The following is a 50,807-nucleotide window of genomic DNA, read 5'->3' on the forward strand; positions in this document are numbered from 1 at the left end:
TTCAGGTGCGCTGTTTACTCAACGTCTGGTCGGTAAGCAGCGCACCTGAAACCGCGCCGCCGCCTGAAACCTGAAACCTGAAACTTGACATTTCATGTATAAACTGATCTTCCTCTTCTTTCTTTCTGTTACAGCCTTTGCCCAAACCAGCCCTCCAGGTGGTGCTGTAACCCTGCAGCCGGGTGCCGGCACCGTGCAGCCAACGGGTACTAGCGCACCGGAAGCGGCCCCGGCTCCAGGTACGTCGACGGGCAACACACCCAACGCGGTTGATTTATCAGCGTCGGGTTTTCAACGTTTCAACGATCCCTTACTGGCCGATCTTATTCAGATGGGGTTAGCCAATAGCCCAAGCCTGAAAGCGGCGATCAGTCGAATTGAAGAGGCGCGGGGCCGGGTTCGGGTGGCCCAGTCATTTTTGCAGCCTTCTGTACGAAGCAGCGCGTTGATATCAACCCAAAGCTTATCAGAACATCGCCCGGTAGCTGTTCCGGTAGCGACCGATAAATTACCTCGCTTTCAACTCAATACGTTTCAACTCCTGCCCGTCGACGCCAGTTGGGAGTTGGATCTGTTCAAACGTATCCGCAGTGGTATTGTGCTGGCGCAACAGCAAACGCAGGCGTCTGAAGCCGATCTGCGTGCTTTCCGTTTGACACTCGCTTCCGACATTGCCCGCACCTATTACCTGATTCGCGCCAACGAAGCCGAACAAGCCGTTTTCCTGCGCAACAGTGCCATTCGCGATTCAACGCTGGGTATCGTGCGCGAACGGTTCCGGGTGGGCCTGGTCAACCAGCTCGATGTGCAACGGGCCGAAACAGATCTGGCTGGCCTTCGGGTGCAACTGATGGGCCTGCAACGTGCCCGTGCCGAACTGGTCAACGCCCTGGCGCAGCTGGTTGCCCAGGAACCGGCCACATTTGGCATCGACGCAGGTACGTTGCCGGCAACACTTCCGGTCTTTCCCTACGCCGCCATCACGCCCGATCTGCTCCGTCGCCGTCCCGATTTGCTGCAGGCCGACCGGGCCATTCAGATTGCCGGCGCACAGGTGGTGTTGCAACAGGCTAGTGTACAGCCACGAATCACTCTCGTTGGGTCGGGGGGGCTGCTTTCGGGCCAGCTAGGCTATACGTTTGTGCCCAGCAGCGCCACGTATTTGTTGGGCGTCAATGCGTCGGTACCGCTGTATGAAGGCCGGCGGAACCGGGAGAACGTCGCCTTGTCGCGTCAGCAGATGTCAACGAGTCAGCAAACGTACCTGCAGGCTTTTCAGGTAGCGCAACGTGAAGCCGAAACCGCCCTCGATAACCTCACGTACCTACGCCAGCAACTCGACCTGCAAAGCCAGACGCTCGTACTTGCCCGCCGCACTGAGCACTATAATCGCGAACTATACGTGAAAGGCCTGACCACGTACCTGGATGTGCTCGACGCACAACGGACAGTGCTGATCAATGAACAGCAATATGTTCAATTGCGGGGGCAGGAAGTACAATACCTGGTAGCATTGCTCAGGGCATTGGGCGGCGATTTTTAACTGACTTCGCCAGCATGTGTTCCACCTAATCGGGTTGCAAGTAAAATAGGGGCGCTTTTCTCTTTCGCAGGAAACCAATCCCTTTACAATCAACCGCTATGGCTTTTCACGATACAGATTCGCACTCGGGCGACCGTCGCCAGTTTCTCAAAACATCAGGCCTTTTTACGGGCAGTGCGCTGCTTTCCAGTTTACCATTCGGCTTATCGGCAGCGGCCAATCCCGGCTATCATACGTCAGTGGACGACACCATCAAGGTAGCCTTGATTGGCTGCGGAGGCCGGGGGAGGGGTGCCGCCATGCAGGCGCTCAATACCAAGCAGAACATCAAGATTGTAGCCATTGCCGATGCGTTTCAGGACCGGGTAGACATGGGCTATAAGACGCTAATGAGCAGGCCGGATGCCGCTCAGAAAATCGATCTGCCCAAAGAGCGTCAATTTGTTGGGCTGGATGCTTACAAGAAGGCCATTCCGCTGGCCGATGTAGTGATTCTGGCCACGCCACCGGGTTTCCGTCCCGGTCATTTCGAAGAGGCTGTGAAGCAGAACAAGCACATCTTCATGGAGAAACCGGTAGCTACCGATGCACCGGGTATCCGGCGGGTGCTGGCAGCCGCCGAAGAGGCGAAGAAAAAGAAGCTAAACGTGGTGGTAGGTCTACAGCGGCATTACCAGAGCAACTACCGCGAAGCCATGAAACGGATTCACGACGGAGCCATCGGCGATATTGTGGGCGGCAGCGTGTACTGGATCAGCGGGGGTGTCTGGAATAATCCTCGTCAGCCTAACCAGACAGAAATGGAATACCAGCTGCGGAACTGGTACTATTTCAACTGGTTATGTGGCGATCACATTACCGAGCAGCACGTGCACAACATCGACGTAGCCAACTGGGCCAAGCGCGGTTACCCTGTGTCGGCCCAAGGCACTGGCGGCCGTCAGGTACGTACCGGCAAAGAGTTTGGCGAGATTTTCGATCACCATACCGTCGATTTCGTCTATGCCGATGGCACGACGATCAACAGCCAATGCCGCCACTACGAAGGCACCTACAGTAAAGTAGACGAGCAATTCCTCGGCACAAAAGGCCGCATCGACTCGTTCAACGGCAACAAAACGATCCTGAAAGGGTACAACGGGCAGCAAATTTACGCCCACGCAAGCGCCAAAACGGACAGAGACCCCTACCAGGTCGAACATGACGAACTGTTCGAGGCTATTGCCAAGGGCCAGTACAAGTTCGCTGATGCCGAGAACGGTGCTAAAAGCACGATGACATCGATTCTGGGTCGAATGGCGACGTATTCAGGCAACCTGATCAAGTGGGACGACGCCATCAATTCGCAGATCAACCTATTCCCCGATACGGTGGCCTGGGACGCCAAGCCCAAAGTGCTCCCCAACGCCGACGGATTCTACCCCGTAGCCGTGCCGGGTAAGACGATTACGGTGTAAGTTTAAAAAAGGAGTAAAGGAGGAAGGGGAGAATGGAGGAAAGGGAGCTTCGCTAGTTTCAATCATTAGCGAAGCTCCCTTTCCTCCATTCTCCCCTTCCTCCTTTACTCCTTTTTTCATTCCCCTTCCCAGGCCGACGTCCAGTAATACCGCCGGAACAGCCAACCCGACGCCAGTAGATTCGCCGTAACCAGGGCCCAGAGCGGGATGCGGAACATGATGAGGAGGAAATAAGCGATCAGCATGATGTACACGACGGTCATGCTCCGGTCGGGCGTGCGGTGAACGCGAAACAGCAAACCCTGCTGCACGCTTAGCAAGCTCACGCCAAACGCCCAGGCACCGAGCGTCCGCCACGCGGGTTGGTCGACGGGGAGGTGATAGAGCAGGAGCAGGGCTTCGGGCAGGAGCAACAACGCAAACTGACCAACGTACCCAGCCCATCGCCGCCAGTCGGCTACTGGCATATTTCGGTAAATGGGCAGCCATTGATGCTCGAAACGATACTGTTCATACACGACCGTGGCATGGCCTAACCCCACCAGTAAAGCCCCGAGGCCAATCAACCGAAGGTCATAATCGGGTGTTCGGAAGAGGTTGATCTGGTAATGGTCGGTGGCGTAGAGCTTCAGAATACCAATCCAGACAAGGCCCGTTCCCAGTTTCGTGCGCCAGAACAACGTAGCCTGTTCGTTCACCAGATAGCGCAGGTAAAACAGACCATACGGCGTGCGAACGTACCTGCGGAGTTTAGTCACCCACGCCGCCCACCGGCTCACCGGGTTTGGATGATGCAGGGCGTATTCGCACCATGCCAGCCCCGCCACACCGATCAGTGATAGGCTTCCGACAATGGCTGCAATAGCCCAGCCCTGCTTTTCCTGTCTGGCAATACGACCAACAAACAGGGCATACCCTACCGCTGGCCCCATCAGCAGCAATTGCGCAATGCCCAGCCCGATCCATTTTTGCAGGGGCCTGAATAACCGCAGATGGAGCAACACATCGTACCGATTGATCATGCTGACAGCAAAACGCGTGGCTAGCAACGTATAGAGCAGCCAGATAGCTACGTAAACGGCCAGCACAACCACCGACGAAACGGCGTAGGTCGCCAGCGCAATGTGATCGCTACTTCGCATAAAGCCACCTGCCAGCAGCCCTGCCACCCATAATATACCCGCGTTCTGCCGATAGAAGGGATACACCAGCGTTTTGGTCAGAACAGTAATGGTTGATCGCATAATAGACTTTTAAGTGAGTTCTGTTGCTTCGCGCTAGTATGTGTGGCTTCGCGCACTATAGCGCGAAGCGGTTTGGAAACAATTTTCGCTCTACTCCGCCCGCGCCACCGTTTGATTCGCCACCTGCCAAACCGAATCGATGGGGAGTTGTGCTGTCTCCAGGGCCTGATGCGACGATAGCAGGAAATTCACGCCAGCCAGCCGGGCCCGCTCGATCAATTCGGCCACGGTTCGGGTAGCGGCCACATCGAGTGTAACCAGCGGCTCATCCAGCAAAATCAAGGTCGGCTGTCCTAGAAACGCCATGATCAGCGATGTTTTCTTCAGCATCCCGCTCGAATACGTACCCACGGGCGTATGCTGATACGTACCCACGCCAAACGCCTCGATCAACCCTTCAGCCTGCCCGGCGGGCGCTCGCTTGGCATCGGCCACCCATTTGATCAGTTCATGGGCCGTCAGGAAAGGCGGAAAGGTGGGCTCGGCTTCCGCATAGTTGACCTTCAGCCGATAGGCCACTATATCACGCCGACTGTCCAGTTCGTTCAGCATGACCGACCCTTCGTGCGGCAACATACCGGCAATAGAACGGAACAGCGTGGTTTTCCCGGCCCCGTTCGGGCCTTTCAGCCAATGAATACCATTGGACAGATGCCAGTCAGGAATCGTCAGGATGGGCCGTTCGCCATACGATTTCTGGAAATTGTGAAGATGAAGCATAGGGCGCAAAGATGAGTCGAGCTTTGATCTGTATAATCATTGATCGGATAAGCGGTGAAAATGAGCTATAACACAGAGGTTTTCCTGACTCCGTTGTCGCTTGCTTGTGGCGAGTGACGCTTATCTGTAGGGCCTCTGGCCCGTTGGTAGCTTTCACAAAACACATAGGCTAACCACTATAGTAATCTATGCCCGGGCCAGAGGCCCTACAGATAAGCGTCACTCGCCACAGGCAAGCGACAACGGGTGGTTACCAATCCGCTTACATCCCAAGACCCGCAAACATCCACTCAATCCGTGTTCCCATTTCTTTTCTCCACAATCCATACCCGCGCCTGCGGGAAACGGCGGTGTAATCGCTTTCGCTGACCGGGTGTAGCTACGCTGAATACCTTCGTGAGCGCGTCGGCATACGTACCGGTGGGCGCCTGCACGGTTGCCTGCACGAAATGGTGCAGACCCAGGCCGGTGCGCGGATCCATGATGTGCGAATACCGACGGCCATGAATATCCAGGTGTCGTTCTGTATCGCCAGAGGTTGTAATGGCAGCGTTACGGAGAAAAATAACAGAATCGGAGGCGGTCCCGGCTAGTCCGATACGCCAGCCTTCAGAACGGTCGGGTGGTGGATCGCCCGCCAGAATATCACCGCCCAGATCAAGCAGGAAAACGCGGATTCCATATTGATGAAGCACTTTTCGGGCTTCGTCGATGGCGAACCCCTGGCCAATGCCGCCTAGATCGAGCCGCATACCGGCCCTTTTTAGCTGTACCGATTGATTACCCGAATCCAGGTCAATGTATCGCCACGAAACGGCCCGTCGCGCCTTTCGTCGTTCACGAGCAGCCGGAAACTGACGCTGCCGCACCGCCCGCCGCCAAAGTTGCGAGAGCGGGCCAATTGTCGGGTCATACCGCCCGCCCGACTGTTGGGCAATGCGTTTGGCCTTTTGCAGCACATCAAACAACGTAGGCGAGACACGTACCCAGCGGTTTTGCCCACTCGTTGCCGACAATCGATTTAACTCCGACCCGTCGAGGTAGTCACTCATGATCTGGTTCAACGTATCCATTCTTGCCGAAACGGCTTCGTAGGTACGTTGTGCGGCTAGGCTATCTGTCGTATAAAGGGTGGTTGTGAACGTGGTCCCCATCAACCCACGATGAAAGCTGTATGGCTGGATGGTGGATATGTAGGGGCGGCCCACAGTGGCCGCCCGCTCTCGGCCCGACAGGGACGCCTGGACATGTCGTTCATTTCCCAGATGGTGAAATACCGGAAATATGCTGGCTTGGGCATGTTTATACGTTGTGTATTGGCGCGCAATTAATACGCGGCCCTGACGGTCCGAAAGCGGGCGGGCACGATGGCCCGCCCCTACATATCTACCATCTGGCAGCAAGAGTAACCACCGTGTACGCCCATCAACCGGCATAAAACACCAACTATTTCCACTAACCAGCAGAATGCCGACCATCGACAGTAACCAAACTTTCCCCAAAAAACGGAACGACATAGAATCAAACCCCCGGTAAATGCGTTTTCTACTTTGCAGATGGGGCATAGTTGCATGACACCAAAATTAGCCCCACTTTCGCGACCCGTTTTTTACTAACCACGAACAAATTCTTTATGCGCTGACCGCAGGGATGAAGACGTACTACGACCTGATTGACCAGACATTTGAATTCCCCACCTTGGAGTTCAACGTCGAGAACAACCACCTGTTGTTCAACAATGTACCGCTGATGGACATTGTAAAACAGTATGGCACCCCGCTTAAACTGACGTACCTGCCGAAGATTTCGGAACATATTGATCAGGCTAAGTCGCTGTTTAAGAACGCGATGAAGCGCTATAATTATAAAGGCAATTACACCTATTGCTATTGCACGAAGTCGTCGCACTTCCGGTTCGTGCTCGACGAGGTATTGAAGAATAACGTTCACCTTGAAACGTCGTCGGCCTTTGATATTCCCATTATCCGGGAGTTGTACCGGAGCGGAAAGATCAATAAGAGCACGTATATCATCTGCAACGGCTACAAACGGCCGCTCTACACGCAGTATATCAGCGAACTGATCAACGAAGGCTTCAACGTATTTCCGATTCTGGATAACCTCAAGGAAATTGAGGCGTATGAGGAGTCGGTAACGGCCGAATCGGTCAATCTTGGCATCCGAATTGCAACGGATGAAGAACCAAACTTCGCGTTCTATACATCGCGGCTTGGTATTCGGTATAGCGACATCAACGAGCTGTACAAGAGCAAGATTCAGAACAGCAGCAAATTCAAACTGAAAATGCTGCATTTCTTCATCAATACGGGCGTGAAAGACAGCGCGTATTACTGGAGCGAACTGAGCCGGTTCATGTACAAATACTGCGAATTGCGGAAAATCTGCCCGGACCTCGACAGCATCGATATCGGCGGCGGACTACCCATCCAGACCTCGTTCCAGTTCTCGTACGACTACCAGGCCATGATTGACCAGATCGTGGAGTCGATTCAGTGGATCTGCAACAAGAACAACGTACCTGTTCCGCACATTTTCACCGAGTTCGGGTCGTATACGGTAGGGGAGAGCGGCGCCGTTATTTATAAAGTGATCGACCAGAAGCTTCAGAACGACAAGGAGTTGTGGTACATGATCGACGGTTCGTTCATTACGCAACTGCCCGATTCGTGGGGTTTGGGGCAGAAGTACATCATGCTGTCGGTGAATAACTGGGATAATCCGTACCAGAAAGTAAATTTGGGCGGGCTGACCTGCGATTCGCACGATTTTTATAATACCGAAGTACACTCGGCTGACCTTTATCTGCCTATTTTCGATCAGGAAACGGAAGATCAGTATGTGGGCCTGTTCCACACGGGTGCGTATCAGGAATCGCTTGGCGGGTATGGCGGCATTCAGCACTGTCTGATTCCGGCGCCGCAACACGTCATTGTCGACAAAGATGAGGAAGGCAATCTCCGCACGCGCCTGTTTGCGCCGGAGCAGCACAGCGAGTCGATGTTGAAAATATTGGGCTACACGCCCAGCAATTTACCGCAGCCAACTGAACTGGAAGCGGCACAGGCAGCTGAAGAAGCAGAGGAAATCGCCGACTTACAGCCTGAATTAGTGAAAGAGGAAAATTAACCCAATCAAACGCATGAAAAAGGTAGTGATGTTGGCGAGTGCTGTTCTGCTGCTGTCGATGGGTGCCTGCGCCCGCAAAGGCGTTTGCCCGGCCTACGGAAGCACCAAGCAAGTCAAGCCCGCCGTATCGCGGGCAGCGTAAGTGCTTACAAACACAAAAAGGTGGCTGGAATTGGTCCAGCCACCTTTTTGTGTTTGTAAGCACTTATAATCAAATGCCCTTTTTCTTGATGAGCTTTCTGATCATCAGAAAGAAACCAGCTACTTCCAGCAAAATTCCGAAGCACATCAGTGAACGGGAAACTGCTGCGTTGGCGGGCGTGATGAAGAGGTAGACGCCACCAAGTGCGATCAGCATGCCGATTAAGAAAAGGTATTTTGCCATGACTGCGTATGCTCTTATGCGCCCATTGTTTGAAGGCAAGGTAAACAATTTCACGAATACGCACCATTTAGGTACCAACGTTTAGCCTACTTACTGGCTCAATCAAAATCAGTATGCATGCATACTATTTTTGAAAATTTCGTAGTTTTGTCTTACTGAACAACCAGCTGTTGGTCAGGCGACATCCGCTATGAAGAAAGAGAAAACCGTTGATTTTCACCTGAAGTGGGGCTGGCACGCCATCTCACGGATGTACAATGGCTACGCCGCCCGGTTCGATCTTACCATGGCGACTGGGTACGTGCTGCTGAACATCGACGCCGAGCAGGGCACACCCGCCACCAAGATTGGCCCGCTGCTGGGCATGGAGCCGCGTAGCCTGGTCAGGATGCTGAAAACGCTGGAGGAGCGCGACCTCATCCGGCGCGAAACCGATAAGTCAGACAAGCGGTTCGTGCGTATTTACCTCACCGAAGAAGGTAAAGCCAAGCGCGAAATGGCCCGCGAAGGGGTGATCGAATTCAACAAGATGGTCCGCGAGAAAATCCCGCTCGATAAGCTGGTCGTTTTCTTCGATGTCATCAAGGAGATCAACCTGATTGTAGAGGAAGAAAACAACAAGCTGAAAGCCACCAACGCCCCAATCGAAGACGTTTTATAAACGTTACCTCTTCCATGCAACCAACGTACCCCGTTATCGCCCAGCCACTTTTAGACCGCTTTGTTGGTCTGATGCAGGTGGCGAACGCGTTTTACCGGGGTAATGCAGCCAATCCAGCCAAGACGATGGACATATCGCAGAGCGACGTACAGAGCCTTTTCCAAAGCCTGAACCGGTTTGGGGTTCACTATTTGCTGGTTGGGGGCATGGCTAATATTGTTCACGGCTATATCCGGGCGACAGAAGACCTTGATTTGTGGATCAGGGTCGGCGATGCCAATAAAGCAAGTCTCGTGCAGGCACTGGCCGAAAACAACGTGGCAGGTGCTGAATTGCTGATGAACGTCCCTCTTCTGTTCGGATGGTCGACAGTGACCGTTGGTAAACAGGGCTTTACATTGGATATGGGCCATTCGCTGAAAGCATTTGCCGATACTGATTTCGATGCCTGCTACGCTCGTGCCCGCGACGCCACGTTCGATGAGGTCCCGTTCAAAGTCATTCACCTGAACGATCTGATCACGGAAAAAAAAGCCACTGGTCGCCCCAAAGATCTCGGCGATGTTGATGAGTTAAGCAAATTAGTATAGCCTCTAAAGCCATGACTTGGAAGAAAACAGTGTATGTTGACAATCAGCAGATTACTCTTGACTTACCTGCTTCATTTCGCAGTAAGCGGGTTACGGTTGTCGTAGAAGATATAGCTGATGAACGTGAGGCAAAGCTCAAACTGATGCAAGAAGCGGCGGTTGATCCACTGTATCAGGCGGACATGGCTGATGTGCAAAACGATTTTCAGGCTATAGACGGCGAGACGTTGTAACATGCAAAAATGGCACGTATATCGGGCAAGCCTCGATCCGGTTGTCGGCTCTGAACAGGGCAAGTCAAGACCTGTGTTGGTAATCAGTGAAGATGCTATCAATGAGTTACTGAACGTAGTAAATGTCTGGCCAATCACTACGCGCAAACCCAACCGTCGTATTTATCCAAATGAAGTAGTAGTACCAGCCGACACAGTTGGTTTGCCTAACGAGCCGATCATCCTATCTTATCAGATTCGTACCATCGATAAGGTCCGGTTGACACTCAAATACGGTGAATTAGCTGACACAGCTAAGCAGGACGAAGTGTATGCTTCGCTCTGCTTTCAATTAGGCATCGACCGATAACCTATTCAATATTCCCTTCTCATGGAAGCAACACTCGAAAAACCCAAAACAACCCAGAAGAACCGTAGCATCCGGCGTGTAGCCGTGCTGGGTTCGGGCATCATGGGGTCGCGCATTGCGGCTCACTTCGCCAATATCGGCCTCGACGTTCTCTTGCTCGATATGGTTCCGCGCGAACCCAACGCCGCCGAAGCCGCCAAGGGCCTGACCACCGACAGCCCCGCCGTGCGCAACCGGATGGTAGGCGACGCCTGGCAAACGATGCTGAAAGCCACGCCCGCCTCGCTTTATAGCCCCAAGTTCGCCGACCGGGTGAAGCTGGGCAACTTCGACGATAACCTGAAAGACATTGCCACCTACGATTGGGTGATCGAGGTCATCGTGGAGCGGCTCGACATCAAACGGTCGCTGTACGAGCGCGTAGAGCAGTTCCGCAAGCCAGGTACGTTGATTACCAGCAACACGTCGGGTATTCCGATGCATCTGCTGACCGAAGGCCGTAGCGAGGATTTCCGGCGGCATTTCTGCGGCACGCACTTCTTCAACCCGCCACGTTACCTGCGTTTGCTCGAGATCATCCCCGGCCCCGACACAGACCCCGCCATCGTGGATTTCCTGATGAGCTACGGCGATCTGTACCTGGGCAAAACCACCGTTCTCTGCAAAGACACGCCCGGCTTCATTGCCAACCGGCTCGGTATCTACGCCATGGTGCAGACCATCCGCGTGGCCGAAGAGATGGGCCTCAGCGTGGAGGAAGTGGATAAGCTGACGGGTCCGGTGGTTGGTCGGCCCAAGTCAGGTACGTTCCGGCTGTCGGATGTGGTGGGGCTGGATACGACCGTCAACGTGGCGAGTAACCTGGTGAAGCTGGAATATGACGAGTCGCATAAGGCATTTGAACTGCCGTCGGTGATGCAGAAGCTGAGCGATAACAAATGGCTCGGCGACAAAACCGGACAGGGTTTCTACAAGAAGACAAAAGACGAGAAAGGCAAAACGGTCATTCTGGCCCTGAACCTGAAGACGTTTGCCTACGAACCGTCGCAGAAAGTAAAATTCGCGACCCTCGAAAGCACCAAAGCCATCGACAGCCTGCGGAAACGGTTTTCGGTCCTGCTGGCGGGTACCGACAAAGCGGGCGAGTTCTACCGCCGCACGTTCTCCGATGCGTTCCAGTACGCTACGAACCGCATCCCCGAAGTAGCCGACGAACTCTACAAAATCGATGAGGCCATTAAAGCGGGCTTTGGCTGGCAGATGGGCCTGTTCGAGACCTGGGACGCCATTGGCCTGCAGGCCGGTATCGACATGATGGAAAAGCTGGGCACGAAACCGGCCCAGTGGGTCTACGACATGGCCGCCAGTGGTGCAACTAGTTTCTACAAGACCTCGACAGGCAAGAAGCAGTACTATGACATCGCCACGAAGTCGTATAGGACCATTCCGGGCACCGAGTCGTTCATCCTTCTCGAAAGCCTGAGCGATAACGTGATCTGGAAAAATGCCGGTTCGGCCATTTACGACCTGGGCGATGGCATTATCAACCTCGAGTTCCGCTCGAAGATGAACACTTTCGGAGCCGAGGTGATCGAAGGATTGAACAAAGCTATCGCGCTGGCCGAGAAGGACTTCCGGGGCCTGGTGATCGGTAACGAATCGACGGAGGCGTTTTCGGCGGGCGCCAACCTGGCAACGCTGTTCATGTTTGCCCTGGAGCAGGAATACGACGAGATCAACCTGATGATCTCGCAGTTCCAGCAAACCATGATGCGGGCGCGGTATTCGTCGATCCCGGTGGTGGGTGCGCCTCACTCGCTGGCGCTGGGCGGTGGGTGCGAGATCAATCTGCACTGCGACCGCGTGGTGGCCCATTCGGAAACCTACATGGGTCTGGTGGAAGTGGGCGTCGGCCTGATTCCGGCGGGTGGCGGCACCAAAGAAATGGCCGCCCGCTGCTCGGACCTCTACCAAACCGGCGACCCGGAACTGAATATCCTGCAAGCCGCCTACATGAACATCGCGACGGCGAAAGTGTCGACCTCGGCGCAGGAGGCCCGCGAGATGAACTACCTGTTGCCCTCGGCGCAGATTGTGCTGAACCGTAGCCGTCAGATCGCCGAAGCCAAACAGGTGGCCATTGAACTGGCCGAAAACGGTTACACGCAGCCCAAACCCCGCACCGACATCAAGGTTCAGGGCAAAACCGGCATCGCGCTGTTCAAAGCAGGTATCACCGCCATGAAAATGGGCCGGTTTATCTCGGACCACGATCTGAAAATTGCCGATAAGCTGGCCTACGTCATCTGCGGTGGCGACCTGAGTTCACCCCAGAACGTGACGGAGAAGTATCTCCTCGACCTGGAGCGCGAAGCCTTCCTGTCACTAACCGGCGAGAAGAAAACCCTGGAGCGCATTCAGAGCTTACTCCAAGGCGGCAAGCCGTTGCGGAATTGAGGAATTTTGACAGCTAATTCAGCGTAATTTAATCTGTCAAGTAACTTTCAAAAATTACTATTGATAGTAATTTTTGAAAGTTACTTGACAGTCATTTATATTTGTGCTAATAGTTTGACAAAAGCCCCCTGTTCCTTAAAACAGAGGGCTTTCGGTAAGCGGTGGCGGCTTACGATTGTCGATGGTGTGACATCAACATATCGAAAGCAGTTCGTACCAGCGTTGCGAGCATATTGAACGCAGGCTGGTACTTTTTAAGCCAACTTAGAATTCGACGTTCTAAGCTGCGCTTGTTTTGCTTCTCAATAATTGTAGTTATGGTTAAAGTGAAACGAATAATGCGCTCCACAATCGTGAAGCGATAGAAAAGGGCTGCGTCAACAGCCCTTTTTCTGTTTGCAAGATAACAACAGTAACTTGTTAGTCTCCCGGTTCCGAGTTTTTCCAAGTATCTAAAAGAATAGAACATGTAGCCACACCACGAAGATGCTTGAAAAAGTGCGAAGGAGTAACGTACCTGAAATGAAAAAGGGCCATTCCTGTGCAGGAATGGCCCTTTTTCATTTCAGGTACGTTACTCCTTCGCGCCGGTGAAGGTGATGGCGGTTTGAGGGTCGGTGGTGTTGGCCTGAACGCGGAGAACGAGAGCCTGGCGTTCCATGCCGTTGCTGTTGAAAGCGCGGTCGGTCTGGACAGTGCCGATCACCTGACCCTGCTGCGCTAACTGAATACTGTTATCGGTCAGGCGGGTAAGTTGCAGGTGGGTGAAGGTCTGCGATTGGGCCGTCGGGTATTTGCGCAGGTACGTTAGCGTAACGGCGGCATCTGTCTCGGGTGTCAGCGTAACGGCGGGCATCTGATTGGCGGGAAGGGCAATGCACAGAATATCCAGAAAGCCGTTGGTCAGGTACGTTCCCGATACTTCACCCGCCAGAGTAGGGGCTACGTCGTTGCTACGGCTACAGGCGGCCGACAGGAAAACTAAGGTGCTGAACAGTAAGGCTTTTTTCATGGTCAGATGCGCTTCAATCTCTAGACGCGAGTTAGGCCGTAACCGTTGTAACAGCAAGTTATTTTTTCTTAATGTCTTCTTATTCCGACGGTTTCATCAGGAACGTACTGATCTTCCCCTCGGCATCGCGGCTGATGTAGAAATCGAGGGTGGCGTTGGTGAAGGTGGCTTTGTATTTGGCGATACCGTCTTTGATACCCACCGGTTCGGCAGCAGTCCATTTGCCTAGTTGGCCACTTATCTGTGAAGAGACCTGCTTCATCATCTCGGGCGAAATCTGACCTTTAAACGCCGTCCCCATCAGGGCGTAGAGCGAATCGACTTTCTGTTCGTTCAGGAAGCGTTGCGACAGCTTTGTGAGCGAGTCAAGTTTTACCATTTCAGGCGAAGGGGCCGGTGGTGTCGCCGTTTGGGCATTGGCGGTAGCGATCAGACTCAGCAGTAGAGCCGCCGTTATAAAAAAGCGCTTCATAGACTAATTGGTTATTGGGCCGTAAAGTAGGATGATTAGGCTAGTTAATGCTGATACGTGTTCATTTGCCGGGTCGTTTAGCTGATAAACGGCTTCTCACACATTTACTAACATAATCCAATGAAACAGTTTTTTGCCTTATGTGCGGTGCTGCTTTTGGGCGTAGGCGCTCAGGCACAGGAGTTCAAACCATTTAAAGTCAACGTATCACTAGGCGCCGCCATTCCAAGCGGTGGTGGTGGCGTTTTGTTTGCCGTTGAACCAAAATACGGCATCAGCGACCAGATCGACGTTGGCCTGCGCATCGAAGGAGCCGGTATGGCGCGTAATGTGATTGCAAACGGCAATACTACGTCAGGTGACATTAAATTTTCTGGTTCATACATCCTGACAGGGAACTACATGCTATCGACCAGCGGGTTTCGCCCGTTTGTTGGTATTGGTGCCGGTCTGTTTGGCGTTGGGAGCACCGGCGTTACGGTAGTGGGCTCCGGCTCATCGTCGACGAGCTACAACGGCAGCATTTCGGCGGGTAATGTATTCGGCGGCATGGCTCGGGTTGGTTTCAAAGCAGGCCACTTCGTATTGGGTGTTGAATATAACCTGATTCCGACTACCAATTCGGTCGTTTATGACGACAAAGGCGTTAATAAGATTGGCACCAGTGTTGAAAGCAAAAACTCCTACGTGGGCGTGAAACTTGGCTTCGATATTGGCGGTGGCCGTCGGTAGACGTCTTCTTCTGTCTTTATAAAAGCGCCCTTCGGATCATGTCTGAAGGGCGCTTCTGTTTCCAGAGGGTATTGATGCAAATCACCCTCTGAAAACCATACACTTACACCGCACTACAACTCACTTATTCATCGTCAAATTTCCGACGGCATTGTAGCGTAGTTCTTCCTCGGCCAGCATGAGGCGAACGGTTTGCGCCAGGTCGTTTTCGTCCGTTTTACTGAAATAGCTCGACAGTTGTTTGGGCGTAACGCCTTTGTCGCGGGCCAGCGTTACGTACTGGCGGACCTGGTCACGTACCTGAGAATCGGGGCCGACTTTCTTTTTCGCTTTCAGGCAGTTATCACAAACACCACAGGCGGCGTCGGTTTCTTCACCGAAATAATTTTGCAGGAGCCGGGTGCGGCACTGGGTCTGGTGCCGGGCATAATTGACCGATGCTTCTGCTTTGGCCAGCGCGTGTTTACGCCGCTTTTCCAACCCTTGCCCATCGAACGGTAGCTGGCGGGCGTCTTGCCGGGGCGTCAGGTACGTTAGCTGGGGTTTATCGGTCTGCTTCTCGTAGATGATTACCTCCCGCTCGGCCAGTTGAGTCAGGAGCATAATGATCTCGTTTTCCGACACCATAAACGCCCGCGACAGATTCCCTTCCGAAATAGGGAGGAAATCCGTGAACAGTTCGCCACCATACAGACGCATCAGTAGCTTCAGAAACGGATCGAAGCGTGGATTCATCACCTGAAATTCATAAATGGCCCGATTATCCATATTCATCACCACGCGCGACGGCCGGAAATACGCCTCACTCAAGTCGATGTAGCCCGCCATCTGAAGCTGTTTCAGCGCATAGTGCGTGTCTTGTGGGGGCAAGGAATAAGTCCTGGTAAACTGCGCCAGATCAAAATCGAACGTTTCAAATTCGCCGCTGCCAACGGGCACTTTTGTGTAGTTGGCCAGCGCCTGATAGGTCCGTCTGATCAGGTCAACGGTTGGGTATTGCTGTTCAGTCTGGAAAATGACACGCTCGCAATCGGCCTCGGTATACAGCATCACGGCGTAGGCTTTCTGCCCGTCACGACCGGCGCGGCCAGCTTCCTGGTAATAGGCCTCGAGCGTGTCAGGCGGATCGAGGTGAACGACCACGCGAACATCGGGCTTATCGATGCCCATCCCGAAGGCGTTGGTCGACACAATGATGCGGGTTCGGTTATTGATCCAGTCTTCCTGCTTCTGCGATCGTTCGGGCGTGCTAAGGCCAGCATGATAAAAATCGGCGGAGATACCCTGCTTTACCAGCCATTCGGCCATTTGCCCTGTCTGCCGGCGGCTGCGCACATACACGATGCCCGTTCCAGGTACGTTGGTCAGGATCTTTAGCAGGCGGCTCTCTTTCCCTTCTTCCAGCATGGCCGAATACGACAGGTTAGCGCGCGCAAACGTTTGCCGAAATACCTTGTAGCCCGTTCTGAAATCTAGTTTCTCCACAATTTCCCGTTGTACATCGGGCGTAGCGGAAGCCGTTAGCGCCACGGTCGGAGCCTTGTTGGAAAGCTTATCCCGGAACTCAGCGATCTGAAGGTAAGGTGGCCGAAAGTCGTGCCCCCAGGCCGAAATGCAGTGCGCTTCATCGACGGCCAACAGGCAAACGGTCATTTGCCTGGCCCGTTCAATCATTATTTCGGTACGGAGCCGTTCGGGCGATACGTACAGAAATTTCAGATTTCCGTAGATACAATTGTCGAGAATCGTATCTATTTCGCGATAATGCATGCCCGAATGAATGGCCGCCGCGGGAATACCCCGCCGGCGCAGCTGAAACACCTGATCTTTCATCAGGGCAATCAGCGGCGTTACAACGATACAGACACCATCCATACCTAATGCCGGTACCTGAAAGCAAACCGATTTGCCCCCACCCGTAGGCATCAGCACCAGCGCATCATGACCATCGAGCAGGGCATTGACGACTTCTTCCTGCAACGGCCGGAAAGTCGAATATCCCCAATACGTTTGCAACAGTTGTGGCGCAGTCATACGTATTACAAAAATAACAGTAGCTGTCCGGCTTTCGGTAAGACAATTCAGCAGCGTTGTTCGTTTATGAGAATAAACCCCAATTCGCGGCTATAAAATCACTGTACTATGGAGAAAGTCATAAAAACCGATGAAGAGTGGCGGCAGGTCCTGACGCCCGAGCAATTTCGGGTAACCCGGCAGAAAGGCACCGAACGGGCGTTTACGGGCGAATACTGCGAGTCGAAAGAGCCGGGTACGTATGCCTGTGTCTGCTGCGGGACGCCGTTGTTCGAATCGACCAATAAATTCGAGTCGGGAACGGGCTGGCCGAGTTTTACCGAACCGCTTCAGCCCGATGTGATTCGGCTCGAAAAAGATTACAGCTATGGTATGTACCGGGTTGAGGTGCTTTGCAACGTGTGCGACGCGCACCTGGGCCACGTATTTGACGACGGCCCGCCGCCAACAGGCTTGCGCTATTGCCTGAATTCAGTATCTTTAATACTAATCAACCCTTCTTGACTCTGACTCAATTCTACGTATATGACGCACCAATACGCATGGCGTTTGCTGGTATTACTCCTGCTGACCACGGGCACGCTCATGGCCCAAAAACGAACAGCTCCTGCCCGGACAACCCCTTTAACAACATATGAAAACTTCGCCCTGCGTAATCGAATTGTCAAGTCGGATTCGATTATCTGTTACGCATCCAAGGAGAACGTTTTTTCGCGCATTGGCCCACCCGCCGGTTTTAATGATTCACGAGCTCGCCGGGCTGCCACATCGAACTTCATTGTAACCTATATTGGCTACCCGGATAGTGCCCGGGCTGCCTTCCAACGAGCCGTTGATATCTGGTCGACGTTGATTATCAGCCCCGTTCCTATTCGTATTACAGCCAGATGGCAACCATTAGGTACCGGTGTATTGGGTAGCGCCAGCCCGGCCGACTACGTGGGTGCGCCGGATGGATCGCAACGAGCTACTACTTATTACCCGATGGCATTGGCCGAAAAAATTGCCCGTCGGGCTATCAACCACCCTGACTCAGCCGACATTGTTGCCAATTTCAGCAGCACCAACACCTGGTATCTGGGCCTCGACGGTAAACCGACGGCTGGCAAATATGATCTTGTGTCTATTGTTCTTCACGAATTGGGGCATGGATTAGGCTTCACTGGTGGAATCAGGGCCGACGCCGCCAGCAGGCAGGCAGCGGTTATTTATTCAACCGTGTTTGATGCTTACGTGGAGAACAATTTAGGCACTAAAATTCTAAGCAGTGCCATTGCCGGCAGTTCCTCCGCCTTATACACGCAGCTGACCGGTCAAAACCTGTTTATCAATGGCCCTATTTTACAGCGAAAAACGGGTGGGCGTGGTAAACTCTATGCGCCAACGGCCTACAGTTCAGGCTCTACGTTATACCACCTCGACGAAACAACCTACCGGGCAGGTACGCCCAACGCTCTGATGACGCCCTTTATCGGCGCTGCTGAGGTTGATCAGGATCCGGGTCCGATCGTTCTTTCGTTTTTCGAAGACATGGAATGGAAAACGACCTCGCTCTTGCACAATCCCATATCAGATACCGAATCGACAAGTGCCGTGACGTTTACTGCCCGTGTGATCAGTGACACGGTCTTGGGAGCAGCCCCGCCTAAACTGTTCTACCGGACTGGCTACGCAACCCAGACGGATAATACCTATAAGCAGGTAAACCTGGTTCGGCAGGGTACGTCGGATACTTATTCAGTTACGCTACCCTCTACAGAAACACCTGGCCGCACGGTGTACTACTTACAGACACAAGACGCAGGTGGACGTGTATACACCAACCCCGGCAAAAGCAATGACGGTACACAGCAATACATCTACTCGTTCACTACCGGCCCAGACCGCGTTGCCCCAACCATTGTGCATGCCCCGGAACAGACCGTTACGCTGGAAGCCGAAGTAGACACGTTGCTCATACTGGCCAAAGTGTCTGATGATCGTCAGCTGATCAACACGGCGCGTACTAAAATGGGTATCGATACGGTATACCTGGAGTACCAGATCAACGGCGTGGCCAAACCGCCTGTTTCGATGACACTGGCCAACTCTGACCTGGTACCAGACAGCACCTGGTTTGCTATCATCCCTATTCCTACACGTTCGCTGAAGGCAGGCTCGGTAATCAGCTACCGGATTGTAGCACGCGACGTGTCAGCCGCCCGAAATCAGGCGGTTAGCCCGGCCACGGGCTTCTATTCTATTTCGGTTGTTGCTCCGCAAACAACCGTCAGAAAACAGTATGTGAACGATTTCAATTCGGTAACGGCAGCAACGGCTGATTTTGCCGGTAATGGCTTTGGCATTCAACAGCCAACCAGTTTTACCAGTGCCAGCATAAACTCAGAACACCCGTACAAGAACGGAGCAAACATCTTCAGCGAGAGTAACTACACCTACACACTGCTAGCCCCCATTCGCGTGGCAACCACCCAGGATAGCGCCCGCATACAGTTCGACGAAATAGCACTGGTAGAGCCAAACGACGCCGGGTCGTTCTACGGGGGCGATGGCTTTTACGATTATGCCATCGTAGAAGGCAGTAAAGACAACGGCCTGACCTGGCTGCCCTTTCTGGATGGTTATAACACCAACGCATATCCCGACTGGCTGAACACCTGGAACTCGAGCACGGCGCCAGGCCTGCCAACTACTGGTGAGGTTAACTCTACAGCCGTTGGCACACAGTCGCTCCTGAAACCGCGCACGATTAGTCTTCTGGCAAGCGGAAATTTCAAAGCCAACGATGTCATTCTGATCCGGTTCCGCCTTTTTGCCGATCAATTGGCACATGGCTGGGGCTGGCAGATCGATAACCTGAAAATTCAGGTGCCACCACCACCGGTCATTCTGGCTACCGAACCTGTTCAGATGGCTTCGTTCTCGGTATACCCCAACCCGGCGTCTGGTTCTGTTCGGGTAACAGCCGAGCTTGCCCAAACCGCCACAGAAGGCACCATGACGCTGAGCGGACCAACCGGTCAAACGTTACGCCAATTGCCTGTAGCCGTACAAAATGGCAAACAGATCAACGAACAGCTCGATGTGAGTCAGTTGCCGGCCGGTATGTATTTCATTCAGTTGAATGCCGGTGATGCCAAACAGGTGAAAAAGATCGTAGTGACGAAGTAATCGCGTTTTAACGGGTAAAAGCTCAGTATGTGGGAGTCAGGTACGTTTAGCGTATTTTGACCCCGTATTCTGAGCTTTTTCATTCGAGCCAATGTCTTCTTACGCACTTGTCTTTCTGGGTGGTGGCCTGGGCAGCGTTATTCGCTATTCACTCGGCAGGTGGATTCCCCCCGTCCTGTTACATACACCTTTTCCGGTTAGCATCCTGCTCGTCAATACCCTGGCCTCCGTCTTGCTGGGAGCCGTAGTTGGCTGGGTAGCTGGCCGACCCGAGGCAGAACCCTGGCGACTGCTGATCGGCGTGGGCATTTGCGGTGGCCTCAGTACGTTTTCGAGCTTTAGTCAGGATACCCTGCTTCTATTGCAGCAGGGTAGGGTAGGTGTTGCCTTTTTAAATATTGCGCTAAATGTGTTGGGGTGTCTGGCAGCGTCGGCCATTGGCTGGTGGCTGGTAGTGCAGCTGACCGACTGACTTAGTACCTCTTTTTTAGGCCAATGTGTAGTGTCATGAACGTACCCAGCCAACTGCTTCCCCGTAAAGGAGCGGCCGCACAAATCCACAAATTGTATCTCTTGCCCTCTCTGCTGACCTTACTTTTGTGCATGATTTCAGTTACCCAAACACAGGCGCAGGAGCCATGGCGCCAGCTCCACGACGCCCATGATCTCTATAAGGATTCTACGTTTACCCACCGGCGCTTTAAACACCGCGACATTGTACCGGTATTACAGCAACTGGGTAGTCCATTGTCGGTGAGTCAGGTAGGTACGTCGTCGGAAGGGCGGAGCATTCACCAGGTGAAGGCCGGCACGGGAGCAACCCCGGTACTGCTGTGGTCGCAGATGCACGGCGACGAAGCCACGGCAACCATGGCCCTGTTCGATATCTTTCGTTTTCTACAGGCATCGGGCGACGGTTTTGACCAGATGCGCCAGGCGATTCTGAGCAAAACGACGCTCTATTGTGTGCCCATGCTCAACCCAGACGGGGCTGAACGTTTTCAGCGACGTACCTCCGCCGATATCGACATGAACCGGGATGCGCTACGCCTGCAATCACCCGAATCGGTGCTGCTGAAACGGTTACAACAAACCCTGAAACCCCTGGTAGGATTTAACCTGCACGATCAGAATCCGCGCTACAGCGTTGGCCATTCGGAGAAACAGGCCGTTGTCTCGTTCCTGGCCACAGCTTATGACCCTGCCCGAAGCATCAACGACGTCAGAAGGCGGTCAATGCAATTGATCGTTGGCATGAACCGGGTCTTGCAACAATTCATTCCTGGTCAGGTAGCGCGGTACGACGATGAGTTTGAACCGCGTGCCTTCGGCGATAATATTCAGAAGTGGGGAACAACGCTGATCCTTATCGAGTCGGGTGGGCAGGTTGGTGACGCTGAAAAAATGAGCATCCGCCGGCTAAACTTCGTTGCCATTCTTTCGGCGCTCCACGCTATTGCTACGGAATCATACAGCAGCGAGAAACCAGCCGACTATCAGGCTATTCCCGAGAACGGCCGTACCCTGTTCGATGTGTTGATTCGCAACGCAACGGTAGTGCGAAATGGCAAGCCCTACACCATTGACCTGGGCATTAATCAGTATGAAGTGAATACTGACTCTGCAAAGACGTTTGCCTACCGAAGTACCATCGAAGACCTGGGAGATCTATCTACCTTTCACGGCCTTAAAGAGATCGACGCTACCGGTTTAACCCTTACGCCAGTTCGCGTGCATCCAACCGCCCTGGATTCACTTAGCGACCTGCGTAAGCTGGATGTGCCAAAGCTTCGTCAGGAAGGGATCGTCGCGTTCAACGTGCGGGGGGCTATCCGAAAAAATACGTTTCCGAAGTATCCGGTACACGTACTTAAAGAGGGAAAGCTACCCGCCCGGCCACCCGGATTGAACCAGATTGCCACGTTTCTATTGAAACAGGGTAATCAGACGAAATATGTCTTCGTCAACGGGTTTAGCGATGAGTCGAAGGGAAACGGCGTGATTGACTAATCTGAAAATACGCGTTCGTATCCTGTCGGAAATAGACAAAAACCCCGTCAGAACATGATTCTGACGGGGTTATCACTGTTAACCAGTTACTGCTTACCGAACGGCAAAAGCGCCTGATCCAATTTTGAATCCTTCGCTATACAGTTCTACAGTATACTTACCCGGGCGGTAAGGTGTACCACGTGTATACAGCAGTTCAACATTTTTACCGTTGCGGTCATAATCCACTGTCTGCTTAACGGTGTAAACCATTTCATCACTCCCCGATTTGAACGTACCTGACCCGTTGGCCATGTCTGAAATGACAGCACCGTCGGGGTCCAGCACCCGGATAAACACATCTTTGGGCTCTTCCTGCGTAATGGGGTTATCGGCCAGCGCGTAAACCAGTTTGATCTTGTCGAGGCGTTTTGCCTTATAGGCATCATCCTCTTTTTCCTTACCCTTCGGATTCACCGACAACACTTTGATATTCTGTGCTTTCAGGGCAGCAGCGCGGGTCACTTTGGTCGACAGTTCCTGATTCTGAGAAGCAACCACAGCCACTGTGTCTTCCAGTTGCTGGCGGCGTGTTTTCAGGCCAACGTTCTCGGTGTTCAGCGTCTGGTTGTCGACTACCAGCACTTCTTTCTCACGCTGAAGCTGCGCGATGGCCGTATCTTTTTCAGCCAAAAATGCCATATACTCCTGAATCTTCAGTTCATATTTGGCAATATTCGCCCGCGACAGTTTGGCTCCACGTGAGAGTGCCTGCTTGTCGGCTTCAAGGTCGGCTTTTACTTTTTGAAGCTCTGTGACATCGCCCCCCAGCCGCTGCACTTCAGCAATTTTCGTGTCAAGCGCGGTTGAGATCGAATCGAGTTTTACGCGGGTATTGGATAGTTCTTCTACGCGTTCGGCGATGGTCACTTCCTGCGTTTCAGCTACTGTTTTCTTGTCGAAATACAGATAGCTCGTCACCCCGGCCAGGCCCGTCATCAAAATAAGGGCGGCTAAAAGTGCTCCGTTTGCCTTCGGCTTCTGCTGATTACTCTCCATAAAATAGTACGGATTTTAGTTGAACAAACACAAATTGAGGTACTATGTAGAGAAAGCCTATAGAATTGCAGTTTGAGGTGAACGATATGGACATAACGCAAAACGTCGGCTAATAGTGCATGACTTGATCAAACGGCCAATTGTGTGCCGAATAGGGTAGGCAAGATATTCAGTATTGGTTGTAGCTTTGAGCGGTATACCCTTTAAGCGTACTTGTTTTGTTACCCACCGTCCCTATATGCTTGCAAAGACCTATGGCGCAGCCGTTTACGGCGTAAATGCCACCATTATTACGATCGAAGTGACAGCCGGCCAAGGCATGAAATTTTTCATGGTTGGTTTGCCCGACAGTGCCGTAAAAGAAAGTGAACAACGGGTTGAAGCGTCGCTAAAATATTCGGGTTATCGAATGCCGCGCCAGAAAGTGGTGGTCAATCTGGCCCCGGCCGATATTCGGAAAGAAGGCTCAGCGTATGACTTGCCCATTGCGCTCTGCGTGCTGAAAGCCTCGGAACAGGTTAATCTGGAGAAAGAACTGGAAGACTATGTGATCATGGGTGAGTTGGCCCTGGATGGCGCCTTACGGCCCATAAAAGGTGTATTACCCATTGCGATCGAAGCCAGAAAACGCGGCTTCAAGGGCTTTGTATTGCCTGTTGAAAACGCCGAAGAGGCGGCCATCGTGAATAACCTCGACATTATTCCGGTCCGTAATATGATGGACGCCCTTGAATTTTTCGAGGGTAAAAAAGCCATAGATCCAGTAGTTGTCGACACGCGTGATCTGTTCTTTACTAGTCAGAATGCCTACGAGGCCGACTTTGCCCATGTGCAGGGGCAGGAGAACATCAAGCGAGCCATGGAGATTGCCGCTGCCGGGGGGCATAACGTCATTATGATTGGTCCGCCGGGGGCGGGTAAAACGATGCTGGCCAAACGGTTACCAACCATTTTGCCGCCCATGACGCTTCAGGAAGCTCTGGAAACAACTAAAATTCATTCGGTTGCGGGGAAACTTGGCACAAAAGCCACGCTGATTTCCCGGCGACCTTACCGAGCCCCTCACCATACTATTTCTGATGCCGCGCTGGTTGGAGGGGGGAGCTTTCCGCAACCCGGTGAAATATCGCTGGCGCATAATGGAGTATTGTTTCTCGACGAACTTCCCGAGTTTAAACGATCAGCCTTGGAAGTGATGCGGCAACCGCTGGAAGACCGAAAAGTCAGTATCTCAAGAGCCAAATGGGCCGTAGAATTCCCGGCCAACTTCATGTTGATTTCCAGCATGAACCCCTGTCCGTGCGGCTATTACAATCATCCTGATAAAGAATGTGTTTGCGGCCCTGGTGTGGTACAGAAATACCTGAACAAGGTAAGCGGTCCGCTGCTCGACCGCATCGATCTGCACGTGGAAGTCACCCCCGTTTCGTTTGACCAGATGACGGGTAACCGGCCCGCCGAAACTAGCGAAGCAATCCGCGAACGGGTCGTGAAAGCCCGGGAACGACAAACAAAACGGTTTGAGGGGCAGGAGGGGATTTATTCCAATGCCATGATGCCGTCGCAGATGGTGAAGGAAATTTGCGAGATCAATCCGGCCGGTCGCATCTTATTGAAAACAGCCATGGAGCGCCTGGGCCTGTCGGCACGCGCTTACGACCGGATTTTGAAGGTATCGCGCACGATTGCCGACCTGGCTGGCTCAGATGAGATCAAAATTGAGCACCTGGCTGAAGCCATCCAGTACCGCAGCCTGGACCGGGAGAATTGGGCGGGGTAGGAGGTCTATCTTCTGTTTACCGTTTACTGTCTTCTGTTGCGCTGCTACATTATGATAGATACTAATAAGCAGCGCAACAGAAGACAGTAAACGGTAAACACTATTTTGTTGTATCAGCTGGCATCGGGGTTCCGTTTTTTGCGGCTTCTTTGGCGGCTTTTTCTTTCGCCTTTTCCTGCTTGCGGAAATAACCCCGGAACAGGAAGTTGCTCTTCAGGGCCTCCAGGTTCTGATCGAGTTTCTGCGTACTGCTGTTCAGGTTGCGAACGGTGCTCCGAATGTCGTTTCCGACAGACAGATCGCTGGTTAGTACCCCAAGTGCGCTATTGCCATTTTTCAGTTTTTCGGTCGCCTGTTTCACATCAGCTACCACGTCGTTGGCCGACACAGAGGCTCGTTGCAGATTCGACGTTGATGCCCGAACACTGCGCATAATGGTCGTGTCTGAAACGAGGTCACTCGCTAACGTACCTGGGCGATTCAACTTTGCCGTATAGGCCGTTAGTGAATTGGTCATTTTGGCAGCGTTGTTTGATGCTTTTTGCAGGCCCGTCATGGTACCCCGGAAATTTCGTACAATGGTGGTGTCGTTGAGCAGTAACCCAGCCAACCCCCGGCCATTTTTAACCTTATTGACAATAGAACCAATATCGGTAGTGATTTTCAGCAGGTTACGGTTCGTAATCTGCAACGTATCAATGATCGACTCCATGCTGAGCGATTCCCTTACCCGAAGTTGATCGCCATCTTCTACAGATGGTGAGTTGGGCGTACCCCCCACAATCACGATGAGCTTATTCCCGATTAGTCCATCAGAACCAAGGGTTGCCTGTGCATCTTTCCGAATATACTGCGCCGACTTTTCTTCGATGTTCATATCGACCTCAACTTTTGAGGAGCCCACAAAACTGATACGCTTGATGGTACCAATTTTGACGCCAGAGAACCACACGTTGTTTCCAGTTTTAAGGCCGCCCACATCATTAAAAACGGCTTTGATCAGTAACGTTGATACAAACCGTTTCTGCTGACCGCCCAGGAACAGGATACCGGCGATCAAAATGGTCAGGCCAATAAGCACGAACAGGCCAACAATAACAGCACGTCTATTTGATTTCATAAGGTTGTGTAGTAAATGGAACGTTGGTTTATACGTCCGACGAATTGGGTTGACCAATAAGCAGTATCTATCAGCCCAATCTGCGGTATCTGCATTCCCATTATTGTTCAGTGAAATTGTAGTGATAAAACTGTTGAACGCGTTCGTCGTCAGTGGCAAATACCTCTTCGAACGTACCTACACGTTGAAACTGACCATCAAAAAGCATAGCCACCCGATCGCCAACGGTTTTGGCGCAGGTCAGGTCATGGGTGATGACTATCGACGATGCGCCGTGGCGTTCCTGTACTTCGTTGATCAGGTGATTGATTTCGGTACACGTGATCGGGTCTAATCCAGCAGTGGGCTCATCGTATAGCATGATATCTGGTTTCAACATGAGCGTACGGGCAATACCGATTCGTTTGCGCTGCCCACCCGACAGTTCGGACGGCACCTGATTGATGGCCTGCTTCAGCCCCACATCGTCAAGGGCTTCTTCGACCTGCTTGTTTATCTCGGCCCGGCTCAGGTTCCGAACGTTCCGTACCAGCGGGAACTCCAGGTTTTCCCGCACCGTCATGCTATCGTAGAGGGCACTATTCTGAAACGAGAAGCCTACTTTCAACCGGAGTTTATCCAGGTCTATCGAATCGAGCGCCGTTACATCCTGGCCCAACACAGTCACGCTTCCCGAGTCGGGTTTCAGGAGGCCTACCAGTACCTTGATAAGCACCGATTTACCCGTTCCTGAACGCCCGAGCACTACCAGGTTTTCGCCCTTATATAAGTCCAGGTCGACCCCGCGCAGGACGTAATTATCGCCAAAGGCAACATGTAAGTCTTTTATCTGTATTACTGATTCTGGCATGGCTGGCTAACGCGTTTAATTAAAACTCCCGGATAGCGCCGACAATCTGTAAGGCGAGTAATTCTTCAATAAACACCAGGAACATAGAGGTCACCACCGACGCGTTAGCAGCTTTACCAACCCCCTCGGTACCTTTCGACGAATTATACCCCTGATAACACCCTACTATGCCAATGGTAAAGCCAAACACAATTGACTTAACCAGCGACGAGAAGATGTCGAGAAAAGTAATTGTATTGAATACCTCCGAGATAAACGATTGGTAACTGGTTGCTTCACTGGCGTTTACGTTTAAAAAAGCACCCAGCAACCCTACGCCGATGGCATACATTGTGAGCGTTGGAATCATCAGTGTAGTGGCCAGGACACGGCTGACAACCAAAAATTTGAATGGGTTGGTGGCCGATACTTCCATGGCATCGATCTGTTCCGTTACCCGCATCGAACTCAGTTCTGCTCCGATATTTGACCCCACCCGACCAGCGGCAATCAATGAGGTTACCAGCGGACCAATTGCCCGTACCAATGCAATAGATACCAGTGAGGGCAACCAGGACGTGGCGCCAAATTGTGATAGCGAAGGGCGCGACTGATTGGTGAAGACAATACCCGTGATAAACCCTGTCAGGGAAATGAGTGGTAGTGAACGTACCCCTACCTCATAGCATTGCCGGATAATTTCTCGGCCTTCGTAAGGAGGCAAAGCTACTTCACGGAAGAAGCGGCCAATGAACGTAACTACATCGTACAGACTGAGTAGTATACCATCGAGGCGCTTGCTTATTACCGGACGTTCCGTGTGTTCAGTTGGGGGATTCATTCCGAATGTGTGATGGCTATTGGTGTAGTGTATGAATCAGTAAACGTTTCAGTTGACGTGTGGTTTAAATAGGCTACAAACCGGCCCCTAATTCCGATTTTTAGAACTGCCTGAACCAATTCCATTTTTTATATGTATCAACATTAAATACAATTGCAAATAAACAACTGAACCATGCAAACGCTCATAAACGGCCTTCACCACGTGACAGCCCTTGCCGGTGACACCCATCGCAATGTAGATTTTTACAGAAATGTGCTGGGACTCCGGTTGCTGAAAAAAACAGTCAATTTCGATGCGCCAGATGTGTACCATTTGTATTACGGCGACGAAACAGGGTCACCCGGTAGCATCTACACCTCGTTTCCTTATGGCAATATTCCACGGGGCCGGAAAGGCGTGGGGCAGTTGACGTACACCGCCTTCTCGGTGCCTGTAGCTGGGATGGGTTTTTGGCTCGATCGGTTGCATCAGTTCCAGATTGCCTACGCCGGACCAAACAAGCGTTTCGAGGAAACGTATGTCCGCTTTGAGGATTATGACGGCATGGGTATCGAACTGGTCTTCACGGATACCGACACCCGCCCAGGGTATAGCCATGGTCAGATTACGCTCGAAAACGCAATTCGTGGCTTCCATACCGTTACGCTGGAAGAGCTAAAGCCCGAGCGTACTGTTGAGTTGTTAACTGGCGTTATGCAACATCGTCTTGTGGCCGAAGAGGGTGAACTGCTCCGTTTCGAAGCCGGGCTGGGCGGCTCTGGCAGGTACGTTGATATTCACGTTTCACCTAATCCGGTTCGTGCGTTGCAGGGGGCAGGGTCTGTTCACCACGTTGCTTTTTCTACCGATACCGACGAAACGCAGTTACTCATTCAGGAACAACTGGCCGATGCCGGTTATCAGGTAACGCCGGTGCAGGATCGCAACTATTTCCACAGCATTTACTTCCGTGAACCAGGAGGCGTGTTGTTTGAAGTAGCCACCAATCCCCCTGGATTTGCTATAGACGAAGCGCCCGACAAATTGGGCACGTCTCTGATGCTGCCTCCACAGTACGAAGCACGCCGGGCACAATTAGAGACAGTGTTGCCGGAAATAAACTAAAAGAGTTTACCGTTTGCTGTTTGCCGTTTTCTGTTGCGCTGTGCATCAGCAGGCACTGAGTTAGAGCAGCACAACAGAAAACGGCAAACAGCAAACGGTAAACTCCTTTCCCCATGATTCACAACCCGAACAATATTCTCACGGCAGGCGTACCGCTCGAAGAAGCGAAACGCGTGATGATAATGGTGCATGGCCGGGGCGGGTCTGCACGTGATATCCTCTCGCTGGCAACGTACCTGGATGCCGATGATATGGCTTTCATTGCGCCACAAGCGACCGACAACACGTGGTACCCGTACTCGTTTTTGCAGCCCACAGAGCGGAATGATCCGTATCTGTCATCGGCCCTTACCACGCTGGAAATGGTCAGAGCGCGTTTGCAGGCTGACTTTAACGTAAAAACCACGCAGATGTACTGGCTTGGTTTCTCGCAGGGGGCTTGTTTAACGCTCGAGTTTCTGGCTCGCCATCCGGCAGTTTACGGCGGTATTTTTGGCCTCAGTGGCGGTGTAATTGGTCCCGACGACACCCCCCGCGATTATGCCGGTACGTTTGCCGGAACGCCGGTCGTGTTGGGGTGTAGCGAGCCAGATCCGCACATTCCGAAAGCGCGTGTACTGGAAACCGATGCTATTTTCACGCGGATGGGTGCTGCGGTGCAAACGAGAATCTACCCAAATGGGGGGCACACAATTAACGAAGATGAGCTATCTTTGGTTAATACCGTATTAGCAGCCAGGTAATTCTGGCTGGGCACTTAACCTATCGTTGTTATGAGTCAATTTATGGTCGAGTTTTCGCTGGCCCGTATGGATGAGGCTTTTATGGCTAAAATTCCTGAGCAACGGGCTAAAATCAATGAGCTAATGGAACAGGGGCATATCCTTTCTTACTCATTAGCTGCCGACCGGTCGAAACTCTGGTGTATTGTCAACGCTGACTCGGAACTGAGCGTTTTGGAAACCATTGCCCAATTTCCATTGATCGACTACATGAAGCCCGATATATCGGAGCTGATGTTTAACAACGTTGTGTCGTTGCGCGTACCGATGTTCTCGTTGAACTAGACTACTGACTACCGAAGCTGGAGCTTCGATGCTACACAATCAATGCCTCACTTTCTGCATCGCTATTTTCTGTTTGTTTATCTTTTTCTGGGTACGTCCCTGTTATTTGACTGTCAGCCAAAAGCGCAGGATAATCAGGAAATTGAGCAGCAGCAGACCCAAAAGAAAAAGCATCGGCATCGCCACCGCGATCGCGCCGATCAACAACGCGATGATCAGCAGCAACGTACCCAGCACTATCAATCCGATAAGTCGTCACGGCAAAATGCTGGCACACGTACCCAGACAGGACCGATCCCGCAAAAGGTATATGATGTATTGACCTATGTCCGGGCCAATAAACGCGCGATGGACGGGTACGTTGGTGGTCGTCGGTTCGGGAACTACGAAAATCACTTGCCCCGGTCTGACACCGACGGCAAACCTATTCAGTATCAGGAATGGGACGTCAACCCAAAAATTCAGGGCAAGAACCGAGGTACCGAACGGCTCATAACAGGCTCAGATGGCCGGGCCTGGTACACAAATGATCATTATAACTCATTCAAAGAAGTGAACTGAGCAGCGTTCACTTTTGCCTTTCCTATGGCAGCTAATTTCATTCTATCTTCCTCTGAACCAGCTCTGGCTGAGCGCTTTCCAGATCATTTCATCGCGCATATCGATGGTGGTAAAGCCCGTACATTGCGGCAGTTCTACGACCAGATCGCCGACGTGCTGGAGTTTCCTGCTTTTGGCAATAATCTCGATGCGCTCAATGATGCGTTGAATGATCTGCAATGGCTTGAAGACGAGAAAATCGTTCTCTATTTCACGAATACCGATCAACTGATCAGCCAGGAGCGCGACCCGAAAAAGCTGGCGGCTGTTCTGGCCATTCTGGAAGCAACCGTTGAAGACTGGAAGTGGATGGCCGATGATGAAACTGATTTAGCCGACAAAAAAGAGTTATCTGTTGTTTTTGAGACCAGCCCACGCATCCAGTCACTGATGGAGCAGGAAGGTATTGAGTTTGAACCGGTAGGTTGACTTAGCTACGCTTTTTAACCCATCTGAAAAGTCGCATTCTGCAACAAATTGCCCTAATTTCCTGTTCTTTTTTTGCCGCCGGGTTTAGTCGCCCGGCGGCTTTTCGTGTTCTCGCAGACCAGATTTTACGCTTTGACAACGACTGCTCTTTTATCGCTTTACGCCGACGATCCGTTCATCAATATCCTGGCGCAACCGCTGCTACAACGTAGCAAAACTGATCCAACCCGTATTCAGGTCAAAGGCATTACGGGTAGTCTGGATGCCGTATTAGCTGCTACATTAACGAAGCGGGTAAGCGGCAATCACCTTTTCGTGCTGACCGACAAAGAAGAGGCATCTTACTTTTTCAACGACCTGCAAAACCTGCTTGGCCGTAGCGAAACGCCCGATCACGTTCGCCCAGACACGGCTGTCGATACGTCAGGCAGTGTGTTGATGTTCCCTATGTCGTACAAGAAGCCTTACCAGTACGAAGAAGTGGAGAATGCCAATGTGTTGATGCGGGCCGAAGTGCTCAACCAAATTAATCTTAGTAATAAGCAGGGTAGCCTGATTGTAACGTACCCGGAAGCGCTATTTGAGAAAGTAATTAACAGGAAATCGCTGAAAGCTAACACATTGGCGGTGCGCGTTGGCGATCAGCTCGATACGAACTTCATTTCCGAAATGCTTCAGACCTATGAGTTCGAGAAAACGGACTTTGTGTATGAGGCTGGCCAGTTCTCTGTTCGCGGTGGTATTATCGATGTCTTTTCGTTTGCCTCCGAATTTCCCTATCGCATCGAACTGTTTGGAGACGAAGTAGAAAGCCTACGACATTTCAATCCAGAAACGCAGCTCTCCACCGATCGTCTTGATCTCATCAGCATTATTCCGAATGTGCAAACGCGCCTCACACAGGAAACGCGTGAGTCTTTTTTAGACTTTTTACCGAAGGAAACTTGCCTTTGGTTTAAAGATATTGAGTTTGCCTTGGAAGTTATTGAGCAGTGTTTTGACCGAGCCGAGCAAAGCCTGGCGCAGGTAGTTGGTGTAGGTGGTAATATCCAGGTGGTCGATGATCCTGAAACGCTGTTTGAGACCCGGCGGGCATTTTTGAATCAGGTAAAGGCTTTTACTACCGTTGAGTTTGGCCGGAAGTTCTATTTCAAATCAGAGAATAAACTGGCTTATCCATCAAAGCCTCAGCCCTCGTTCAACAAAGATTTCAAACGCGTAGCTGAGACGCTTACCGATCAGCAAAGCAAAGGTTACACGAACATCCTGGTTGCCGAGTCTTTCAAGCAATTGGAACGACTGAAAACGATCTTCGACGAGATTGACCCTTTCCTTAAATTCCAGACCCTTCAGGTTGGTATCAAAGAAGGCTTCATCGATGAAACGCTGAAAGTTGCCTGCTTCACTGACCACCAGATTTTCGACCGTTACTTCAAATACCGGGTACGTGATAAGTTTAGTAAGTCGAAGGCGCTTACCCTCCGTGAACTAAAGACCCTACAGCCTGGGGATTACGTTACCCATGTCGATCACGGCATAGGTCGGTTCGCGGGTATGGAACGTGTCGATGTGGGGGGTAATGAACAGGAAGCTATCCGGCTCATTTACCGCGACAATGATATTCTGTTGGTGAGCATCCATTCACTCCACAAAATCTCTAAGTATAGTGGGAAAGAGGGTGGACCGCCCACGATGAGTAAACTCGGGTCACAGGAGTGGGATTTAAAAAAATCGAAAGTTCGCAAGCAGGTCAAAGACATTGCCCGCGAATTGATCGCTTTATACGCAAAAAGGCGAAACGCACCTGGCTATCGGTTCTCGAATGATTCTTTTTTACAAGCTGAATTGGAATCATCGTTTATTTATGAAGACACGCCCGATCAGGCCAAAGCAACGGCTGATGTTAAGAATGACATGGAAAAGCCGCACCCGATGGATCGGCTTGTCTGTGGCGACGTCGGCTTCGGAAAAACGGAAGTCGCTATTCGGGCTGCGTTCAAGGCAGTAACCGACAATAAGCAAGTCGCCGTTCTGGTACCTACTACCATTCTGGCGATGCAGCACTACCACACCTTCAAAGATCGGCTGGCCAACTTCCCGGTAAAGGTTGGGTATATAAACCGGTTCAAGACAGCCGCACAAATTAAGGAGACACTTCGACAGGCTGCCTCCGGCGAGTTAGGCATTCTGATCGGTACCCATCGGATTGTCAACAAAGATGTCAAGTTTAAAGACCTGGGGCTGCTGGTCATTGATGAAGAGCAAAAGTTTGGCGTAAAGACAAAAGACCGGTTGAAGGAAATGCGTGTGGAAGTTGACGTGCTTACACTCACTGCTACCCCCATTCCTCGTACTCTCCACTTCTCGTTGATGGGTGCCCGTGACTTATCCGTTATTGCCACCCCTCCGCCCAACCGCCAGCCTGTCACGACCGAAACGCACGCATTTAGTGACACACTCATACGCGATGCCATTAGCTTCGAATTGCGGCGGGGTGGACAGGTTTTCTTTGTACACAACCGAGTCAGTGATATTGAGTCGATTGGCAACATGATTAAACGGCTGGTTCCCGACGCACGCATCGGTGTAGCGCACGGACAAATGGAAGGTGACCGACTCGAGAAAGTAATGACGCGGTTTATTGAAGGCGAAACCGACGTACTTGTTTCAACTAATATCATTGAATCGGGCCTTGACATTTCTAACGCTAACACCATATTAATCAACCAGGCGCAGAACTTTGGTTTGTCAGACGTGCATCAGATGCGTGGCAGGGTAGGGCGATCTAACAAGAAAGCATTCTGTTACCTGCTTACCCCGCCAGCAGCGGTTCTATCGTCCGACGCCCGGAAACGCCTGCAAACCCTTGAAGATTTTTCTGACCTGGGTGAAGGCTTCAAGATCGCGATGCGTGATCTGGACATTCGGGGGGCGGGTAACTTGCTGGGTGCCGAACAAAGTGGTTTCGTCAATGACCTGGGCTATGAGATGTATCATCAAATTCTGGATGAATCGGTTCAGGAGCTTCGTGAAACAGAGTTCAAGGATTTATTTATGGATACGCCTGAAGTATTCAAGCCGCTGTTACCTGATACCGTCATTGAAACTGATTTAGAGGTGCTGATTCCTGAGACATATGTGTCGAACATCTCTGAGCGTTTATCTTTGTACACCCGTCTGGATAACATTCAGAATAAAGCTGAACTTCAAGCGTTTAAGAAAGAGGTCTCTGACCGGTTTGGGCCAGCGCCCAAAGGCGTGGAGAATCTGTTTAAAATGGTAGCTGTCCGTTGGAAAGCAGAGGAACTACACCTTGAAAAACTGACCCTGAAGAATACGATTTTGAAGGGTACCTTCGTTTCTTCCGAGAAAGACAGTCAGGCGGATAGCTTTTTCTCTTCTGATCGCTTTGGCAAGGTAATTGACTACATCAAGGCGCACCCGAAAGAGTGTTCACTTAAGGACGTTAAAGGCCGACTGATTTTCACCCATCAGAGTGTGTCCAACATTGATCAAATGGACGGAATTCTTGAAAAACTGACCAAGTAAGAAACAAGATTTTTAGATGGAAGACCCCGTAAAAGAAGTGCAACCTCATCAAGTGTAGATGTGATAACTTGTTTTAGCGTCAAGTCTTTCTGCTTCTCTAATTTAGCCTGCACACAATACACAACAATGATTCAGAAGTATCACCTGCAACGCGCGGCTTACGTGCTTCTCGCTACGGTAGCATTAGCGGCCTGTAAGACCAAACACCCGACAAGCGTAAAGCCGGGTAAGACGAGTACTGCTACGGGCATTGCCTATAACCAGAAAGAAGGATTTCAGGTGAAGAAGTTTGCTGGTCCTAAAGCCGGTCCAAACCTGGTTTTCATTGAAGGCGGTCGCTTCACGCTGGGTGCCCTGGAAGAAGATGTTGTCAACACACGTGACAACCGTGAACGTACCGTTTCGATCCAGTCTTTCTATATGGATGAAACGGAGATTGCCAATATTCACTACCTCGAATACCTGGACGCCATCCGTCGGGATTCGTCAGAGGAAGTCTATACGCGTGCGTTGCCCGACACTACCGTCTGGGCTAACCCACTTTCATTCAATGATGCTTATGTGACGCAATACCTTCGTTTCCCAGGCTACCGCTATTATCCGGTAGTTGGTGTTTCGTGGGTGCAGGCCAACGATTATGCTGTGTGGCGTACCGGCGCGGTCAATGCCGAACTATACAAGCAGGGAAACAGTAGCAAGAAGAGCGGTAAAGGTCTATCGTTGAAGCGTAAGTCGAAGCAGGACCCTGCTGCTGAAACGGTTCAGGGTGCTGAAACAGCAACAGCCTCTACTAAACCCAGCCTCGAAAGCGGCCTGATTTTGCCCGACTATCGCATCCCGACAGAGGCTGAGTGGGAATACGCCGCCAAAGCGCTCATCGGTACACAGTACGTCGATGAAAACCAATCCAATCAGCGGATTTACCCCTGGGATGGTTCGTCTGTCCGTAACCCCAAGAAAGGCCGTAAACAAGGTCAAATGCTGGCCAACTTCAAACGCGGTCGTGGTGATTATGCTGGTATTGCTGGTCGTTCAAATGACGGAGCAATCATCACACAACAGATTTATGCATACCCCGCTAACGATTTCGGCCTGTATAATATGGCTGGAAACGTTAACGAATGGGTATATGACGTGTATCGTCCGCTCACTTTCCAGGTTGAAAATGACTTGAACCCGATACGTCGTAACGGCTATCTTGACGAAGCCAAAAACTATGACAACAAGGGCAACAACTCCTTGATCAACGACAAACTTCGTGTTTACAAAGGCGGCTCCTGGAGCGATGTTGCTTACTGGCTGGCACCAGGTACCCGTCGGTTCATGGATCAGGATTCAGCCACGGCTACTATCGGTTTCCGTTGTGCCATGACCGGAGTAGGACTTAACAAATAAGCGCTAGCTCAGGTACGTTCCTTATCGATTTGTACAGCGGCCACTCGTTATCGGGTGGCCGCTAGTGTTATAACCCCTACGGTGGCCGCCCCTGCTTCACGCAACTGCACTATACAGGCTTCCAGTGTGGCGCCGGTGGTCAGTACATCATCGACTATAATTATATGTTGATCACGCACGGCTTCCGGTCTGGCGACTTTAAATACGTTCGCTACATTATCCCACCGTTCTATTCGGTTTTTGCGAGTTTGTGAGGAGACAAAGTGGGTACGTTCCATCACGTCTGACCGGGTTAGGATGCCCATACTCTGCGATAAGCCCTCCGCTATCCATTCGCTCTGGTTGTAGCCCCGTTGTCGTCTGCGTAGCGGATGGATGGGTACCGGCACCAGCAGATCGGCCCGCATAGCCACTCCTTTTAGCTCAGAGAGCTCCTGGCCGCACCATCGACCTAGCTGTAAACCCAAGTCACGTTTACCCCGGTACTTCAGCTGGTGAATCAGCTTCTGAACCATGCTTTTCTTGGTGAAATAAGCATAGGCATACACGTAATCAACTTTTACGCGACCACCAAATTTGTTCAGTAGCACGGCCTGTCCTTCACCCGTGTTCATGTAGGGAAGTTTCATTCGACAGGTAGCGCATAACCCTTTTTCTTCTCCGTACAACATTGCCTGGCATCCCGAGCATAGAGAAGGATAGAATAGATAAATCAGGTTCTCGAAAGCAGACCGTATAAACTGGATCATCCTTGTTCTGCGTTTTAGATGTATTGGCTACTTATTGTCCCCTTTCTAGCTGCTAATCTGTTTTAGTGGTCTTTGCGCGTACTTCGTTTTACCAGAAATCGCGTAATTTTAATCATCATTATCAACTTGTTATGCATTTTAGTACCGCTTCGTCAGTTCCTGACGCCGAATGGAATAACTTACTGGATACACTCGAGCAGCTCGTTGGCAAACGACCTGCTGATTTGAATGGTGTGCTTTTCTTAATCGGTATGCAAGAACTGGGTCGTGGCCCTAAACGATTCTCGAAAGAGCAAAAGCAAGACCTGCTGCATGTAGCGGTCTGCACCGTTCTGAGCCAGTCAGGCTATTATGTTTCCATTGGCCCCGATAAAGACAATTGGCCCCAATTCGACTTGCTAAAACCGTTGCCTTCTGGCGACATTCTTGCTCAGGAAGACTTATTGAAATCACACGTGTTGCACTATTTTAATTCGGCGCTCAACAGCTAAACTCATGGTTACCCAATCTTCTTTCACCGCTCTTACGCAACAGATCGACGAGTATAAACGCCGGTACTTCCAGAATCAGCTTATCAAAGGGTCGTTGCTCTTTCTGGGCATTCTCCTGGCAACGTACCTATTGCTGAATACAGTCGAATACTATGGGCGTTTTAGTACGCCTATTCGCGCCGTCATGCTCTTTAGCTACATCGGCCTCTTCCTGGCTGGTATGTATGGGTACGTTCTGAAGCCATTGATGGGCTTGTACGGACTTCGTAAACCGATCTCCGACGAACTGGCAGCCCAGCAGATTGGGCAGTTCTTTCCTGAGATTGGCGATAAGCTTCTGAACACGCTTCAACTTCGTAGTCTCACCAATGCGCAAAGTGATCTGTTGAAAGCCAGCATCGAACAGCGGTCCAGTCAATTATTGATTACCCGTTTTTCGTCGGCTATTCAATTAAACAAGAACCGGCGCTTTATTAAATACGCCTTAGTGCCGGCGTCGGTAATTGGCGGTATTCTGTTGTTGTATCCGGCTTTCTTCACCAAGAGTTCTTCGCGCATTGTCCAGTTTGATAAAGAATTCGTCGAAGAAGCTCCTTTCCGCTTCATCTTAGATTCCAAACGGCTCGAAGCGTTTCGTAACGAAGACTTCACGTTGAAGCTCCACCTGGAGGGAGATGCAGTGCCCGACGCTGTTTACCTCGTTTTAAACGATACGCGCTTTAAGCTCGAAAATGTTGGTAAGAACGCTTATTCCTATACGTTTGATCATGTTCAGCGTGATCTCGATTTTCAAGTTTCTGCTGCTGGTTTCAACTCGCCTGTTTATCAACTCGAATTGCTCGACAGACCTTCTGTTCTCTCCTTTGATGTGTCGTTAACGTACCCGGCCTACCTTGGTAAACCTGCCGAACAATTAGCAAACGTTGGCAATTTACTTGTTCCCGAAGGCACGTCTATCCACTGGAAATTTCTGGCTGACCACGCCGACTCACTAGCTGTTCAGTTTGCGCCGGGTGGTACTGTGCGGGCTTCTCTGGTTGAAGACAATGCTTTTGGTCTTACGCATCGGGCTAGCCAGTCAGGTACGTATTCGCTCAACCTCATGAATCGTCATGCTAAGAATGGGGGAGACCTCACGTATTCTATTCAGGTCATTCCTGATCGTTTTCCCCAGATTAATCTTCAGAAAACACAGGACTCCGTGACCTACAATTTCATCGGTTTATACGGTCTCATTTCTGACGACTACGGCTTTTCCAATTTAAAACTGATGGCTACAGTTACCCGGGCCGATGGTACGACCAAGCAGGCGTTCACGCGTCCAATTCCCATAGCGGCCTCGACTACTTCTCAAAATTATGTTTATAACTGGAGCCTCGACAGCTTGAAACTCCAGCCAAATGACAAGCTCGATTACTATGTTCAGGTAGCCGATAACGATGGGGTTCATGGTCCTAAAACGACCCGATCAGCCGTTATGACGTTTGCTGTCCCTTCCGTTGAACAACTTCAACAGCAGGTAGAAGAGTCTGCCGAAAAAACGGAACAGCAGATGGATGAAGCGATGAAGACAGCGCAGGCCATCAAGAAGGAGCTGACACAACTGGAGGAGCGTATGCGTACCAAAAAATCGTCGGATTTCCAGGACAAGAAGCAGCTACAGGATATCCTACAGAAGCGGGATGAGCTGATGAATGAGATCGAGAAACTACAGGAACAGTTCAAGAAAACGAATGACACCCAGCAGCGGATGAATCCACAGCAGCAGGAAGCGATGAAGCAGAAATTGGAACAACTCCAAAAGCTATTTGATCAAATGCAGGATCCTGAGTCGAAAAAGCTCTATGAAGAGCTAAAGCAGATGATGGAAAAGAAGCAGGACGAACGTGCGTCTGAATTAATGAATAAGCTGAACCGCAAAGAGCGTAATCTTGAGAAAGAGCTTGATCGTGCCCTGAAGATGTTCAAGCAGATGCAACAGGATCAGAAGGTCGAGAACGCTATCAAGGAATTGGAAAAGCAAGCTGAGAAACAGGATAAGCTCGCGGAAAAGAACGAAAAAGAGGACGCCAAGAAAGACCCTGCCGCGCTGGAAAAACAAAAAGAAGAGCAGAAAAAGGCTGAAGAGGATTTCAAGAAGCTGCAGGATCAACTCGATAAGCTGAAGCAGGAAGCCGAGAAAGAGAAGCTTTCATCGCCTGACCCGCAAAAGGATGAGCAACAGGAGATTGAAAAGCAGCTGGATCAGTCGAAGAAAGAACTGGACAAGAAGGAGCAGAAGAACGCAGCTCAATCGCAGAAGAAAACGGCTAAATCGATGCGTAATATGGCCAAGTCGATGGAAGAGTCGATGGAAGGAATGGATATGAAGAGCATGAGTGAAAATCTCGATGACCTCAGAAACCTGCTTGACAACCTCATCACCTTGTCATTTACGCAAGAACGGCTTATGCGCGACTTCAGAAGCATGAGTCTTCAGGATCCACGTGTTCTTAAATTATCTCAAGAGCAAATTCGCCTCCAGGACAACGCCAAGGTATTGGAAGATAGCTTGAATTCACTCGCATCTCGTGAACCACAAATTCAGCCTTTTGTAACCCGCGAGCTCACTAATATGCGCTACTATATGGATGAGAGTTCGCGCTTTTTGCGAGAACGTAGATTAAGTATGGCTTCTGCCCGTCAGCAATCGTCGATGACATCGATCAATAATCTGTCGCTCATGCTGAATGACGCCTTCAAGCAGATGCAGGCGCAAATGAATGCGATGGCAATGCCTGGCTCTGGGAAAAGTAAAGGCAAGAGCAAAGGGGATCAGCCATCTCCGGGTATTGGTGAAAAGCAACAACAGCTTAATGAACGTATCCAGCAATTGTCGCAGGGGGGTAAACAGGGCCGCGCTTTATCGGAAGAGTTATCACGTTTAGCAGCTGAGCAGGGTGTTTTGCGCGACATGCTTAAAGAGCTTCAGGATAAAGCAAAAGGGACTGAGGCGGGTAAGCAACAAGCTGAACAAGTTCAGGACTTGATGAAGAAAATGGACGAAACAGAAACTGATTTAGTCAACAAGCGACTGAATCCCGCTGTCAATAATCGTCAGAAGGATATACTTACGCGTCTGTTAGAATCTGAAAAAGCCCTTCGTCAGCAGGAAGAAGATCCTAAGCGTCAAGGAGAGGCCGCCAAGCAGCATTCCGTTAGTCAGCCAACCTTCATTGTGCCGGACTCGCAGAGTCGTTCGCGGCAAGTTGAAGCATTACGAACTGTTTCGCCTTCTTACAACTTATTCTATAAGCGCGAATCGAACCGGTATCTTCAGAAACTTACGAAGTGATCTTCTCTGTTTCACGGTTGATCATTCACTTTCAGTCGTTTTTCATATCAATCTCATGCTTGATTTTGGGTACGCTGAACTGATTCACAAAAGTTTCCACGTGGAACATTTTTAAATTTTCACAAATGTTTAATGAATATGATGTCATCGTAGTAGGAGCAGGACATGCTGGCTGCGAAGCTGCACATGCCGCCGGAACCATGGGTTCTAGTGTGCTACTGATTACGATGAACATGCAAACAATTGCCCAGATGTCATGTAACCCAGCCATGGGTGGCGTAGCTAAGGGGCAGATCGTTCGGGAAATTGATGCATTGGGCGGCCAGTCAGGAATCATTAGTGATAAAACAATGATTCAATTCCGAATGCTGAACCGGTCAAAGGGGCCAGCCATGTGGAGTCCACGTTGTCAGAGTGACCGCCAGATGTTTGCTCAGGAATGGCGGGATACGCTGGAAAGAAATCCGAATGTTGACTTTTGGCAAGACACTGTCGAAGCAGTATTGGTGGAAGAAAGTCGGGTAGTCGGCGTGAAAACAGCGATGGGCGTTGAAATACGTGCAAAATCTGTAGTACTGACAAACGGCACTTTCCTGAACGGACGCCTTTTCATCGGCGAAAAAACATTTGGCGGAGGACGCACCGGTGAACGATCAGCCACGGGGTTAACGGAGCAATTGAAAAGCTTGGGGTTTGAATCTGGTCGAATGAAAACAGGTACGCCTCCACGTGTAGACGGTCGTAGCCTTGATTATTCCCGGATGGAAGAGCAGCTGGGCGATGAAAATCCAGGTAAGTTTTCCTACATGGACACACCAGCGCTGACAAAGCAACGCTCGTGTTGGATCACCTATACAGACAGTGCGGTACACGATGTGTTGAAAGAGGGATTTGAGCGGTCTCCAATGTTTACCGGCCGGATCAAAGGATTAGGACCGCGCTATTGTCCGTCGATTGAAGATAAAATCAATCGGTTTGCGGATAAAGACAGGCACCAGATATTCGTTGAGCCTGAGGGTTGGAATACAGTCGAGGTGTATGTAAACGGCTTCTCGACATCCTTACCGGAAGACGTCCAATACCGGGCGTTGACTAAAATTGCTGGCTTTGAAAAAGCGAAAATGTTCCGCCCGGGTTACGCGGTGGAATATGACTTCTTTCCACCAACCCAACTAAAACAGACACTAGAGACGCAATTAGTTGCGAATCTTTTCTTCGCAGGACAGATAAACGGAACAACTGGATATGAAGAAGCGGCTTGTCAGGGATTGATGGCCGGCATTAACGCGCACCGTAATGCGCATGAATTAACTCCATTTACGATCAGCCGGTCGGAGGGGTATATAGGTGTGTTGATAGATGATTTGATAACAAAAGGGACCGAAGAACCGTATCGTATGTTCACTTCGCGAGCTGAGTTCAGAACCCTACTCCGGCAGGATAATGCGGATTTGCGGCTGACGGAAAAAGGGTACGAAATTGGTTTAGCTAACGAAGACAGGCTACAGCGGATGCGCTTGAAAAAAGCAGGCGTAGAACAGCTGACAACAATTTTTCAGCAAGCGAAGCTTCGACCAGAAGAAGTAAACAACTGGTTGCTCTCACGAAATTCAGCGCCGCTGCGTGAAAAATCAGCTGTGCTGAATTTGATTAAACGACCAGAAATTGACACCATCGATGCTCGGCAATTGCTTGAGTTAGTCGGCACGTCGGGCGAATTTGTCCCGGCCTCGTTCAGCAATGAAACCCTGGAGCAAGCGGTGATCGAGATCAAGTACGACGACTATCTGAGCCGTGAACGGCAGAACGCTGAGAAGTTGACCAAGTGGGAAGCTTTAGAAATAACACCCATGTTCGACTTCGATAAGGTGAAAGCGCTATCGTTCGAAGGACGTGAAAAGCTTAAGAAACTTCGGCCTCAAACAATTGGTCAGGCTACACGGATAAGTGGCGTGAGCCCATCCGATATTTCTATTTTGTTAGTTTACATGGGTCGCTAATCGTGGAAGAATTACAGGAATGTCCGGCCTGTACAGGTACGTTGTTTACACCGTATCTGACATGTCAGGATCAGTTAGTCAGTCAAAAGCAGTTTGCCATTCAGCAATGTAATCAGTGCCAATTGCTCTTTACCAATCCCCGCCCAACTGCCGAAACGATTGGTTCCTATTACAAGTCAGATACCTATATCTCCCACGATGACACAAAAAAGGGAATTATCGACACCATCTATCGAACTGTTCGTTCCTACGCTTTAAGCCAGAAAGAAAGCTGGATCAGGTCGATGAACGGCGGGGTAGGGGCGCTGCTCGACTATGGTTGCGGAACGGGAGCCTTCATCAAAGAGTGTCAGGAAAAAGGCTGGCATGTTATTGGCTTTGAACCGGACCCTGATGCTCGGCAACTGGCAAGTGAGCGGGTAAACCAAAAAATCTTAAAAGACAGTGCCGAACTAGAGCGTACAGAAAAACCTGACGTTATTACATTATGGCACGTATTGGAACACGTGTCTGACTTGACAGAAACGCTGGATATGCTGATCGATAAGCTCAAACCAGGTGGTCATCTGGTTATAGCTGTACCTAACCCTGCCTCGAAAGATGCAGCGCTGTATGGATCAAATTGGGCCGCTTATGACGTACCCAGACATTTATATCACTTCACGCCAACTGTTTTAACAGCTTTAATTGAAACGTACGGTCTAAAACTCCAAAAGAAGTTACCCATGCGATTCGATGCCTACTACATCGCTATGCTCAGTACCAAGCAGCGGGATGGAAAAATAAACTACGTGGAAAGCCTGATGAACGGTATGCGGTCAAACGAAACCGCCCGTAAAACGGGCAATTACTCAAGCCTAACCTATGTGTTCAGGAAACGCTAAAAAAATGAAATCAACCGCTTACCGAACGCCCTCCTTGTGGGGCGTTTTCTTATTGCTATGCGTCGTGATAGTTGCCAGTAACTGCGCACAGATAGCCCAACCGCCAGGTGGTAAGAAAGATACACTCGCCCCAAAGCTGATTGATAGTAATCCGAAAATGCGGGCTAAAAATGTGAAGCCAAAACAGGTTGAACTCTTCTTCGATGAATACATCAATGTCGAAAACCTCCCGCAGAAAACAATTATCACGCCCGGAAGCGGCATGACGTTCGACTATCGGGCGAAGCCAACTAGTGTGGTGCTGATCTTCAACGAACCGCTAAAAGACAGTACGACCTATACGATCAGTTTTACAGACGGCGTAAAAGATGCCAGCGAACGAAATGTAGCTACCAATCTAAAGCTGGTGTTCAGTACGGGAAACCAACTAGACTCACTAAGCATGAGCGGAACGGTGTCGAATGTCACGACAGGCACCACCGTTGAAGGGGCGCTGGTAGGTTTATATGCACCCCGCGATACGCTTGATGCACAACGGAATAAACCCGTTTATTACACGAAGACCGACACATCCGGGCGTTTTATCATCGAGAATATTAAAGCCGGAGAGTACGATGTTCTGTCGTTTACAGATAAGAACAATAACTTCCTGTTCAACCCAAATGGCGAGGATATCGGCTTTTTAAAACAACGGTTGAAGCTCGATAAATCAGTCAGTGGATTAGCTATTGAGCTCTTCAGCCAGAATACAACCCCCATACGCCTACAACGGACTGACTCAAGATCGGATAGTTATACATTGAATCTGAACAAAGGAATAGAAGCTTATTCGGTCAAGTTTCGGGATGTCAAGGATAGCTTACCATCCACTCAACCAGCAACCAATCAGATAAAATTCTTTCGAACAAAAGAGACGACGGATACGCTGTCGATCCTACTAACGGCTGTTGACTCGTTGGGCCTATCGAACACACTCAGGCATACGATCAACTTCCGCCAGAAGAGCAAGCGGGAGAAACCGGAAGAGTTCACGTTCAGACCTGAGCCAGCACCAAACGATGCTGTAGAATCAACCTTTACATGGAAGTTACTGTTCAACAAGCCGGTCAGAAAGGTCAATGAGAAGCGCGTTCAATTTTCGATTGACAGCCTCTCTGCAACGGATCTAAGTTCATTTACATCCACGATCGGTAAGCAGCAAACAGAAGTATCAACCAGAATAGCAACGAAAGCCCGAAAGTTCGTCAGGATCAAGCTGAATAAAGATGCGGTCGAGAGCGTATTGGGCGATACGATCACGGCCGCAACCATTACATACCCGATCCTTGACCCGGAAAATTTCGGTGTGTTGCGCGGCCGGATCACTACGAAGGAGCCTAACTACATACTGGAATTGGTCGATGACCGAAAGGCCGTGCTACAGCGCCTGAGGAACGTACCCGTCTACGAATTAAAGAACATTAAACCAGGCAGGTACAGACTTAGATTGATTATCGACACCAATAACAACGGCATTTGGAATACAGGCCGTTACGAACAACGCCTAGCGGCCGAGCCCATTATATATTATCCGGGCGTGATTTTAATAAAGCAGAACTTCGAGTCAGAGGACATCAATTTGTCGTATTAGAAAAGGTCAATGAAAACTATATTTTTCGCCAGTTTTCTGTGGAGAATGTAGTGGAAAACATATCCTAAACTGTGGATAACGACCTATTGTGATAAACCGTAATGTGGATGAAAGAAGCGTTCTTCACAATTCGTTGTTATCCACAGGAGATAGTGTGCAGAACAGACCGGTTATGAACGGCTCCCAAACAAGTTATAAGCCCGTAGAATTGTGGACAGCGCTAATCCACAAATGCACGCTAGCTATTTGTGGAATATGTTGATAACTTGTAAAAAGCTTCAGGGATGGGTCAAATAAGCCGAAATAGCCTGGATAACCCCGTGGATAACCTCCAAAGCTTATACACACTTGGCACGGATTTTAGTGGACAACCATGTTGTTCACTTATGCACAGGTATAATAGAGACATTGAAAAGGTTTAGAAACCAAAACTATAAAATGAAAAATAGGGCTTGTGGAAAGATTTTGCTGGGGTTCCTGCTTTTGGTCAGCCAGCTGTCGTGGGGTCAAACCGAGCAGGACCTGGCTGACGAATATTTCAAAAATGGAGAATTCGAAAAGGCAGCAGCCGAATATGGTAAGCAAGTCCGAAAAAATGAGGAAAACGGGGGGCTGGCCTGGCAGACAGCGTACAGGTACGTTGTCAGTCTGAAAAAGTCCAAAAAGGCCGACGAAGCCGACCGTCAATTGAAGAAATGGGCCAAGGCAGAGGGTAACCTGAAAACATATGCCTTGTTGTTGATTGGTACTACTGCTCAAGAAGCGGGTGACACACTGAACGCAAAAAAGCAATTCAGTCAGGTTTTTGACCTGGCGAAAGGCGACCCGATGAAGATTGCAAGGGTAGGGGAGCTGTTTGAAGAGGTAAGTGCTGCTGATTGGGCCATACAGGCTTATCAGAGAGGCCAGCAGCTCACAGAGGATCCAACCTTTCATGCAGAGGATTTAGCCACGTTATATCGCTCGAAAGGCGATACAAAACGGTGGATCGAGACCTTGTTGCCACTGGCACAAAAACCAGATCAGCGAGAGCGTGTGCAGGGATCGTATCAGACACTTATCAACACGAAGGAAGAACCTGTACTGGAGCAGGTTTTATACGACCGTGTGCAGAAAGAACCTGAGTCGATAGCTACCAACGATATGCTAACCTGGTATTATCTCCAGAAACAGAAATTTAGCCGGGCCTTGCTCCAGGAGAAAGCGATGGACAAGCGGTTAAAGTTATCGGGAGCCAAAGTGTTTGAGCTAGCACAGTTGGCAATGACAAACCGGGAATACAAGACCGCTATCGACTCCTACGAATACATAATCCAGACTTATCCACAGGGAACGTTTTACCCCTATGCTCGTCGGATGATTATCAATGCCCGGGAGGAGCAGGTGAAGAATGTGTATCCGATTGAAAAGGCTGAGATAAGGAAACTCATCTACGATTACCAGCGCGTACTGAGCGATGTTGGCATTACCCCCAAAACATTAGATGCGCTCCGTAATTCGGCAAATCTCTACGCTAACTACCTGGATGAGAAAGATTCTGCCCTGGTGATGTTGGACAAAGCGATCGCAATGGGGAAAAGTGATCCTTTATTTGTGGATAAGTGTAAACTGGATAAAGGTGATGTATATCTCCTGAAGAATGAGCCTTGGGAATCCACATTACTCTATGCGCAGGTCGAAAAATCACAAAAGGACGATCTGCTTGGCTATGAAGCTAAACTGAAGAATGCCAAGCTGCATTACTACAGGGGCGATTTCACCCTGGCCAAGGGGGTTCTTGATGTATTGAAAATGGCAACTACGCGTGAGATCGCTAACGACGCTGAACAGTTGAGTATGCTAATTCTAGATAACACTGGACTGGATAGTACTGAGGCAGCGATGAAAGAATATTCGGCCATCGACCTGTTGCTATTTCAGAATAAGCTAGACGAAGCAACGAGCCAGATTAACGTAATGTTGAAAAAGTATGAGAAACATACGCTGGCCGATGAACTGATCTGGCTGCAGTCGAAAATTTATGTGAAAGAAGGAAAAATCGATGACGCTCTTGCCAACCTAAAGACGATCGTTGATAAGTACCCACTGGATATCTTAGGGGATGACGCGCTCTATGAAATGGCGAAGCTTACCGACGAGCGGAAGAAGAATACAGCGGAAGCCCTGAAGCTATATCAGCAGTTTCTGACAACGTACCCAGGAAGTCTTTTCGCCGCCGATGCTCGAAAACGCCTGCGTCAGTTGCGAGGTGATACAATTAACTGAAAGGTTATCCACATCCGCTTCTTATTACCAACAAACCCCGGTTCGCTTAGTTGAAAACCGGGGTTTGTTGGTAATAAGAAGCGGCTACAACCTAAACGAGTTCAAGCAATGATTCTTTAAACGCAGCGAATGTCGACGGAATAGCGATCGCATGTTTCTCACGTTGCGATAGAACGGACAGGCGTTCAGGTACGTCGATAGCCTGACCAAGAATTGTATCGACTGCTGGACTGAATTTAGCAGGGTGGGCAGTTGCCAACGCTATACCACAGTTATCCACATGGGATTGTTGATAACTTTCAAGGCCTAAAAGCCCAATGGCAGTATGCGGACAGGCGATATACTTATACACATCACGAAGCTTAACCATTTCGTCAACTGTCTGAGCATCAGTAAAATAATAGCCAGAGATCAATTCACTGAGTTGCTCAAAATTGTCTCCCAGAAGGCGCTGTAAACGAACAAAATTGCTTGGGTTGCCAACATCCATCGCATTGGAGAGAGTAGCGAGTGAAGCCATTGGCGAGTAATGTCCAGTTGCCAGGTAATCGGGAACGACCTTATTCAAATTAGTCGCTGCCACAAAAGACCTACCAGGTAATCCCATACGCCACGCCAGAACACCAGCGCTCAAATTGCCAAAATTTCCACTAGGTGTGGAAAACACTGCCGGAGCATGATCTGGCTCAAGCTGTGCCAAGGCACGGAAATAATAAAAGCTTTGCGGGATGAGGCGGAAGATATTGATCGAGTTAGCAGAAGAAAGGGAAAAGGCCTTCTTTAAATCATCGTCCAAAAATGCAGCCTTAACCATTGCCTGACAATCATCGAACGAACCATCAACTTCAAAAGCGTGGATGTTTCCGCCCAGCGTTGTCAATTGTTTTTCCTGCAACTGACTCACCCGTCCTTTCGGGTAGAGAATAGACACCCGCACGCCGGGTATGTTATGAAACCCCATGGCTACTGCACCGCCAGTATCGCCAGACGTGGCAACCAGGATATGAACTTCGCGAGCCTGCGTTGCCGAGTAGATAGACATCAACCCCGCCATAAACCGGGCACCCACGTCTTTAAAGGCAAGTGATGGGCCATGGAAAAGCTCCAAAACGTATTTCCGACCAGCTTCTAATTCGACCAGAGGTGTATCAAAAGGAAAGGCATGCGTGACCAGCTCCTCGATTTGCTCGTTGGAAAGGTCTCCGTGTAACCAAAGCTTGGTAAGCTTGTACGCAATTTCAGCGAGTGACTGACTCTGAATACCAGTCATAAACCCAGCAGGAAGCTGCGGGATTGATGTTGGCATATAAAGGCCCTTGTCCTGAGGAAGGCTATTAAAAAGAGCTTCCTGAAGAGAGACAACATTGGCCGAATTATTTGTGCTGTAGAAGGTCATGATCAGCGGGTAATAAAAAAGTGGCTGCAAGTTAGGCGTAAAGCCCCTGAAACAGAAAGCGAAAATCAGCGTAACGTCATCATAGCACGTTGCAAAAGAACGCTTACAGGGTAGCTATTTGTTAAGTTTGTAGGAGACAAACTAGAAACGATGAGAAACGGAATTACGGGTGTACCCCAACCCTTGAACGAACCGGTAAAGGAATATCGGGTTGGCTCACCAGAGCGTAAAGCCCTGCAGGAAGCCCTGAACGCGGCTAAATCGGGAGAGCAGGATTTGCCGATGTGCATTAACGGAGAAGCGGTGTTCGGCGGCAACAAAATTCGGGTGTCACCTCCACACGAACACGCACACACATTAGGCTATATATATGAAGGCGATGCGGCACATGTCCATCAGGCGATAGATGCCGCCTTACAGGCCCGCGAAAACTGGTCGTCTATGCCGTGGGAGCAACGCGCCAGCATATTTCTGAAAGCCGCCGATCTGCTTGCAGGGCCTTACCGGGCGAAGATCAATGCTGCCACCATGCTTGGCCAGTCGAAGAATGCGTATCAGGCCGAGATTGATTCAGCCTGTGAGCTTATCGATTTCCTCCGCTTCAACGTCCATTACATGACCGAGATCTATTCGCAACAACCGTACTCACCGCCTGGTGTATGGAATAGGTTGGAATACCGGGCTTTGGAGGGGTTTGTCTTTGCCTTAACCCCCTTTAATTTCACAGCAATTGCCGGCAACTTGCCCACATCAGCCGCTTTGATGGGAAACGTGGTTGTCTGGAAACCGGCCTATACGCAGGCGTATTCGGCGCAGGTGATTATGGAAGTGCTGCAAAAAAGCGGTCTGCCAGATGGTGTTATCAACCTACTCTATGTGGATGGCCCGGAAGCTGGTGAGGTGATCTTTAAGCATCCAGACTTTGCAGGCATTCACTTCACAGGGAGTACCGGTGTGTTCCAGACTATCTGGCAGGAGATCGGGAAAAACATAGGTACGTACAAAACGTATCCTCGTGTGGTGGGCGAAACAGGAGGTAAAGATTACATACTGATCCATAACACAGCCGATGTCACCGAGTCGGTTGTCGCCATGATTCGGGGCGCCTTTGAATATCAGGGGCAGAAGTGTTCGGCAGCCTCAAGAGCCTACGTACCTACCAGCTTATGGCCAGTTATCAAGACACAGTTGCAGGAAGAACTCGCCAAACAGACAATAGGAAGCGTAGAAGATTTCAGTAACCTGTTCAACGCGGTCATCGATGCAAAGTCGTTCAAGAAGATCACAGCTTATATTGATAAAGCAAAAGCCGATGGTGAAACGATTGTAGCAGGTGGGGGCTATAGCGACGAAATTGGGTACTTTATCGAGCCAACCGTCATTGAAGTGAGCGACCCGACGTATCAAACAATGTGTGATGAGCTTTTTGGTCCTGTACTGTCTGTATACGTATACGAAGACGATAAGCTGGATGAAGTTATTGAGCTCATTGATACAACATCACCTTACGCCTTAACTGGCGCCATCCTTGCCAAGGACCGGCACGTAATAACTGAACTGACCAGTAAATTGGTGAATACGGCAGGGAATTTTTATATCAACGATAAGCCTACCGGAGCTGTTGTCGGGCAGCAACCTTTTGGTGGTGCCAGAGCTTCTGGTACCAATGACAAGGCTGGTTCAGCGGTTAATTTGATGCGCTGGGTATCCATGCGAACCATAAAAGAGACGTTAGTTTCCCCACGTTCAGTGAGTTATCCATTCATGGAAAAAGATTTTTAAATTATTTTCGATCTAGGGCTTGCGTAAAGCTAAAAGTCGCCCTACCTTTGCAGTCCCAAATCGATAGAAACAGCGCACAACGGTGAGCGAGTTTATCAAAAAGGGATCAGTTCTTTGGCGTATTGGCAGAAAAGTAAGGCACAGTTCGTGCTAAAAACATAGTAGCTGCTTTCGAGTGGCTACACAATTATTTACGATGGAGAGTTTGATCCTGGCTCAGGATGAACGCTAGCGGCAGGCCTAATACATGCAAGTCGAACGGTCCCTTCGGGGATAGTGGCAAACGGGTGCGTAACGCGTAAAT

The 50,807-nt window shown here is 50.5% G+C and carries 43 protein-coding genes and 1 rRNA gene; 31 read left to right on the forward strand and 13 right to left on the reverse strand.

Going from position 1 to position 50,807, the window contains the following annotated elements:
* Positions 1–94 precede the first annotated feature (94 nt).
* A complete protein-coding gene (locus ACAW75_RS25075; RefSeq protein WP_370731532.1) occupies positions 95–1,543 on the forward strand; it encodes an efflux transporter outer membrane subunit in 1,449 nt (482 codons plus the stop codon).
* Positions 1,544–1,641: 98 nt separating this feature from the next.
* A complete protein-coding gene (locus tag ACAW75_RS25080) occupies positions 1,642–3,000 on the forward strand; it encodes a Gfo/Idh/MocA family protein (protein WP_370731533.1) in 1,359 nt (452 codons plus the stop codon).
* A 116-nt stretch (positions 3,001–3,116) separates the two neighbouring features.
* Here ACAW75_RS25080 and ACAW75_RS25085 read toward each other — a convergent pair whose 3' ends face one another.
* The 3 genes from ACAW75_RS25085 to ACAW75_RS25095 all read right to left on the reverse strand — a co-directional run bounded on the left by ACAW75_RS25085 (position 3,117) and on the right by ACAW75_RS25095 (position 6,118).
* Positions 3,117–4,244: a hypothetical protein gene (locus ACAW75_RS25085; protein WP_370731534.1), complete on the reverse strand. Its 1,128-nt coding sequence runs from the start codon at positions 4,242–4,244 to the stop codon at positions 3,117–3,119.
* 90 nt (positions 4,245–4,334) lie between these two features.
* Positions 4,335–4,964 (reverse strand): ABC transporter ATP-binding protein, encoded by a 630-nt coding sequence (locus tag ACAW75_RS25090; RefSeq protein WP_370731535.1) that lies wholly within the window; start codon positions 4,962–4,964, stop codon positions 4,335–4,337.
* Positions 4,965–5,254: 290 nt separating this feature from the next.
* The gene (locus tag ACAW75_RS25095; RefSeq protein ID WP_370731536.1) at positions 5,255–6,118 is read right to left on the reverse strand and encodes an FAD:protein FMN transferase; all 864 of its coding nucleotides are present in this window, start codon (positions 6,116–6,118) and stop codon (positions 5,255–5,257) included.
* A 9-nt stretch (positions 6,119–6,127) separates the two neighbouring features.
* On the opposite strand from ACAW75_RS25095, the gene ACAW75_RS25100 reads away from it, so the two are divergent.
* From ACAW75_RS25100 to ACAW75_RS25110, 3 genes are all read left to right on the forward strand, one after another.
* On the forward strand, positions 6,128–6,295 hold the full coding sequence (locus tag ACAW75_RS25100) for a hypothetical protein (protein WP_370731537.1): 168 nt from the start codon (positions 6,128–6,130) through the stop codon (positions 6,293–6,295).
* 319 nt (positions 6,296–6,614) lie between these two features.
* A complete protein-coding gene (locus ACAW75_RS25105) occupies positions 6,615–8,111 on the forward strand; it encodes a type III PLP-dependent enzyme domain-containing protein (RefSeq protein ID WP_370731538.1) in 1,497 nt (498 codons plus the stop codon).
* 13 nt (positions 8,112–8,124) lie between these two features.
* Positions 8,125–8,253, forward strand: coding sequence for a hypothetical protein (locus ACAW75_RS25110; protein ID WP_370731539.1), 129 nt, complete (start codon positions 8,125–8,127; stop codon positions 8,251–8,253).
* Between the two features lie 69 nt (positions 8,254–8,322).
* On the opposite strand, the gene ACAW75_RS25115 is transcribed toward ACAW75_RS25110, so the two are convergent.
* The gene (locus ACAW75_RS25115; protein ID WP_370731540.1) at positions 8,323–8,496 is read right to left on the reverse strand and encodes a hypothetical protein; all 174 of its coding nucleotides are present in this window, start codon (positions 8,494–8,496) and stop codon (positions 8,323–8,325) included.
* Between the two features lie 190 nt (positions 8,497–8,686).
* Between ACAW75_RS25115 and ACAW75_RS25120 the strand changes: the two genes are divergently transcribed.
* Genes ACAW75_RS25120 through ACAW75_RS25140 form a run of 5 tightly spaced genes read left to right on the forward strand, consistent with a single transcriptional unit; the run spans position 8,687 to position 12,786 of the window.
* Positions 8,687–9,157, forward strand: a complete 471-nt coding sequence (locus ACAW75_RS25120; RefSeq protein ID WP_370731541.1) for a MarR family winged helix-turn-helix transcriptional regulator — start codon at positions 8,687–8,689, stop codon at positions 9,155–9,157.
* 14 nt (positions 9,158–9,171) lie between these two features.
* Positions 9,172–9,747 carry a hypothetical protein gene (locus tag ACAW75_RS25125; protein ID WP_370731542.1) on the forward strand — a complete coding sequence of 192 codons (576 nt, stop codon included), beginning with the start codon at positions 9,172–9,174 and terminating at the stop codon, positions 9,745–9,747.
* Positions 9,748–9,758: 11 nt separating this feature from the next.
* The gene (locus ACAW75_RS25130) at positions 9,759–9,980 is read left to right on the forward strand and encodes a hypothetical protein (protein WP_370731543.1); all 222 of its coding nucleotides are present in this window, start codon (positions 9,759–9,761) and stop codon (positions 9,978–9,980) included.
* 1 nt (position 9,981) lies between these two features.
* Positions 9,982–10,329, forward strand: coding sequence for a type II toxin-antitoxin system PemK/MazF family toxin (locus tag ACAW75_RS25135; RefSeq protein WP_370731544.1), 348 nt, complete (start codon positions 9,982–9,984; stop codon positions 10,327–10,329).
* 21 nt (positions 10,330–10,350) lie between these two features.
* Positions 10,351–12,786: a 3-hydroxyacyl-CoA dehydrogenase/enoyl-CoA hydratase family protein gene (locus ACAW75_RS25140; RefSeq protein WP_370731545.1), complete on the forward strand. Its 2,436-nt coding sequence runs from the start codon at positions 10,351–10,353 to the stop codon at positions 12,784–12,786.
* 574 nt (positions 12,787–13,360) lie between these two features.
* On the opposite strand, the gene ACAW75_RS25145 is transcribed toward ACAW75_RS25140, so the two are convergent.
* Both ACAW75_RS25145 and ACAW75_RS25150 read right to left on the reverse strand, forming a co-directional pair.
* Complete coding sequence (locus ACAW75_RS25145) at positions 13,361–13,798, reverse strand: hypothetical protein (protein WP_370731546.1); 438 nt, start codon at positions 13,796–13,798, stop codon at positions 13,361–13,363.
* Positions 13,799–13,877: 79 nt separating this feature from the next.
* A complete protein-coding gene (locus tag ACAW75_RS25150; protein WP_370731547.1) occupies positions 13,878–14,270 on the reverse strand; it encodes a DUF3887 domain-containing protein in 393 nt (130 codons plus the stop codon).
* Positions 14,271–14,390: 120 nt separating this feature from the next.
* On the opposite strand from ACAW75_RS25150, the gene ACAW75_RS25155 reads away from it, so the two are divergent.
* The gene (locus ACAW75_RS25155) at positions 14,391–15,002 is read left to right on the forward strand and encodes a hypothetical protein (RefSeq protein WP_370731548.1); all 612 of its coding nucleotides are present in this window, start codon (positions 14,391–14,393) and stop codon (positions 15,000–15,002) included.
* A 120-nt stretch (positions 15,003–15,122) separates the two neighbouring features.
* On the opposite strand, the gene ACAW75_RS25160 is transcribed toward ACAW75_RS25155, so the two are convergent.
* Positions 15,123–17,036 (reverse strand): RecQ family ATP-dependent DNA helicase, encoded by a 1,914-nt coding sequence (locus ACAW75_RS25160; RefSeq protein ID WP_370731549.1) that lies wholly within the window; start codon positions 17,034–17,036, stop codon positions 15,123–15,125.
* Positions 17,037–17,144: 108 nt separating this feature from the next.
* On the opposite strand from ACAW75_RS25160, the gene msrB reads away from it, so the two are divergent.
* The 4 genes from msrB (at position 17,145) to ACAW75_RS25180 (ending at position 22,217) form a co-directional block, all read left to right on the forward strand.
* Positions 17,145–17,540: a peptide-methionine (R)-S-oxide reductase MsrB gene (gene msrB, locus ACAW75_RS25165; RefSeq protein WP_370731550.1), complete on the forward strand. Its 396-nt coding sequence runs from the start codon at positions 17,145–17,147 to the stop codon at positions 17,538–17,540.
* Positions 17,541–17,561: 21 nt separating this feature from the next.
* Positions 17,562–20,207, forward strand: a complete 2,646-nt coding sequence (locus ACAW75_RS25170) for a T9SS type A sorting domain-containing protein (RefSeq protein WP_370731551.1) — start codon at positions 17,562–17,564, stop codon at positions 20,205–20,207.
* Between the two features lie 91 nt (positions 20,208–20,298).
* Positions 20,299–20,679 carry a fluoride efflux transporter CrcB gene (gene crcB, locus ACAW75_RS25175; protein WP_370731552.1) on the forward strand — a complete coding sequence of 127 codons (381 nt, stop codon included), beginning with the start codon at positions 20,299–20,301 and terminating at the stop codon, positions 20,677–20,679.
* Positions 20,680–20,810: 131 nt separating this feature from the next.
* The gene (locus tag ACAW75_RS25180; protein WP_370731553.1) at positions 20,811–22,217 is read left to right on the forward strand and encodes a M14 family zinc carboxypeptidase; all 1,407 of its coding nucleotides are present in this window, start codon (positions 20,811–20,813) and stop codon (positions 22,215–22,217) included.
* 93 nt (positions 22,218–22,310) lie between these two features.
* Here the strand turns inward: ACAW75_RS25180 and ACAW75_RS25185 are convergent, their stop codons facing one another.
* Positions 22,311–23,255, reverse strand: a complete 945-nt coding sequence (locus ACAW75_RS25185; protein WP_370731554.1) for a DUF8428 domain-containing protein — start codon at positions 23,253–23,255, stop codon at positions 22,311–22,313.
* A gap of 238 nt (positions 23,256–23,493) precedes the next feature.
* Here ACAW75_RS25185 and ACAW75_RS25190 point away from each other — a divergent pair, with 238 nt between their 5' ends.
* Complete coding sequence (locus ACAW75_RS25190; protein ID WP_370731555.1) at positions 23,494–25,035, forward strand: YifB family Mg chelatase-like AAA ATPase; 1,542 nt, start codon at positions 23,494–23,496, stop codon at positions 25,033–25,035.
* Positions 25,036–25,135: 100 nt separating this feature from the next.
* Here the strand turns inward: ACAW75_RS25190 and ACAW75_RS25195 are convergent, their stop codons facing one another.
* From ACAW75_RS25195 to ACAW75_RS25205, 3 genes are all read right to left on the reverse strand, one after another.
* Complete coding sequence (locus ACAW75_RS25195) at positions 25,136–26,155, reverse strand: MlaD family protein (protein WP_370731556.1); 1,020 nt, start codon at positions 26,153–26,155, stop codon at positions 25,136–25,138.
* 100 nt (positions 26,156–26,255) lie between these two features.
* Positions 26,256–27,005: an ABC transporter ATP-binding protein gene (locus ACAW75_RS25200; RefSeq protein ID WP_370731557.1), complete on the reverse strand. Its 750-nt coding sequence runs from the start codon at positions 27,003–27,005 to the stop codon at positions 26,256–26,258.
* A 19-nt stretch (positions 27,006–27,024) separates the two neighbouring features.
* Entirely contained in the window at positions 27,025–27,825 is an 801-nt protein-coding gene (locus tag ACAW75_RS25205; RefSeq protein WP_370731558.1) for an MlaE family ABC transporter permease, read from the reverse strand.
* Between the two features lie 174 nt (positions 27,826–27,999).
* Here ACAW75_RS25205 and ACAW75_RS25210 point away from each other — a divergent pair, with 174 nt between their 5' ends.
* The 7 genes from ACAW75_RS25210 to ACAW75_RS25240 all read left to right on the forward strand — a co-directional run bounded on the left by ACAW75_RS25210 (position 28,000) and on the right by ACAW75_RS25240 (position 35,972).
* The gene (locus ACAW75_RS25210; protein WP_370731559.1) at positions 28,000–28,932 is read left to right on the forward strand and encodes a ring-cleaving dioxygenase; all 933 of its coding nucleotides are present in this window, start codon (positions 28,000–28,002) and stop codon (positions 28,930–28,932) included.
* Positions 28,933–29,045: 113 nt separating this feature from the next.
* The gene (locus ACAW75_RS25215; protein WP_370731560.1) at positions 29,046–29,675 is read left to right on the forward strand and encodes an alpha/beta hydrolase; all 630 of its coding nucleotides are present in this window, start codon (positions 29,046–29,048) and stop codon (positions 29,673–29,675) included.
* Positions 29,676–29,705: 30 nt separating this feature from the next.
* Positions 29,706–29,999: a muconolactone Delta-isomerase family protein gene (locus ACAW75_RS25220; protein ID WP_370731561.1), complete on the forward strand. Its 294-nt coding sequence runs from the start codon at positions 29,706–29,708 to the stop codon at positions 29,997–29,999.
* Positions 30,000–30,041: 42 nt separating this feature from the next.
* Positions 30,042–30,560: a guanyl-specific ribonuclease gene (locus ACAW75_RS25225; RefSeq protein ID WP_370731562.1), complete on the forward strand. Its 519-nt coding sequence runs from the start codon at positions 30,042–30,044 to the stop codon at positions 30,558–30,560.
* 24 nt (positions 30,561–30,584) lie between these two features.
* Positions 30,585–31,028 (forward strand): barstar family protein, encoded by a 444-nt coding sequence (locus ACAW75_RS25230; RefSeq protein ID WP_370731563.1) that lies wholly within the window; start codon positions 30,585–30,587, stop codon positions 31,026–31,028.
* A gap of 132 nt (positions 31,029–31,160) precedes the next feature.
* Positions 31,161–34,577 (forward strand): transcription-repair coupling factor, encoded by a 3,417-nt coding sequence (gene mfd / locus ACAW75_RS25235; protein ID WP_370731564.1) that lies wholly within the window; start codon positions 31,161–31,163, stop codon positions 34,575–34,577.
* A gap of 126 nt (positions 34,578–34,703) precedes the next feature.
* Positions 34,704–35,972 (forward strand): SUMF1/EgtB/PvdO family nonheme iron enzyme, encoded by a 1,269-nt coding sequence (locus ACAW75_RS25240; protein WP_370731565.1) that lies wholly within the window; start codon positions 34,704–34,706, stop codon positions 35,970–35,972.
* A 47-nt stretch (positions 35,973–36,019) separates the two neighbouring features.
* On the opposite strand, the gene ACAW75_RS25245 is transcribed toward ACAW75_RS25240, so the two are convergent.
* Positions 36,020–36,601 carry a ComF family protein gene (locus ACAW75_RS25245; protein ID WP_370731566.1) on the reverse strand — a complete coding sequence of 194 codons (582 nt, stop codon included), beginning with the start codon at positions 36,599–36,601 and terminating at the stop codon, positions 36,020–36,022.
* A gap of 251 nt (positions 36,602–36,852) precedes the next feature.
* Here ACAW75_RS25245 and ACAW75_RS25250 point away from each other — a divergent pair, with 251 nt between their 5' ends.
* The 6 genes from ACAW75_RS25250 to ACAW75_RS25275 all read left to right on the forward strand — a co-directional run bounded on the left by ACAW75_RS25250 (position 36,853) and on the right by ACAW75_RS25275 (position 47,325).
* Positions 36,853–37,212, forward strand: coding sequence for a hypothetical protein (locus ACAW75_RS25250; protein ID WP_370731567.1), 360 nt, complete (start codon positions 36,853–36,855; stop codon positions 37,210–37,212).
* Positions 37,213–37,216: 4 nt separating this feature from the next.
* Positions 37,217–40,546: a DUF4175 family protein gene (locus ACAW75_RS25255; protein WP_370731568.1), complete on the forward strand. Its 3,330-nt coding sequence runs from the start codon at positions 37,217–37,219 to the stop codon at positions 40,544–40,546.
* A gap of 125 nt (positions 40,547–40,671) precedes the next feature.
* Positions 40,672–42,546: a tRNA uridine-5-carboxymethylaminomethyl(34) synthesis enzyme MnmG gene (mnmG, locus tag ACAW75_RS25260; RefSeq protein ID WP_370731569.1), complete on the forward strand. Its 1,875-nt coding sequence runs from the start codon at positions 40,672–40,674 to the stop codon at positions 42,544–42,546.
* A gap of 2 nt (positions 42,547–42,548) precedes the next feature.
* Positions 42,549–43,430, forward strand: a complete 882-nt coding sequence (locus tag ACAW75_RS25265) for a class I SAM-dependent methyltransferase (protein ID WP_370731571.1) — start codon at positions 42,549–42,551, stop codon at positions 43,428–43,430.
* A gap of 4 nt (positions 43,431–43,434) precedes the next feature.
* Complete coding sequence (locus ACAW75_RS25270; protein ID WP_370731572.1) at positions 43,435–45,060, forward strand: Ig-like domain-containing domain; 1,626 nt, start codon at positions 43,435–43,437, stop codon at positions 45,058–45,060.
* Between the two features lie 438 nt (positions 45,061–45,498).
* On the forward strand, positions 45,499–47,325 hold the full coding sequence (locus tag ACAW75_RS25275) for a tetratricopeptide repeat protein (RefSeq protein WP_370731574.1): 1,827 nt from the start codon (positions 45,499–45,501) through the stop codon (positions 47,323–47,325).
* Between the two features lie 91 nt (positions 47,326–47,416).
* On the opposite strand, the gene thrC is transcribed toward ACAW75_RS25275, so the two are convergent.
* Positions 47,417–48,721, reverse strand: a complete 1,305-nt coding sequence (gene thrC / locus ACAW75_RS25280) for a threonine synthase (RefSeq protein ID WP_370731575.1) — start codon at positions 48,719–48,721, stop codon at positions 47,417–47,419.
* A gap of 150 nt (positions 48,722–48,871) precedes the next feature.
* On the opposite strand from thrC, the gene pruA reads away from it, so the two are divergent.
* Positions 48,872–50,503 (forward strand): L-glutamate gamma-semialdehyde dehydrogenase, encoded by a 1,632-nt coding sequence (gene pruA / locus ACAW75_RS25285; protein ID WP_370731576.1) that lies wholly within the window; start codon positions 48,872–48,874, stop codon positions 50,501–50,503.
* Positions 50,504–50,696: 193 nt separating this feature from the next.
* Positions 50,697–50,807, forward strand: a 16S ribosomal RNA gene (locus ACAW75_RS25290); the annotation flags it as partial.

This window comes from Fibrella arboris, assembly GCF_041321095.1.
GTDB lineage: Bacteria > Bacteroidota > Bacteroidia > Cytophagales > Spirosomataceae > Fibrella > Fibrella arboris.

Coding starts and splice junctions, on each gene's coding strand:
- ACAW75_RS25230 (WP_370731563.1), top strand. CDS start 30,585: ATGGCAGCTAATTTCATTCTATCTTCCTCTGAACCAGCTCTGGCTGAG.
- ACAW75_RS25145 (WP_370731546.1), bottom strand. CDS start 13,798: ATGAAAAAAGCCTTACTGTTCAGCACCTTAGTTTTCCTGTCGGCCGCC.
- ACAW75_RS25075 (WP_370731532.1), top strand. CDS start 95: ATGTATAAACTGATCTTCCTCTTCTTTCTTTCTGTTACAGCCTTTGCC.
- ACAW75_RS25100 (WP_370731537.1), top strand. CDS start 6,128: ATGAAAGCTGTATGGCTGGATGGTGGATATGTAGGGGCGGCCCACAGT.
- ACAW75_RS25195 (WP_370731556.1), bottom strand. CDS start 26,155: ATGAAATCAAATAGACGTGCTGTTATTGTTGGCCTGTTCGTGCTTATT.
- ACAW75_RS25085 (WP_370731534.1), bottom strand. CDS start 4,244: ATGCGATCAACCATTACTGTTCTGACCAAAACGCTGGTGTATCCCTTC.
- ACAW75_RS25095 (WP_370731536.1), bottom strand. CDS start 6,118: ATGGGGACCACGTTCACAACCACCCTTTATACGACAGATAGCCTAGCC.
- ACAW75_RS25200 (WP_370731557.1), bottom strand. CDS start 27,005: ATGCCAGAATCAGTAATACAGATAAAAGACTTACATGTTGCCTTTGGC.
- ACAW75_RS25125 (WP_370731542.1), top strand. CDS start 9,172: ATGCAACCAACGTACCCCGTTATCGCCCAGCCACTTTTAGACCGCTTT.
- ACAW75_RS25135 (WP_370731544.1), top strand. CDS start 9,982: ATGCAAAAATGGCACGTATATCGGGCAAGCCTCGATCCGGTTGTCGGC.
- ACAW75_RS25155 (WP_370731548.1), top strand. CDS start 14,391: ATGAAACAGTTTTTTGCCTTATGTGCGGTGCTGCTTTTGGGCGTAGGC.
- ACAW75_RS25105 (WP_370731538.1), top strand. CDS start 6,615: ATGAAGACGTACTACGACCTGATTGACCAGACATTTGAATTCCCCACC.
- ACAW75_RS25090 (WP_370731535.1), bottom strand. CDS start 4,964: ATGCTTCATCTTCACAATTTCCAGAAATCGTATGGCGAACGGCCCATC.
- crcB (WP_370731552.1), top strand. CDS start 20,299: ATGTCTTCTTACGCACTTGTCTTTCTGGGTGGTGGCCTGGGCAGCGTT.
- ACAW75_RS25240 (WP_370731565.1), top strand. CDS start 34,704: ATGATTCAGAAGTATCACCTGCAACGCGCGGCTTACGTGCTTCTCGCT.
- ACAW75_RS25120 (WP_370731541.1), top strand. CDS start 8,687: ATGAAGAAAGAGAAAACCGTTGATTTTCACCTGAAGTGGGGCTGGCAC.
- thrC (WP_370731575.1), bottom strand. CDS start 48,721: ATGACCTTCTACAGCACAAATAATTCGGCCAATGTTGTCTCTCTTCAG.
- ACAW75_RS25250 (WP_370731567.1), top strand. CDS start 36,853: ATGCATTTTAGTACCGCTTCGTCAGTTCCTGACGCCGAATGGAATAAC.
- ACAW75_RS25185 (WP_370731554.1), bottom strand. CDS start 23,255: ATGGAGAGTAATCAGCAGAAGCCGAAGGCAAACGGAGCACTTTTAGCC.
- msrB (WP_370731550.1), top strand. CDS start 17,145: ATGGAGAAAGTCATAAAAACCGATGAAGAGTGGCGGCAGGTCCTGACG.
- pruA (WP_370731576.1), top strand. CDS start 48,872: ATGAGAAACGGAATTACGGGTGTACCCCAACCCTTGAACGAACCGGTA.
- mnmG (WP_370731569.1), top strand. CDS start 40,672: ATGTTTAATGAATATGATGTCATCGTAGTAGGAGCAGGACATGCTGGC.
- ACAW75_RS25270 (WP_370731572.1), top strand. CDS start 43,435: ATGAAATCAACCGCTTACCGAACGCCCTCCTTGTGGGGCGTTTTCTTA.
- ACAW75_RS25080 (WP_370731533.1), top strand. CDS start 1,642: ATGGCTTTTCACGATACAGATTCGCACTCGGGCGACCGTCGCCAGTTT.
- ACAW75_RS25205 (WP_370731558.1), bottom strand. CDS start 27,825: ATGAATCCCCCAACTGAACACACGGAACGTCCGGTAATAAGCAAGCGC.
- ACAW75_RS25130 (WP_370731543.1), top strand. CDS start 9,759: ATGACTTGGAAGAAAACAGTGTATGTTGACAATCAGCAGATTACTCTT.
- ACAW75_RS25140 (WP_370731545.1), top strand. CDS start 10,351: ATGGAAGCAACACTCGAAAAACCCAAAACAACCCAGAAGAACCGTAGC.
- ACAW75_RS25160 (WP_370731549.1), bottom strand. CDS start 17,036: ATGACTGCGCCACAACTGTTGCAAACGTATTGGGGATATTCGACTTTC.
- ACAW75_RS25210 (WP_370731559.1), top strand. CDS start 28,000: ATGCAAACGCTCATAAACGGCCTTCACCACGTGACAGCCCTTGCCGGT.
- ACAW75_RS25255 (WP_370731568.1), top strand. CDS start 37,217: ATGGTTACCCAATCTTCTTTCACCGCTCTTACGCAACAGATCGACGAG.
- ACAW75_RS25150 (WP_370731547.1), bottom strand. CDS start 14,270: ATGAAGCGCTTTTTTATAACGGCGGCTCTACTGCTGAGTCTGATCGCT.
- ACAW75_RS25215 (WP_370731560.1), top strand. CDS start 29,046: ATGATTCACAACCCGAACAATATTCTCACGGCAGGCGTACCGCTCGAA.
- ACAW75_RS25170 (WP_370731551.1), top strand. CDS start 17,562: ATGACGCACCAATACGCATGGCGTTTGCTGGTATTACTCCTGCTGACC.
- ACAW75_RS25190 (WP_370731555.1), top strand. CDS start 23,494: ATGCTTGCAAAGACCTATGGCGCAGCCGTTTACGGCGTAAATGCCACC.
- ACAW75_RS25225 (WP_370731562.1), top strand. CDS start 30,042: ATGCCTCACTTTCTGCATCGCTATTTTCTGTTTGTTTATCTTTTTCTG.
- ACAW75_RS25245 (WP_370731566.1), bottom strand. CDS start 36,601: ATGAAACTTCCCTACATGAACACGGGTGAAGGACAGGCCGTGCTACTG.
- ACAW75_RS25180 (WP_370731553.1), top strand. CDS start 20,811: ATGATTTCAGTTACCCAAACACAGGCGCAGGAGCCATGGCGCCAGCTC.
- ACAW75_RS25220 (WP_370731561.1), top strand. CDS start 29,706: ATGAGTCAATTTATGGTCGAGTTTTCGCTGGCCCGTATGGATGAGGCT.
- ACAW75_RS25115 (WP_370731540.1), bottom strand. CDS start 8,496: ATGGCAAAATACCTTTTCTTAATCGGCATGCTGATCGCACTTGGTGGC.
- ACAW75_RS25275 (WP_370731574.1), top strand. CDS start 45,499: ATGAAAAATAGGGCTTGTGGAAAGATTTTGCTGGGGTTCCTGCTTTTG.
- ACAW75_RS25110 (WP_370731539.1), top strand. CDS start 8,125: ATGAAAAAGGTAGTGATGTTGGCGAGTGCTGTTCTGCTGCTGTCGATG.